Origin of the sequence: Nocardioides sp. Arc9.136 (assembly GCF_030506255.1) — a bacterium.
Classification (GTDB): domain Bacteria; phylum Actinomycetota; class Actinomycetes; order Propionibacteriales; family Nocardioidaceae; genus Nocardioides.
The window spans coordinates 2,311,772-2,369,442 of the sequence record NZ_CP113431.1 but is presented as its reverse complement, the minus strand read 5'-3'; the positions used below and the strand labels follow the sequence as shown (position 1 = coordinate 2,369,442).

Below are 57,671 nucleotides of genomic sequence, written 5' to 3'. Positions count from 1 at the left end.
CACCGCACGCACCCACGGCAAGGCACTCGCCAAGCGCAAGCCCTACTTCACCGAACTCCTTTCGTTCCTCGCCCTGCACCGCAAGCACGGCGCTACCCGCGAGCAGATCCGCGAGGCGTTCTCCATCTCCGACGGCAAGGTGCGCGACTACACAAACATCGTCCGCGACTGGCTCGGTCCTAACCCCCGAACCGGCGAGGACCACCTGCCCTACGCGGACAAGGCACCGGCCGCCAAGCTCACCGGGGTCAACGTCTACCAGGTCGACGACGGCCTGCTCGTCGACCTGGATCTGTTCATCCGCCTCCGCAAGCGCGGGCAGAGTCGAGGCGGCGCCGAGGGTGTCGCCGACCTCTGCACTGCGCTCGAGCTCGTCGGGGAGGCCCAACCGTTCAGTCAGCTGCGCGAGGAAGGGTGGGCATGGCTCGCCAACGAGCCTGACCGCGTCGACCTCATGGCGGGCGGGTGGATCGCGGACGTCGCCCTCATCGTCGTCACCGAGGCGCTCGCGGCCGGTGACCTGATCAATGCCCGCTCCGCCGCCTACGTCGCCAACCGCGCCGACCCCGACGGCGAGAGCACCCGACTGTGCCTGGCCCACGTCATGAAGGCAGAGGGCGACCAGCTCGAGGCCGACCGGATCCTGCGCGAAGAGATCTGCAACCGGTCCGACGACGGCGACGCACCCATGGAATTGTCGGAGCGCACGAAGACCATCATCCGTACACACGGCTGGCTCGCGAGCTGACTCGGGAAGGGAGCACCAGCACATGACAACGTTCGACCAGGAACTCACAGGCCGATACGTCGCGGCCGGCGGCGACCGCCCCGACCTCGACGCCCGCCGCGTCGCGCGGGCCGTGTTCGTGCGCAACACCATCCGCGCGCTCTACAACGCCGACAAGAAGTCCATCGCCCCCGCCGACAACGGCTTGCCGGCCGAGCTCGTCGACGCAGCCGAAGAACACCTCGAGCACATTGCTAACGACGTCAGCCAGCGGTCAGTCATGGCGTCGCCCACCACAGGAGGGAGACGCCACATGAGGAAGCACCACTCCGCGCTCGGGGGAGTAGCCCTCGCCCTCGCCCTGACCCTCACGGGCTGCGGCGGCGACGACACCGAGCCCACGGTCCAGGAGACCCCGAGCCAATCCCCCTCGCCGACACCCACCAGCACGCCGACTCCGAAGACACCGGAGGAGAAGGCGGCGGCCCAGCTGACGAAGTACCTCGAGGTGAGCGACCTTGCCCACCGCAAGCGGACGATCGACTTCAAAGCCCTCAACCCGGTCGCGACGGGTGAAGAGTTTCTTGAGCTGCAGGAAGCGGTCGTCGACATGAAGATTGCCGACGTCACGAAAACCGGCAGTTACGTCCACACGCTCGGGGACCCGCGAAATCGCGGCGGCTCGATCGAGATCACGGACTGCGAGGACCGTTCAGGAGTAACCGTGAAGGTGAAGGGGAAGGTGCGGACGCCCGACTACACCACTCCTGACGGCAACCCTCTCCGCAACCCAGTGCCCGTCAAGTACACCCTCGTCAAGGACAAGGGCGCGTGGAAGGTTACCGAATCTGACCTCCTGTGGGAGGAGTCATGCTGAGGCGCATTATCGCTCTGCTGGCGATGCTCGGTGCGTCGTTCGTGGTCGTGGTCGCAGTGGCACCCTCGGCGAACGCTGACGGCTGCGACGTCGACGAGGAGACGGGCGAGGTCGTCTGTGAGGACGAGGATGATGGTGGCGGCAACGGCGGCAACGGCGGCAACGGCGGCAACGGCGGTGACGGGGACGACACCGGCGGCTCCTCCACCTGCAACTACAACGGGAGTGAGATTCCGTGCACCGGCCCCGGAGGGTCGGTGTGGAGCAGCCTTCACGAGTGCTGGATCGGACCTTCGGCTGGTGAGCTGGGCGAGGATCTTCAGCCGCCCGCGGGCCAGACGAACGAAGACGGCGCCTGGCACGTCTGCTACTTCCCGCCGCCCGGATCGTCCTGGGAGTACACGTGGGTGCAGACCGGCGAAGAAGTCACCATCGACCCTGTGGTGCTCGCTCAGCGCGCGATCGCCTCGATGGACCTGGATCCCATCCAGATCGGCATCGTCCCCGAATCGGGTCCGAACCGGGTCGGCCTTGTCGGGCTGCCGGTGTGGATGTGGGTCGACAGCCCGACGGACGACACGTTCGGTCCGCTCACTGCGTCGGCCAGCGAAGGGTCGGTGTCGGTCAGTGCCACCGCCAGCGTCTCCAGCATCGTCTGGAACATGGGCGACGGGACCACGGTGACCTGCACAGGCAAGGGCACCCCGTACGCCGACCACTACGGCAAGCAGGACTCGCCGACGTGTGGGCACCGCTACGAGAAGATGTCGACGGACCAGCCCGATGGGGCCTACCAGGTCACCGCCACGAGCCACTGGGTCGTCGAGTGGGCCGGCGGAGGTCAGTCCGGAACCATCGAGCTCGACCTCACCACCGACGAGCTGCCGATCCGCATCGGTGAGGCCCAGGTGCTGACGCAGTGAGTGGTCGGTAGTCACTCAGCGACCACAGGAGACAGGTCCCCGTCCTCGGAGCAGGACGGGGACCTGTTCTCGTTCCAAGGGCCCCGGATCGAGCCCCGGCCGGCGGCGAGTATCCGGCCTGCGCGGGCCGCCTTTGCGAAGGGGAAAGCCCAGGCGTCTCGGGTCACCTGGGGCTGCGGGGCCTAGGAGAGAACGGCCGATCGAGCAGCGCAGGCGATCCAGGAACTCACGGCGGCCCCGCCGGGAGAAGCTGCGCAGGCGCCGGACCGGCGCCGCGTCGACTGCCGTTCGGGGCCGCTCGACCGCCGCATGAGATGTCGAGATGCAGTCAACGTTTCCGAATCCGCCGTGGGGAAGTTGGACGCAACTTGCATGGTCGCGACGGGTTGGTTAAGTACTTGGGTCAACTTGCGCGACCAGCGTTGCCAGCTCGCGCACTGTCGGACTCACGAAGTCCTGATGGGTCGAGGGGCCTCAGTGGGCGCGCCGTGCTCTGAGTTGGGCGCTACCGCTGAGCGGGCAGCCAGGCTGCGGGTATCAAGGCCTTGCCTTGGCCGCGCCAGTTGTCGACGACGGCGTTCTGGAACCAGTCGCGGTCAATGTCGGCGTGGTCGACTGCGATGATTTGGAACTGGCCGGGGTTCTGTTCGGTGAACTCGTTCATGAGTTCGTAGAGCCTGCGGACTGCGAGTTCGTCGACGTCGGTGTCGGCGCGGCCCGACCGTTTGGCGACCTCGGACGGGTAGTGGCCCTGCGAGGGCTGGTCGATGACGAGGAGGCGCGGGACAGGCCGCTCGTGGCGGATGAAGGTCTGGTGCAGTGCGAGGTGGCCCGCGATGTGGTACCCGATCCAGTTCTCGGCGCTGCCGATGCGGTGCAGAGGGACGGGGTTGTCGTCGACGTCAGCGATGACAGTCAGCCGCGCCAGGTCGATGCGGACGTCCTGCTCGGAGTGCTCGAGTTCGAGCCTCCGGGCGTAGGCGGTCAGGTCCCGACCGACGGCGAGCAGACGCGAATTGAGGCGCTCGCGCGCGGTGTCGTCCGAGAGTTGCAGCGTGAGCTCCGCGACGGCCTGTTCGGCAAGCGTGATGCGCTCGCGCAGCGCGTCTCTGTGCGTGTCGTCTGCCTCCGGCGCCCGGGCGAGGATGGCGTCGATGCGGCCGCGTGTGAAGTCCTGCCGACGAATGGCTGCTCGTCCGACCGTCGCGTCCGCACCGAAGCTCGCCTCAAGGACACTGCGTGCTTGGCGAACGCGGGCCTGCGCCTCCTCGATGCGCCAATTCAGCCGGTCCAGGGCGGCGCTTTTCGCCGGGCTGGCAGTGCGCACGTTCCGCAGCCGGTCACTGAGCTGATCAAGAGCAGCTCGCATCTGCGCGGAAGACGGGTCGGGGTTCGCCTGCGAGCTTCCACAGACAGGGCAGACTTCCGAAGCCTCGGCGCCCGCCCCCTCTTGTTCGGAGTCAAGCGGAAGAAGGTTGAGGCTGGTCAATCGGCCGAGCTGGACGTCGAGAGCGTCGGCGTACGCGCTGCCACCCTCCGTTTCCTCGAGAAGGAGAGAACGCTGCTGCATCAACTGGTCGAGCTCATCCTCTGCGATCGCCAGTTCCGCCTGGTCGCGACGCCGTGAGTCCTGCTGGCGTGTGACCGACTCGCCAGGCGCAGTCACCTGGCCCCGGGCAGCCTGATGGAGACGACTGATCAGTTCCGGCCGGGTCAGGCCCTCGCCCGGGTCGGGTTGCTCTGCGAGGCCCGCCTCCACCGCCTCGGTCAACAACGACCGCAAATCCTCGTCGATCTCCTTCGACGCGCTGTCGGCCTCGCGAAGATCTCGCTCAAGCCGCTGCAGGCGCCGCGTCTCCTGGCGCAGTGTCGCCTTCAACAGCGCCTGGTCAGGGGGCACCGCGCCGAGGAAGTACGGAATGGTGTCGCGCAGCGCCTCGTCGATGCCCCGTTGCCCGGAGCGGTGAAAGAGTCGCATCGAGTTCGAGATCTCGTCCTGGTTCTGTACGCACAGAAGGGCGGCATGGCCGAGATGGGTGCGGAGCGGCTCTCGAACGGCGCCGGCCGGCGGGTCGATCTGGCTCTCGGTGATGCCGATACGAGAACCGAGCTCGAGCCGCATTGTTCTTGTGTTGGTGTTGGGCGCGAGTGCGCCGGGGTCTACTGGAGTGAGGTGGCCGTCTCCGATGACCAGCATCACCTCCGTGTTCTCCGCGGCGCTCCCCGCAGGGATAGGGCGACCCACAAAGGCGCGCCCGCCGTCCGCGAACTGCCACAGCGCCCCGACCCACCCCAGTGCTCGCTCCACGCCTCCTGCAGAGGCCGGTACGTCGCTCCGGCCCAGGCAGTAGTCGATCAGCTTCACCAGTACCGTCTTGCCGGTCTTAGACTGCCCAGTGATGACGTTCAACCTGCCCAGTTGAAACGGGATGACTTCACGCTCGCCGTTTCGCGAGTAGAGCGCCAGCGAGACCAGTTGCACGGTCACAGCGTGCCAGAACTGATGGTGCCGAGACGGGTGTTCCGGGCGCTCGGCGCGTGCGCCGGCGTGGCAAGGTGTGGCTGTGACCAAGCGACTCGCGGGCCTTTCGGCGTCCGTTACGGCTGCACCCTGAGGGCTGCGAATACGCTCGCCGCGTCACCGGTGCGAGCAAAGATGCGGCCCAGCATGCCGGCCCCGCGCACGATGGGCGCCAAGTCGCCCGGCGCCTTCGTAGTCGTCTTCGGCAGTTTGGTGCATTGAATGGCCGTGCCCTGGAGAACGAGGTCCAGCATGTTCTCGCGCAATCCGAACCGGAGGCCTTCACGCACATACGGCGCCAGGTGCTTAGCACGCGCGGGGAACCCCGCCGTCAGGACGACCTGGTCCGCGACCCATTTCGGCAGGCTGGTCCTGCTGGTCTTGGGCAGGACGTCACGCGTCGGTTCGTGCAGCACGATCGGAGGCACTAGGAAGCTCATCGGCCACGGCATCGGGAACCCACTCGCGCTCTCGTATTGGTTGGCGGCGGCGGCGAGGATGACCGCGGTGAGCGCGGGATTGAACATGATCGCTGGAACCGGAGACCGCTCCGGCCACGGCGGCAAGACGGTGGTCACCGTGTCGACGTCAGGTTGGCTGTGGAGGACTGCGTCCGACCCATTCTCCGGACCCATGCTCACGCGGTCGCCTCCTTTGCGACCAGGAGCTCTTCGAGCCGGTCTCGAAACTCTGGATGCCAGCCGACGGTCGTCTCCTGGGCCAGCATGTGGTGCTTGCCGCGGTAATAGAAGTCCTGGTCGACTTGAGTGCGGATGCGCAGCGGCTCGCTCGTCAGAATCTGTGCGAGGAGCTTGCGCCCTGACTCGACGCGTCGCTCCGGTGTGCTGGAGTCGCCAAGCTCGTCGACCATGAAGCCGAACGCGACATCCCACGCCTCGCACAGGCGTCGCTCGTACCGCCGGACGTCGTCGCTTCGTAGGAAGTCGCGTTCGAGCCACCGGACTTCGCTCGACACTGCGCGGTGGTAGTCGACGATCGCGCGACGGACGGTGCGAGTGTTGACGGGGTAGTCGAGGAAGCCGAGCTGCTGGACGAAGACCTCATGCTCGAGGCCTCGGAGCGCTTCGTGCCCGTCATCGACGTCGAGGTCGTCGTACTCGGGAAGCCCGTGCTCGCTGAACGCGACGGTCAGCCTGGTCAGTTCGCTTGTCAGCTCCGCTGCGGTGACGACCTCGCGGAGATCTCGCTCCGGGAAGTACCTCCGGCTCAGCATCTCGACGGCCCGGCTGCGCCACCAACCCCACAGAAGTGCCATGTAGTCGTCCTGCTTGTCGGGCGCGTCAGGGAGGTGGCGCCAGAGCTCGCCCCGGATGACCTGGTCGATGTCCAGGACATTCGGCGCGCTGTCCATGACCCGGATGCGGGCGATGAAGGCGTTCTGGGTTGGGACCGAGAGCTTGCTGAACGCGGCTCGCGCTGCCGCCGTCTCCTTGGCATTGTTCTCTGCAGCCACCTTGCGCAGAGCGGCCGCCGCCCCGGCGGCATCGCGTGACGCGTCCCGCAGCATGTGCGCCACGGAGCCTTGTGATGCCGTCGACGTGGTCACGAGGCAGAACGTGGGCCCGTCCGCGTCACCGGGATTGCCGCTGTCGATCCAAGACTTCAGAGTCCGCCAGATCCGGTCCGAGGCGTCTCCCAGTCCGCCGGCGGCGTTGACGCTGTGTTTCACCTGGAGCAGCTCGGCGGGCGTCCCACTGTCGTCCCAGGCCACATCGTCGTGCATCTCCAGGCTGATGGACCTTCCAGGGCCACCGTCCCTAATGAGGGCGTAGAGGCAGTAGTCGGCTTGGTACTGGTAGCCCAGTGCCGGGCCGGCAGCGGAGTGAGTGTCCCTCACGCGTCCTCCTCCGCAGTGGGCCTGTTGCTCGAGGCTGCCCCTCATGGAGAGGCCACCGTAGCGCTTACCTGCAGACCTGCAGACCGCTTCTGAGACTTCCCCGGCGTTCGCAGCGGCGTCCTGCGCGGTCCCACGCCATGCGCGCATGCCGACATCTTCGGCCACGCGGGCAGATCGCCCGCGCGTGGCCCAACGACTTGACTTGCCAGCTGATACCTCGGCCTCAAATGTCGAGCGATCCAGTCTTGAAAAAACCATCAAGCTCGTTTGGAGAAGCTCGCTGCATCTCGACATGAGAAGGCGGCGCAAGGGTCGGCCAGGAGCTTTTTCATGTTTCGGGGGGACGGGGGCGTCCCCCCTCTGACCTGCGCGAACGCAACGGCCGTATCCCCGTCGAGCAGGCGTCCCCCTCGAAATCAGGGGTTTGGGGGGACGGATGCGGGCACGCCCGCTCGCGACCTTTCTGCCGTGCTCAGCCACGGACGAAAGGAGCGAGCGCGATGAGTGTGGGCGACCAGCTCGGCCTCGACGACAACAGCGAACTGCTCGACCAGGCCCGCCAGAAGTGGCCGGCCTGGGTGGCCACCGATCCGCGCCTCGGCGTGGTCGACAACTTCGACGACCTCCGCTCCTGCCTACCGACGGTGGACCACGAAACCTCCGACCAGGTCCTCCTCGCTCTGGCAATGCTGGCGGCCCCCGACGGCGGCGAAGACATCGCCGCTGCGGCCGCGCTCGCCAAGTGCCTACTGCCCGGCGCCTGCCGGCTCGCCGGCTGGCTAAGCACCCTCCCGCCACGCGAGGTCTTCCGCGACAGCCAGCCGATCATGTCCGGCGCTTGGTCAGCAGTCGAGCGGGTCGACGAACTCGTGGCCTCGCAGCTGTGGATCGAGGTCCGCACGTTCAAGTGGCGCCGGCTCCAGAAGGTCGCGGCCAACATCTTGATCAACACCCGCGTCGGCGTGCTCCGCGAGGTCGGCGACTTCTTCTACGTCTCCCGGGCCGACCGCACCTGGGCGAACACGACCCTCGTCGAGTCCTTCTCGGCCGGCGACCTGACGAGCGCCGACGGCGGCGCCGGCTACTCCGCCGAGATGTCCACCGAGCGGGCCGCCGGCGCGCTGTTCCACCGCCCCGAGATCCTCGCCGACGCTGGACCCGAGCATGAGGAGCCCACGGCCACCGAGGAGCTCCTGGAGCTGCTCGCCTGGGCGTGCGACCACGAGGTCATCAGCCCCGCCGACCGGTACCTGCTGCTGTGCCTGGTCGAGGAGGCAGACCGGGTCCAGACCCGGCGTCTGGCGCGCGGCTACGGCGGCCTCCTCAGCAACGAGGTCTCCAGCCGGGTCGCGCCCCGCATCGGGGTCTCGGAGGCAACCGTCCGCCGCCACGGCTCGCGCACCGTCCGCGCCCTCGCCGCGGCCGCCCCCAGGAAGTTCGGCCATGCCGAATGAGCCCGGAAGTGATCGCTCGCACCGCCCCGCAACACATAGGCGACTGGAGGTGGTGAAGTCCATGACAAACACCCACGACGGCGAGACCCGAACGCCGGAGCAGATCGCCGAGCTGTTCGCGATCGCCGGCCGCGAGATAAAGGCCATCGATCAGCTGACCGGCTGCGTCGCCCAGCTGCACGAAGTCCAGGCCGCCAAGGCGGAGCTGGCGACCCTGACCCCGGCTGAGGTACGCGCCGCGCTCGAGTTCCGCCGCGGCACCATCGGGGAGGCCCAGTGAGCACCCAGACCTCGAACCGACCGGTCGGCGTCGACGAGCTCAAGCGCGCCTGGCAGGCACTGAACGCCGGCGAGTTCCGCGCCGGCCCCGGCGCCGGCAAGGGTCCCCGCGGCCGCGGCACCGCCGCCGAGGCAAACTGGACCCCGGCCGACGGCGAGCACACCATCCCCGTCATCGGGTCCGCAGGCTCAGTCGGCGCGAGCACCGTCGCCCTGGCCACCGGCCTCGCTGCAGCCGCCCCAGTCCGAGTCATCGAGTGCTGCTCGGTCACCGCCTCCGGCCTCGCCGCGGCCAGCACCGCCGAGCTCGGCCTGCACCCGACCGACTGGCGGCAGGGCAAGCGCGACCACGTCCTGCTCGAGCGCGCCAGCGAGGTCCTCGCCGGCGTCGACGAGGTCCCGCTGCCCACCGACGCCGAGCACGACGCCCAGCTGACCATTCTCGACATCGGGTGGGAGGCCGGCCAGCTGCTGGCCACCGACTGCTGGCTCGCCGAGGCCGTCCGCACCGCCGACCAGGTCGTCCTGGTCACCACCGCCACCGTCCCCGGGATGCGCCGCGCCGGTGTTGTCATGGACCTCCTCGCTGGCCACTGGCAGCCCGAGCAGATCACCCTCGCCATCCGCGGCCCGCGCCGCAAGAAGTGGCCCCGCGGCCTCGAGCACGCCGGCGGCCCCGCCGTACGTTGCGCCCTCGGCGCGGACCGGTGCGTGGAGATCCCCGAGGACCGCGACCTCGCGGTCAACGGCCTGGACTCCCGGCCCGTCCCGGCCCCCCTGGTCTCGGCAGCACGTCAGCTGCTCGAGCCCCAACACCTGTCCACCGACACCAGCGAAAGCGCCTGACCCGTCCGGGTCAGCAACCCGAAAGGTAAGTCCGCCCATGGACGTCATGACCGCGACCGCAACCACTGTGATGGCTGTCTGCCCGAAGGCGCCCCCGGGTGCTGTCGGGCCCACCAACGAGATCACCAGCTACGTGCTGTGGGGCGTCATCGTCCTGTTCGGTCTCGGCATCATCATCGCGATCGGTGCGATCATCGCCGGGCGAGTGTTCTCCCTGCCGCACGCCTCCAAGGTGGGTGTGATCTCGGTGGTGGTCGTGTTCGCGTGCGCGATCGCCTACCTGGTGCTGCCGGGCATGCTCAACGGGATCCTCGGCAGAGGCTGTATCTGATGCGGCGCGCAGCCACGAAGAAGGCAGAAGGCACCAGCGAGTGGAGCCGGCGTCGGTTGCTCGGCATCCTGGCCGCCGCCGTCGCCGTGGCTGTGCTCCTGCTCGGCGGCCTCGTGTACGCGGTCTACCTGGCGGTCTCCGGTGTCGGTGGCGAGGCCAGCGCGAACACTGGCGTGGCCACCGGCGAGACCGAGCGCTCGATGGTGGCCCGCGGTGCCGCGCATCGCGATGAGATCGCGGCCGAGCTGATGCTGACCGTGCCCGAGGGCGCGGCCTTCCCGGCATCACACCCGGGGACCACCAGCGCCAAGGCCCCGGAGATCAAGATCCCGACCGGGACCGGCGCCAACGGGCCCGCGTTCGTGATGACCGGGTTCCCGCAGACCCCGGAGGGCGCGATCGGCCAGCTGGCCCAGATCGACCTCGCGGTGCTCCAGTCGATGAGCCTGAGCACCGCCGAGGAGGTCTACAACGCCTGGGCGCTGCCCGGCGGGGCCCGGGCGGAGGACTGGTGGATCACCGCCAGCGTCCGCGCGTTCCTCTCCAGCACCGGGATGGGCGAGGTCAAGGACCCTAACGCCTCGGTGTCGCTGGAGCCGGCCGCCGCGCTCGTCAAGGGCACCGACGGCCCCGACTGGGCCACGGTCTGCGTGCTGATGAAGGTCAGCGCCACCTACAAGTCCGAAGGCCAGATCGCCTTCGCGCACTGCGAGCGCATGCAGTGGGTCGGCGGCCGCTGGATGGTCGCCCCCGGCGCCCCGCCGGCACCCGCACCCGCGACCTGGCCCGGCACCCAGCTGGCACACGAGGCCGGCTGGCGCACCTGGTCCACCGACCACACCGAACCCACCAACCCCGGAGACCACGGCGACCACGGACACCACGAAGGGGAGCACTGAGATGAGCAACCGCATGAACGACTCGATGGGGGAGTCCCGCACCACCCTGCTGCGCGTGGGCGTCCTGGTGGTGATCGCCGCCCTCGTGGCGACCACCGTCTGGCTCGGAGCGCGCGGCCGGGCCGACGACAGCGGCGGCACCGGCAAGACCAGCGGCGACTCCTCGAGCCAGACCGGGCAGCAGGGACAAGACGTCTCGGTCGACCAGGTCGCCCCGGAGACCGCCCCCGCCGACGGCGTGGTGATCCCGACCGGAGCCGACCAGGTCGACGGCTACCCGACCCGGTTCCCGCAGACCGACCTGGGCGCGGTCGCGCTGCAGGTCGAGGTCGCCAAGGCGCAGGTCGGGTTCGACTACGACCAGGCCGCCGCCGTCGCCGGCCTGTACGCCAACCCCGAGGACAAGGCCGTCTTCGAGCAGCGCGCCCGCGACGCCGTCGCACTGCGCCGTCAGCAGGCCGGCGTCCCGAAGGAGGGTGACGTCCCCCCGCCCGCGTCGTACGCCGTGACGCCGATCGCCTACACCCTCGAGGAGCTCGACACCGGCTACCACGCGGTGAACCTGCTCAGCTACGTCACCCTCACCACCGCCAACGGCAAGGTCAGCGACGGCCTCTACGCCGGCACCCAGCTGATGCGGTGGATCGAGGTCGACGGCGTGAGCGACTGGCGCCTGGTCCAGGGCAGCGATGAGGACATCGAGCACCTGGTCTCCACCGGCCAGCCCAAGGCGGTCGCGCCCGGCACCCCGGAGTACAAGCAGGCCGGCTGGATCCCGATCAACGGAGCCTCCCAGTGACCGCCGGCAACCTCTTCCACCGGGTGACCCGGCTGGGCATCGGCGCCCTGGCGGTCCTGGTCCTCACCACGCTCCTCGGGGCGGCCATGGCCATCCAGCCGCCCGCCGCGGCCGCGGCCGAGCCGCCGGCCGCCACGGCGTACGTCGCCACGGTCGAGACCGGCGACCAGCTGCCGGCCCGCAACGTCAAGATGGGCTGCCCCGGCCCCGACGCGCTGTGCGACCTCGGCGGTGACGCCGTCGACTGCGCCAAGGACCCGATCGATTGCGCCAAAGACGCAGCCGGCGAGGTCAAGGACGGCGCCGGCAATCTGATCAATGGCGCCGGGGACGTCCTCGACGGGGCCGCCGGGCTGCTCCCGGACGGCTGCGGCATCCTCGACGCGATCTGCGACGGCGGTCTCTCCGGGCTCCCGGGCCTGCCTGGCGTCCCCGGTCTGCCGGGGATCCCTGGCCTCCCGAACGTCGGCGACCTGTTCGGTGGCGGCATCCCGGGCCTCGGCGACATCCCCAACCCGTTCGAGGCCATCGGCGACGTCATCGCCAAGGCCGCGGCCGACGCCTGGACCGCGGCCATGCTCGCGGTCTGGAACTCCGGCCTGTTCGTGCTGCGCATCGTGCTCACGTTCAGCGAGCTGTTCTTGACCCCCGACCTGCGCGCCGACGGACCCGGCAAGGACGTCTACGCCTTCACCCTCTGGCTCGCGCTCGCCCTGGTGGTCATCTTGGCGATGATCCAGCTCGGTGCCGCGGCCTTCAAGCGCGAGGGCAAGGGGCTCGCGCGGGCATTCATCGGCGCCGGCCAGTTCGTCTTGGTCTGCGCCTGCTGGTTCGGCTACTGCGTGATGATCGTCGCCGCGTGCGGCGCCATCACCAAGGCGCTGATGAATTCGCTGCTCAAGGTGCAGACCTGGCCCGACTGGGACCCCCTGGGCGGCCTCGGTATCGACGACATCACCGACGCCGGCGTGGCCACCGCCCTCGCCTTCCTCGGCATCTTCCTGTGGCTAGCCGCGATCGGGCACCTCCTGGTCTACCTGACCCGCGCAGCGTCGCTGCTTGTGCTGACCGCAACCGGCCCGCTCTCGGCGGCCGGGCTGGTCACCGACTTCACCCGCTCCTGGTTCTGGAAGAGCCTGCGGTGGTTCCACGCCGCGGCGTTCACCCCCGTGCTGATGGTGATGGTGCTGGGCATCGGCGTGCAGTTCGCTAACGGCGTCGCCGCCCACCTCGCCGACGACACCGCCAAGGCGTTCGGCACCGCCCTGCCGGCGGTGATGACGATCCTGATCAGCGTCGTCGCGCCGCTGGCCCTGTTCAAGCTCCTGGCCTTCGTCGACCCCGGCACCCCCAGCGGGGCGTCGTTCCGGCAGGGCATGGCCATCCAGGGCGGCCTCCAGGGCCTGCTCAGCGGCGGCGGTGCCGGCGGCGGCTCCTCGGCCGCGTCGACCACCGACGGCAACGGCCGCTCCTCGGGTGAGCAGAGCGCCGAGGCCTCGACCGGCGACCGGTTCAACAAGTCCACCCAGGGCGTGCTTGGCAGCTTCGGCCCGGTCGGGCAGGCGCTGTCGACCGGCATGGGCTGGATCAACTCCGCCGGCGCCAAGGCCACCTCCCTGATGTCGGACGAGACCAACCAGGCCGGTGTCGGGCAGAGCACCTACGGCCCCGACTTCAGCGGCATGGGTGGCCGACAGTCCGGTGGCCAGTCCGGCGACCAGAGCAGCGGCACGCACCCCGGCTCCCAGGACAACGGCGACGACGACCCGCCGCCGAACCCGCCCATGCCGCCGGCACCGCCGACTCCGCCGACGCTGCCCACCGGTGGCGCACCGGGCGGCGGCTCGGGTGGTGGCCAGAGCGGTTCCGGGGGAGCCGCAGCGACGCCCAAGACTCCCGCCGCCGGTGGCGGGGGAGCGGCCGGAGGTGCCGGCGGGGCTGGTGCGGCCGCCGGCGGGATCCCACCGGTGGTGGTGTAGCCGATGCGCCCCGCCACCTGCCCCCAACCCCGATCGACCCCTACTGACCCGGAAGGAAGCCGACGATGACCATCTACGCCGACTACCAGCGCGACCGCATCGGCTGGTTCTTCGGCCTCTCCGGAGGCCAGCTGATGTTCCTGGCGCTGGCCAGCCTGCCGGCGTTCTGGGCGATCAGTCGCGGAGCGTGGTTCTCCGCGTTCCTGTTCGCGCTGGTCTGGCTGTTCCTGCTGGGCATCACCGTCATCCCGGTCCGGGGCCGCTCGGCCACCGGCTGGGTGTTCGCCTCGAGCATGTACGCCGTCGGCGGACTGCTCGGCTGGACCTCCTTCCGGGCCAAGGCCGCCCAGGGTCGCGCTGAGGACCTCGACACCCCCGACCTGCCCGGGGTGCTGCAGGGCATCAAGATCCACGACGGTCCGCCGCACGGCTCGCAGCTGCAGCGGGTCGGGGTGATCCACGACGACGCCACGAAGACCTGGGCGGTCACCGCCGCGGTCGTCCACCCCGGCATCGGCATGAAGGACACCGAGGAGCGCAGCCGCTACGGCGAGGCGCTGGCCGGGCTGCTCGACGTCGCCGCCCGCACCGAGAAGATCGACGAGATCCTGTTCATGATCCGCACCGTCCCCGAGGACGGTGCCGAGCGCGAGTTGTGGGTCACCAAGCACCGCCGCGGCAACGCGCCGGAGCTGTCCGAGGTCGTCAATAGCGACCTCGCGGTGGGCCTCACCCAGGCGTCGGTGCGCACCGAGCAGTTCGTCACGATCGTCGTCCCGGAGACCCGGATCGCCCGGTCGGCCAAGGAGTCAGGTGGCGGGTTCGAGGGCCGATGCCGCGAGCTCTACCTGCTCATGGCCGAGATCGAGGCCCAGCTGCGCGGCCCGATGGGCATGACGTCGGTCCGCTGGCTCACCTCACCGGAACTCGCCCTGGCGTCCCGGACCGGGTTTGCCCCCGGCGACCGCGCCAGCATCGTCGAGGCCCTCGCCATGCGGGAGAAGGACCCGAACGTGAACGCCGACGTGCCTTGGGCGCTGGCTGGCCCCTCGGGCGCCGACGCGGCGGTGCGGCACTACAGCCACGACGCGTGGAACTCGATCAGCGCCACCATCAAGCTCCCGACCCGCGGCGTCGCGATGGGCGCACTCGCGCCGAGCCTCACCCCCAGCGAGTCGGGGGAGCGGCGCTCGTTCGTCGTCGCCTTCCCGATCGTGTCCCAGTCCAAGGCCGACCGGCAGTCCGGCAACGCCGAGTGGGCCGCGGACCTGGCCGAGGGCATGAATGAGAAGCTCGGCCGCAAGACCCGTGCCAAGCAGCGGGACGAGGCCCACAAGGCCCGCGGCCTGGACGCCAAGCTGGCCCGCGGCAACGCGCTGGTCCGGCCTTACGCGGTCTGCACCGTCACGGTTCCCAAGACGCTGCGAATCACCGAGTTCGGCCGCCGCCTGGACGCCTCGATCCGTCGCGCCGGGTTCGCGCCGCTGCGACTCGACCTCGCCCAGGACGTCGGCTTCGCCGCCTCGACCATCCCCGTCGGGATGAGCCTGACCCGGAGCGGAGACGCCTGATGCCCACCACCACCCGCCGGAACCGTGGCAGCGGCCGCGACATGGCCGCCCTGCTGTCGGACTTCGGCCACGACCTGCCCACGATCCCCACGCTCGCGCCGGAGGCCAAGGAGCCCCGGATCTTCAAGTACGCCCCGCGCCGCGGTGCCGCGCGCCGCGGCCGCGGCTGGGCGCCCGCCTCCGCCCCGGCGCAGGCCTGGCGGATGACCAGCGACCAGGCGCCGGTGTTCTGGCCGTTCGTGTCCGCGCCGGCCCTGCCCCCGACCGGGGCGCAGATGGGCGTCGACCAGCTCTCCGGCGGCTCGTTCTACTGCGACCCATTCGGGTGGGTGCTGCGCGACGACGTGCCGGCGACCAACCCCAACATCTTCCAGTTCGCCAAGCCGGGAAGCGGCAAGTCCGGCACCACCAAGGCGTTCTGCACCCGGATGATGCCGTTCGGCTACCGCACCCTGGTCACCGGCGACGTCAAGGACGAGTACGAGTCGCTGTGCCGCGCGCTCGGTGTCGAGCCCTTCGTCATCGCCCCCGGCTTCTGGGCCCGGGTCAACCCGCTGTCCATGGGGCCGCTCGGCGACGGGTGGGAGAAGCTCTCGGCCGAGGAGGCGCAGCGGCGCGCAACCATCATCTTCAAGCGGTGGCTGGTCCTGGTCCGCGGCCTGGTCGGCTCCATGAAGATCGACGACGAGCGGCGGGTGCCCTTCGGCCCCGACGAGTCGGACGTCGTCCGCAACGCGCTGGCGATCCTCACCGGCTACGCCGCTGGCAACACGGTGCTGCAGGAGACGACCATCCCGCGGCTGTGGGACCTGCTCCGCAACCCCACCGAGGAGCTCGTCCGGGCCTGCGAGTATGCGAACCCCCGCGTGTTCCTCGACGAGACCCGGCTGCTGCGCAACGCGCTCGGCGAGCTGGTCACTGGCACCCTGGCCGGCCTCTTCGACGACTTCACCAACATCGAGGTCGACTGGCGCGCCCCGATCCAGTCGTTCAGCCTCTCCCGGCTCGACGGCCTGGGCGACGAGGCCGTGGGCATCGCGCTGCTGTGCATGAACTCCTGGGGCCGCGGCCTGCGGGAGATCGCCGAACCGGGCGACCTGCGCATCGTCGTGCGCGACGAGGTCTGGAAGCAGATGCGTCTCGGCACCGCCGCGGTGACGAGCTTCGACGCCGACCTGCGGCTCTCTCGCGGTATGGCCCGCAAGGGCGGCGACATCCAGTTCTGCAACCTCCACAAGCCCTCCGACCTGCTTTCGGTCGGCGACGCCGACTCCCAGGCCGCGATGATCGCCAAGGACCTCCTCGAGCTGGCCGACATCAAGATCCTCGGCGCCCAGAAGCCCCGTGTCGCCCGCGAGCTCGACTCGATGCTCGGGCTCGGTCCGATCGCCCAGGACCTCGTCTCCGGGTGGGCGATGCAGGACAAGGGCCGGGCGCTGTGGTGCATCGGTGACGCCACCTACAAGGTCCAGACGGTGCTCCACCCGCTGGAGAAGAAGCTCTACTACACCAACGATGCCATCGAGGCCGCTCTTTAGAAGTTCGCGCGAATTTTGACGGTTCTGCGACGAACCTGAGCATACGCAACGTCCTCGAGTGTGTGCGGACACTCAGGTTCGGAGAAGCCGGGGACGTGGCATTTCGTGTGCCAGATCTGGAGCCGCCACCGAGAAGGAGTAGCGGCGATCGGGCCGGCCCCGCGGGTTCACCGTTGGCGGTTCCCTATGCGGTGATGGGGCCCTCACACCTCCGAGGGCAGGCGTCCCCGCGAGTACGTCGTAGAGCGGAACCCAGATGCCGCGCCGCGACCGCGAGCATGTTGGGCGCGCTTGCACTGCACAGTGACCGGCCAAGTGTGCGGCGGAGGCCGCGACGCGGGCCCGGTCAGCCGGGGCCCGCGTCGTCGATCATGATTCCGGTTCTCGGTGAGACAGTGCTGTATGTCGTAGTTTGGACTGCCTGACCCACGCTGACCTACGGGTCGACCCCTTGTGCCGGCTTGGAACGAACGCACCCGGCCGTGGAGCTATGGCCACGAGGGTCACCGGACCGACCTCTACGCCAGATTGGCGAGGAGGTCGCGGCAGGCTTGTTCGCAGCGTCGGCAGGCTTCGGCGCAGATACGGCAGTGCTCGTGCATGTCGGCATGGCTTTCGCACTCGTCGCCGCATGCCTTGCAGGCGGTCGCGCAGGCTTCCAGGAACGCTCGGGCCACATTCGCGTCGTACCCGGTGTGGCGTGACAACGCGTTCCCGGTGGCGACGCAGATGTCGGCGCAGTCGAGATCAGTACGAATGCACTTGGTCAATTCGGCGACCATGTCCTCCGACAGACACGCGTCGGCACACGCGGTACAAATCTGTGCGCACTCGAAACTGGCCGCGATGCACTCGGCCAGCTTTTCCTTGTCGATGTTGCCCAAGTCCTTCGGGTAAGCCTCCAGCATCTTGGTGTGAGCCACGGTTCCTCCTCTGGTTACGGCGGCGGGGTCATCCCGGCATGGTGCTCTTGATCCGCCGCTCTCCTGACGTCTGTACCCAACCGGACGAGCATCATCCGCATAGCCGCACGGATATCGGGTACTTCCGCGGGGTGACTGACGACCATCCGGTCCGCGCTCGCGTAGACGCGCCCGACCAGAACACTGGTGGCGGCGACCGGCACCAGCACCCGGTCGATCCGAGACGGGTTGCCTTGGCCCGCGAGCGCCTGCCGTCGGCAGAGGAGGGAGACCGGCTCACCAGCGTGCTCTCGCTGATGGCCGATCCCACCCGGGCACGACTGTTGTACGCGCTTGACGTGGTCGAGGAGCTTTGTGTGGGCGACCTCGCCATTGCGTTGTCGGTGAGCGAGGACGCAGTCTCCTACGGACTTCGGGTGCTGCGTACCGCCGGGCTGGTGAGACGACGCAAGGAGGGCCGGATCGTGTACTACCGGCTCGCAGAGGGCTTTCCCGAGCCACTTCGTCAGCACTGTCTACGTCAGCTCATCGAGATGTCTCGCGCTCCGATCGAGGACGACGACGTCTGACGCCGAGCTGAGCGACATCAACTACCGCAACTGACCCCCATCGGAAAGGGCAATCCCCATGTCATCGCCTCATACGCAGAAGCCGTCCGGTGCCAGCGAGCCCAGTGACCGGGAGAAGCCCGAGCAGCAGAAGGGGGACAAGGCCCATGAGCGGCGGATGTACGTACGCTTCGGGCTGATGATCGCCACCTCCACGGTGGTGATGTTCGTCTTGATGTACTCCAACGTCTTCGCCTTTGACCACGTGCGGTGGAGCGAGGAGCGCTTCTACATGGCGCTGTTGATGGGCGGCGCCATGGCGCTGGTGATGTTCGCGTTCATGCGCAGCATGATGTATAAGAACCGCGCCTACAACCTCGTGCTCGTGGCGGTGGCGCTGCTGCTCGGTGCAGGTGGGCTGTACCTCTCGCGTTCCCAGGCGTTGGTCGACGACCAGGCGTACATGAAGGGCATGATCCCGCACCACTCGATCGCCATCTTGACCAGCGAGCGGGCCGACATCGATGACGTTCGCGTTCGAGAACTCGCCGACGAGATCATCAAGGCCCAGCGCAAAGAGATTAAGGAGATGGACTGGCTGATCGAGGATATCGAGAAGAACGGCCCGGCCACCACCCAGGAGGAAGCCGATCAGCGTCCCGTCCCGAGCTTCGAGGGAACTGCCGCCAGCAGCCTCGATGATGTCAGTGATGCCCTCGCCATGTTGGCCCTGTTCGGCGTCGAACTGCCTTGACCATATACCCTAGGGGGGTATGGTGAAGTCATGAATACGCACACCCATCGTCCCGACGCCGCCACGATGGACCAGGCCACCGACCCGGTGTGCGGCATGAAGGTCGATCCGTCCGTCGCCGAGCACGCGGTCGACCACCGCGGTGAGCAGTTCTACTTCTGCTCAGCCGGCTGCAAGGGCAAGTTCCTCGCCGACCCCAGCCAGTACTCCGGCCATGGCTTCCCGGATCGTGCCGCAGGTGGCCGCGCCGAGCATGCAACTGAGCCAGAACATGGGCAGACGACCCCGAGTGAGGGCGAGTCGGTCGAGTACACCTGCCCGATGCACCCCGAGATCCGCCAAGACGGCCCCGGCACCTGCCCCATCTGCGGGATGGCCCTCGAGCCCGTCATCGTCACCGCGGACACCGGCCCGTCCGAGGAACTGCGCGACATGACCCGCCGCTTCTGGGTCGGCGTCGTCCTGTCCATCCCGGTCGTGATCCTCGGCATGGGCCGCGACCTCGTCCCGTGGCTGCACGACAACATCTCCGCCACCGCGTCGGCGTGGACCCAGCTCGTGCTCGCGACCCCGGTGGTGCTGTGGGCCGGGTGGCCGTTCTTCGTCCGCGGCTGGGCATCAGTGAGGACCCGGAACCTCAACATGTTCACGCTCATCGCGATGGGCACGGGCGTCGCATGGCTGTTCTCCGTCCTCGCCACCGTCGCGCCGGGCATCTTCCCTGCCGCTTTCCGTGAGGACGGGGCCGTCGAGGTGTACTTCGAGGCTGCAGCCGTTATCGCCACCCTCGTCCTTCTCGGGCAGGTCCTCGAGCTCCGCGCGCGCGAAGCTACCTCCGGCGCCATCAAGGCCCTCCTGGACCTGTCCCCCAAGACCGCGCGCCGCGTCGGTGAGGACGGCACCGAGGAGGAAATCACTCTCGACCAGGTTGAGATCGGGGACATGCTGCGCGTCCGCCCCGGCGAGAAGGTCCCGGTCGACGGGCTTGTTGAGGACGGCAAGTCCGCTGTCGACGAGTCCCTCGTCACTGGCGAGTCCATGCCCGTCACCAAGAACGTCGGCGATAGCGCCATCGGCGGCACCCTCAACCAGACCGGCGCCCTGCTGGTGCGCGCCAACGCGGTCGGCCGCGACACCATGCTTGCCCGCATCGTGAACATGGTCGCCGAGGCCCAACGCTCCCGCGCACCCATCCAGCGCACCGTCGACCGAGTCTCAGCAATCTTCGTACCCGCCGTCATCGGCGTCGCCGTGCTCGCATTCATCATCTGGGCGCTCCTAGGCCCCGACCCGAAGCTGGCTCACGCGCTCGTCGTCGCGGTCAGCGTCCTGATCATCGCCTGCCCGTGTGCCCTGGGCCTGGCCACACCCATGTCCATCATGGTCGGTGTCGGGCGCGGCGCCCAGATGGGTGTCCTGATCAAGAACGCCGAAGCGCTCGAGCTGATGGAGAAGGTCGACACCGTCGTCGTCGACAAGACCGGCACCCTGACCGAGGGCAAACCCGCCGTCGTCGCCGTCGAGCTCGCCGAGAGCTTCCACACGCACACCGCCGACGAGCTGCTGTGGCTCGCGGCCGCGGTGGAGAACGCCTCGGAGCATCCGTTGGCTCGCGCCATCGTCGACAAGGCCCACTCCGCCCTGGCAGCCGGGACCGAGTCCAGCGCAGGCAGGCTGCCCGAGGTCGCTGACTTCGACGCACCCGCCGGCAAAGGTGTCCTCGGCATCGTCGAGGGCCGCGAGGTGCTGATCGGGACAGCCGGGTTCCTCACGAGCCAGGACATCGACCCCGCGCCCCTGGCCGACAAGGCCACCCAGCTGCGCCGCACCGGCGCGACTGCCGTCCTCGTCGCCATCGACGGCACCCCAGCCGGCGTCATCGGCATCGCCGACCAGGTCAAGGACACCACCCCGGCCGCGCTCACGGCGCTGCGCAAGGAGGGCATCGAGGTCATCATGCTCACCGGCGACAACCAGGTCACCGCCGCCGCGGTCGCCGCCGACCTAGGCATCGACCGGATCGAAGCCGAGGTCCTGCCCGACCACAAGGCCGACGTCGTCAACCGACTCCGTGCCGAGGGCCGCGTCGTCGCGTTCGCCGGAGACGGCGTCAACGACGCCCCTGCGCTCGCCGCAGCCGACGTCGGACTGGCGATGGGCACCGGCACCGACGTCGCCATCGAATCTGCCGGAGTCACTCTGCTCCGCGGCGACCTCAACGGCATAGCCCACGCCCGACAGCTCTCACATGCCGTCATGTCCAACGTCCGACGCGGTCTGGTCCTGGCGTTCGGGTACAACACCGCCGGCATCCCCATCGCCGCCGGAGTGCTGTACCCAGTGTTCGGGTGGCTGCTGTCCCCGGTCATCGCCGCGGCCGCGATGGCTCTCTCGTCGGTCAGCGTCATCATCAACGCCCTGAGGTTGCGAACCCAGCGGCTGCCCTGATTCCAGTGTTTCCGTACCATCGAAGCCGATGAGCCCCGTGCCCGCGACCAGCCGCCGCACCCGCAACTCCCTGTGGGCGCGGACGGCTGCGCGGCTGACCGGCCGCAGCGCAGTGGCCGCCCTCGTAGCGGCCCTGGTCGTCGGCATCCTCGGCATGCACGCCCTGGCCAGCCACGGCGCTTCGCCAGCCGCCACGGTCCCAACGCCCTCAGGCACGATGAGCATGACGAGTACGGCGGCCATGACTTCTTCCCATGAGGAGGCGATGGCCTCGGGGGACTCGCACGACGGACACGCGCACTCCGCCGCGACTCAGTCCTCGATGGCAGCCCCCGAGGCCAGCGTTGAGGTCAGTGCTGACGCTGGTTCCGGCTCGGGTCACGGCATGGCGAGCATGGTGATGCTGTGCGTCGTCATGCTCGCCGCTGCAGCGCTCACGCTGCTGGCGCTCCTCGCCACCGGCTTCCTCCGGCCGCTGCAGCCGGAGGCGTTCATGCCCGCAGCCGTCCGCGAACGGGCGCTGCGGTGGGTGCGTTGCACCGGGCCACCCCATGAGTGGCAGTTCTCCGTCATCAGGTGCTGACAGGCCCTGCGACCGCCCGCCACCGCTGACCTCGACCGTCAGAGTTCGACACCAGCGTCCCGGCCGGGTGCCGCTTCCGCCTGCCCGCAACACCCCACCTGACTACCTGACTTCCAGGAGAACTCGCATGCAAATCAAGACCAAGACCCGTACGCGCGCCCTCGGCGCCGTCGCGCTCACCCTTGTCCTCGGCGCCGGCGTTACCGCCTGCGGCGACGACACCTCCGACGCGGGCGGCCAGTCCGAGGTCAGCGCCACCGAGCACAACGACGCCGACGTCGCGTTCGCGAGCGACATGATCCCCCACCACGCCCAGGCGCTGTCGATGGTTGACCTGACCATTAAGCGCGACCTCGACCCCGAGGTCCAGGCCCTCGCCGAGGACATCCGCGACGCCCAGGGCCCGGAGATCGAGACCATGGCCGACTGGCTCACCCAGTGGGGCGAAGACGTCCCCGAGACCATGCGCGACCACGTCAACTCCGGCCACGACATGGGCGACATGTCCGACAACATGGACGACATGGGCCACGACGACATGCCCGGAATGATGACCTCCGAGGACATGGACGCCCTCGAGAACGCCTCCGACGCCGAGTTCCAGGACATGTGGCTCGAGATGATGATCGAGCACCACGAAGGCGCCATTGAGATGGCCGAGACTGAGCAAGGAGACGGCCAGTTCAAGGACGCCGTCGACCTCGCTGGCCAGATCATCGACGCCCAGCAGCAGGAGATCGACATCATGCGGGGCCTCCTCGACTCCTGAACCCGCAGCGCAGGCGGACGCCACCGTGGCGGTGGCGTCCGCCCTGTTCGTGTGCCCCACGTTCCGCACGCCTCCGGCGACCCAACCGAGGCACGCCACCACAGCAAAGGGAACACCTCCATGAAGACACCCACCCCCGCTCAGCTGGCGGCCGCCGCCGTCACAACAATCCTCACCCTCATCGCCGCCGGATGCGGCACGGACCCGGCGGCCACCGATGCCACTAGCGAGACCAGATCGAGCTCGTCGAGTTCGTCGAGCTCCGCCGGCGTTGAGCCCGACGACATCTCGCTCCCGCCATGGCCAGCACCCGGCGACGTTCCGGCCCGGGTCGCCGCCGCCGGGCTCGACCTCGGCCCGATGGGCACGGCCGAGCACTACCACCCCACGCTGGCTATCACCATCGACGATCAGCCGGTCCCCGTCCCGCCCAACATCGGCGTCGACCCCGATACTGGCGCCATGTCCGCGGTCCACACCCACGAAGGTGACGGCACCATTCACATCGAAGCCCACACCGTCGGGGAGAAGTTCACCCTCGGCCAGCTGTTCACCCAGTGGGGCGTCGCCCTGACGCCGACCCAGATCGGTGGCGTCAAGGCGAACGCCGGTGAGGAGGTGAGGGTGACCAGCAACGGTGCCCCCGTGACCGGCGACCCCGGCGACCTCGAGCTCGAACCCGAGCAGGAGATCGAGCTGACCCTTCCATGACCCACGCCCACGCCGAAGTGGTCCGCGACCTCGCTGGAGGGACCGTTGAGGGTGGTTGTCCCCAGCGGTACCGCACGTACGCGCTCCGGCCTCGACGTTCCGAGAGCAGAACCGCCAGTGGCGATCTGGTCCCCTCGGATCTTCTGTGGCGAGGTCGTCCCGGCAGGGGATCCTGCTGGGCACGCTCCGCGAGTCGATTCGCTTACGGCCACGGTGCACCACATCTGCTTGCCGTCACGCGGACGTGACCAAAGCCAGACCGTCGCTCGGAGCGTGCCACCACAAGGCCCTGCCTCGGTGCCCTGGGCCGGAGCGACGCACTCAGACCATGGATCCGAGATCGGACCCCACGGTCGGGTACGCAGCGGTGGTCGACTTGAGTTGACGGGTGGTGAGCCCGAGCGTGATGGCTAGGCCGAAGGTGTTGATGAGTTCCCCGTACTCGGGTCCCAGCAGATGGGCGCCCACGACGCGGTCCGTGGACCGGTCGATGAGGACCTTCGCGGCCGCGGTGGTCTCGCCGAGGCGGTAGTTGGAGTACCAGCCGCTGGTGTCGCTATGACGGACGGTCAGGTCGATGCCTTGCTCGCGAGCCTCCGTTTCGAGCATGCCGACGCGGGCGAGCTCGGGGATGGTGAACACCGCCGTCGGGATGCCGCTGTAGTTGGGAGCGGCCGTGGTGCCCTTGATCATGTTGGAGGAGGCGACCTTGGCCTCGATGACCGCCACCGGTGTCAGCGGCATCCCCGCGGTGTCCGCGGAGTCCCCGGCAGCCCACACGGCTGCGTTCGTGGTGCTCTGGAGATGATCCGAGACGCTCACGCCACGCTCGCCCCATTCCACCCCGGCGGCGTCGAGGGCAAGACCGGCGAGGTCCGCGACACGACCCGCGCCGTGGACGACGAGGTCGGTCTCGATGCTTTCGCAGACTCCGGCCCGGTCCAGGGTGACGATGTAGCCGCGGCTGTTCGGCTCGACAGCCACGATGCTGGTGGAGCGTCGCAGCTCGACGCCGATCTCGGCGCCGCGGGCGACCAGCAGCTCGACGAGGTCGGGGTCGAATCCCTTCAAGGGTCGTTCGCCGCGGTCCACGATGACCGGGGAGGCGCCGGCGCGGGCGGCGATGTGGGCGAACTCAAACGAGATGAAGCCGCCTCCCACGAACAGGATCCGTGACGGAAGGTCGTCGAGGTCGAGGAAGCCGGTGCTGTCGATCAGGTGCTCGTGACCCGGGAAGTCCAAGGGGCGGGGCCTGGCGCCGGTGGCGATCAGGAAGCGGTCGGCGTCGTAGCGGGTGCCGTCGACGTCGATCTGTCGCTCAGCGGTGAAGCGCGCCGGGCCGTGGAGCGTCTCGACGCCGTTGCCGTTCAGGCCGGCCTCCATGTTCTCCGGCACCGGGTCGGTGAAGCCGTGCTTGTGCTTCATCAGGTCGCCCCATTTGATCGACAGGCCGCCCGCGTCGATGCCCTTGCCCTCCATCAGGCGGGCGCTGTCGATGATCTCCGCGCCGCGGCGAAGGATCTTCTTCGGGTCGCACCCCCGCAACGCGCACGTGCCGCCGTAGGGCAGCGGGTCGACGATCGCGACGCGCCACCCCTGGCTGGCGCACTTGTTCGCAGACGCCACACCGGCCATCCCGGCGCCAAGGACGATCAGGTCGTAGCTCTGGCTCATCGGCGGCTCTCCTTAAACGGGTGATTGGTGGTCTCGTCGATGTCTGACGCGGGACACCGCCCGCGCCGCACCCGCGTCACCCAACCGAGGACGACGAGCACGAGGCCGACACCGATCAAGGCCCAGCTCTGGAGGGACACCCCGGCCACCGCACCGAGCACCCCCAGCGACAGCAGCACCGGCAGTCCGCAACAGATGCCGACTGCGCCGACGACCGCGGCCACGGGCCCGACAGTGCCCATCCGGTCACGCATCGGCGAGCGCCACACGGATCTGGTCGAGTGTCGGTGCGCCTTCATGGCCACCGGGGACCGCGTATCTCCGACAAGCCAGCCCGACGTGCGCGCCGGACTCGGCGAACAGGTCGACGCCGTCGATTTGGATGCTGGGTGAGCCCAGAAACCCGACGCGCTCGGCGTCCTCCGGGGTCTCAACCAGTCGGCGGGTCACCGTCACGTCGCCGCGCTCGGCTGCGATCAGCGCCAGGCGCTCGTCCGCAACCTTCCAGCTCGGGCAGTCCTCGAAATAGAGCAGCGTGATGTCCACGCCCCGACGCTAAACCTTGAACCGCGGTACAAGGTCAAGCGGTACAGTGAGATCATGCGCATCGGAGAAGTCGCCGAGGCCGTCGGGGTCCCGACCGCCACCATCCGCTTTTACGAACGCAAGGGACTGCTGCCGCAACCGCATCGAGGCCCCAACGGCTACCGCGAGTACGACGACTCGACACTCACCACGCTTGCTTTCATCCGCAACGCTCAAGCCGCCGGCCTCACCCTGGTCGAGATCGCGACGATCCTCGACCTGCGCCGCGAAGGCGCTACCCCGTGCGGTCACGTGCAGGACCTCCTCGCTGCGAAGTTGCTCGACGTGCAGCAGCGGCAATGCGAGCTGGCCACCCTCGAAGCGGATCTCGTCCACTTGATCAGCCTCAGCCGTCGGCTGGACCCGGCCAACTGCTCCGACGAGGCGATCTGCCACATCATCGCCCAACCACTGGCCTCACGACCACGCACGGACGCCGTAGGCCTGGAGGTAGGTTCACCGGCATGAGGCGCCGCATCATCATCCCGGTCACGCTCTACCTCACTGCGGCCTTGGGGAGCCGGGCCGCCGAAGCAGCGGGCTTTCACGGTGCCACTGCTCGGCGACGTGCTGGTGCCGCAAACCCCTGCTGAGCGCATTCCGCTGGGTTCTGCCTATCGGCCACCGCTAGCGCTCGACCGCTCGAATCGCACGAGGGGCCGAACGGCGTACAACTCGTGACCGCGGTCCCGGACGCAACGGCGCCGGCCGACGACCGCCAGCGGATCCGCTTGCGGGACTCCCACCCACCGTCCGAGTGACCGGGTCTCAGAACTTTTTTGAAATCCGGGGGGACGCTGTCTGACCTGCGCAAACGTGGCGCGGGCTGCTGCGTCCCCCCGAGGTTGGACGGCCCGGGGGGACGGATAGGGGGACGCTGAGCCGCCACGCTGCGGCCGTGACCAAAGTCAGTGGCGTCAGAGTGTCCGATTCGTGCGCGTCACGGTTGCTTATCCGTGGCGTGAGGATGTTGCGACGACTCTCGGCCCACGCCGCGCGGGACGCAACGACATGGTCATGTCCGGTTGCCGGGGTGGTCCTTGTTCCTCAGGTCGGGGTGCTCGATCGTCTTGAGGTAGCGGGTGGCGCCTTCGACGCTGAGTCCGAAGAGGTCGTAGATGCGGCGTACGTCGCCGCCGGTGGCGTGGATCTCGTGCAGGATGCGGTCCTCTCGCAGGGCGCGCGGGCGAACGCGGCTGTCCCTCCAGGGAAAGGACGGACCGCCGGGGACGAGACGCGGCGCGGTGCGTCGGTTGATGAGCAGGTGCGGGTTCGCGGTGGCCGGCCAAGTGCGGTTGCGATGATCGAGCCAGGCGCTCAGCCGTGTCCTCACGGGTGCGGCGAGCGGGATGTCGCGGCCGTCGAGGTGCAGCCGGCCGTCCACGATGTCGGACAACTGCAGCTCACGGACCTGCTTGCCGGTCAGGCCGTGGAAGGCCACCAGCGCGACGGCGAGCGCGAGGGCCGAATTGGGCGAGTCGAGCTCGGCGCGGATCAAAGCGGGGTCGAGCGGCAGCGGAAGGTTCGTGGCTATGCGGGTGAGGTCGATGTCCTTGATCGGGTTGGTGAAGACGAGTCGGCGGCCCTTGAGGATCTTGAACAGCGACTTCAGTCCGATCTCGGCGAAGTGGCGGTGGCTGGTGCCGGCGGGCAGGGCCGCGAGGGCGGCCAGGATGTCGTCTGTGCTGATCTCGGCGAACGACTGGCGCCCGGCTTCGACCCATGCCTGCACGACGGGCGCGAGGCCCTGGATGTGGATCTCGACGGTCTCGGGTTCGCGGGGCACCTGGCGTGGTGCTTGTCGGGATCCGCCGAGCATGATCTGAAGCCACAACTGGAGGTGCCCCCGCATCGTGTCCGGGAGGGCTCCGGATTCGATGAACTTGGCGTTGAAGTACCGCTCGACCCGGGTTGGTACGTCCTCGATCAGGAGTCCGGCTTCTGCGAGGACGTCGAGGGTGGAGGTGATGGTGCCGTCGTATCGGCGCAACGCCACGACGTCACTGGCGCGGACCTTAGCGGTGGAAGTGGGCCGCAGGATCTGCAGCAGCCGCAGGGACTGGGTCACGGCATTGCGCTGCTTGACGCTCCAGCCGTAGCGGCGGGCGTGGTCGGCGACGATGGCCGCGCAGTAACGGGTCAGTTCGCTGTCCTCGACCAGGAGGCGTTGGCGCAGCACCGCGGGGTCGGGGTCCATGTCGAACAGGATCAGCTGTTCGAGCGCGTTGTCGTCGAAGCTGGTGCCGGGTTCGTAGGGCAGCTGGTTCTTGGTCTTCGTCGACCATCGGCGATCCCTGCGGACGTAGTCAGGCACCGGTGTCGCGCGCCGCTTGAAGACCATGTTGGCGAAGAACAGCTGCTGGCTGTGCTGGTTCGCCGCGGTGACATCGGGTGCTCGGCCGGGTTCTTGGTCGAGGCGGGCGTTCTCAAGGCACAGCCGACAGGCTTGCCGGTCGCTGACGTGGCTGGTGCGGCCGCAGGAGGAGCAGGTGCCCTTCGGGTAGTGCCTCTGCCACCAGCGACAGGACCAGCAGGTCCAGTTGTAGCGGGGGTAGACACCCCAGGCCAGACAGCCCTTGCACGATCCGACGTGTTCGGAGCTGCGGGGATGGCACCGACTGCACAGCCCCTGACTGAAGTAGTCGGTGCGGGAGCGGCAGCGGTTGCACGGTGGAGCCGCGAATGGGCCGCCGGGCAGGCACTGATAGCAGAAGTCCACCCGGGGGCGGGTCCACGCGACGCGGTTGCTCTGGCACGCGTTGCACTTGGGCGGCAACCGCAACGCCGCGTTGGGGCCGGGCGCAGGCATGCGGTGCTCGTCGTTTCGGTGGGCGATCGGGGTGCGGGCTACAGCGGTGGGGTCGAGCGGGGCTTGCCGAGCCGCGGGGTGACCGCCGGTGGCGCGCCGCCGTTGCCGTTCGACTCGTCGCCGCCATTTCCGCCGTTGTCGTTGGCGGCGTCGGTGTTGCGGGGACGGCGCGCGGCGACCTTGTCCGGCTCGGGTGTCATCAGGTCGTTCGGGGTGCATTCGAGCACGAAGCAGAGCACGTCGAGCTCTTCGAGGCGCATCGTCGGCGGGGTCCCGGCCCACCACGACGACATCTTTCCGGCGGAGATCTCGAGCCCGGCATCGGACAGCATCCTGCGCAACTGCGCGGACTTCCAGATCCCTCGTTCGGCGGCCCGCAGCCGCAGGCTCCACTGCATCTGGATCAGCTCCTTCGGTTCTTCGGTCTCGTTAGTCGGTACGGAGGCCCAGGCGGACTTCGATGCGGTCGCTCGCGCTATTCCACGCGCGTTCGATGTGGTCACTGCGGACATGGAGATACCCCGAGGTCGTCGCCAGCCACTGGTGGCCAAGGAGTTCTTGGAGCGCCTTGATGTCCATACCGGCCGCGTACAGCGACGAGGCGCAGTAGTGCCGCAGCACGTGTGGCGTCATTCGCCCCGACCACGCCGGCAGCCACTCGTCGACCTGGATACCCAGGGCGCGGCGCAGCGCGTTCGCACCGACACGTCCGCACCGATCCAGATCCCTGTCGAACCGCTCAGAGGGCAGCAACGGCGCGTCCGGGTCGGCCCAATCCTCACCGTACTGCGGGCGGACTTCGGCCAGCCACCAGTCGAGCAACTGGTTCGCGCCGTTGATCGCAGGCACCAACCGTGGCTTGGGTCCGCGGCCGCCCGAGCCCTTGCCGTGGCGGACGTGGAGTTTGCCGAACTCGCCCAGATCGGGGCGCCAGTCGCGGATGTCGAGCATGACGGTCTCGTTGATCCGCAGCCCGAGTCGGCGCCACAACGAGGCAACGAAGTAGTCGCGGGCCGCCGGCCGGTACTTGCGCGCCTGTGTGACCGACCCGCGCCAGGCGGTGAACAGCGAGTCGATCTCCTCATCCGACGGCGGCACCCGGACCTTCCCCAGCGATGCCCCCGACTGGCGATTGAACTCATCGATCGGCTGCTCGACCAAGACACCAGTCGCGCGGCGGATCGTGCCCCCGTAGCGGGCGATCACGAACTCGTAGAAGCCCGCCAACGCGCCGGCCTTCCCCGCCCGGGTCGACACGCTGAGCCCCATCCGCCGCTGCTGGGCCAAGAACGCGTCCGCGTCCGCACAGGTGGCCTCCCACAGCGGAGTCGACAGCGAGCGAGCGAACTCGATGACGATCGCCCGAGTCGCGCCGATATGGCGGTCAGTCAGACCGGCCGCCGACATCGCCAGCGCGTACTGGTCCACCAGCTCCTGCTCGAAGTCCTGGACCGCCTGCGCACCTATAAGTGCCGGATCAACAGCGCTGCCGCCCGGCAACGCCACCAGACCCATCAGTCACCGACTTCAAGGGAAGCGATCATGCGTCGATGCTACAGCCAAACCGTCGTTCAGAGTGACGCTTCGTCAATGCGCGCCCTCCAGAGAGCTGAACCGACGCCACCTGCGCAAACGCAGATCGGGGCGCATGGACGTCCGATCGAACCTGAGTTCCTAGAGATTGCCGGCTGAGGCGCTCGGGACTGACCTGTCGTGAAGAAGCTTCTGCTCGCCGGACCGCCGGTCCTGATCATCTTCATGGGCCTGCCGCTGCTGGTCTCCCTGATGGTGGTCATGAGCACAACCGCGGCCGCGGAGTGCCGCACCCAGACCAACCAGACCGCCCCCACCGAGCTCGGGGACCTCGGCGTCATCGACGGGCCCGTGGGCGGCCCGGTCAAGGGCAAGGTCACCCTGGCGCAGGCCAACATCCCGCGCCGGTCCGGCCTGGACGGCTTCCGCGCGTCCATGCCCAAGGTCCTCTCGACCAACCCCGACTTCGTCACCCTCAACGAGGCCAGCGGGTGGAGCCTGGCACAGATCGAGGCCGCCGCCCCCGGCTACGGCGCGTTTCGGGTCTCCGACCACACCGGCGACAACAACTCCATGGGCAACGTCATGCTCTGGAAGCGCGACACCTGGTCCAAGGCCAACGGCGGCCGGGTCACCCTCGTCGTCGACGACAACACCTACTACCAAGGCCGGGCGGTCACCTGGGACCGGTTCGCCACGTGGGTGATCCTCGAGCGCGCCGACGGCGCCGTGGTCTCGGTCATCTCCACCCACCACATGACCAACCCGCACAAGTGGCCCCGGCAGCACGGGAACCCGCCACTGACCCGGCCCCAGCAGTACGGCGCCGGCATGGACATCCTGCTGCAGCTGCGCAACTCGCTGGCCACCCACGGCCCGGTGCTCATCGGCGGCGACATGAACACCCACCCCTCCTACACCGACCTGCCGTGGGCGGCGGCCGCGAAGATGAAGGCCGCCGGCTACGGCTGGCACAACCACGCGGTCGACTTCGTCTTCTTCCCCCAGCACCAGGGCATGCGCCTCGAACAGGGATGGTCCGGAACGATGATCTCCGACCACCACTGGATCTCCGCCCGCCTCTCCATGAACGGCGTCGGCCCCGAGAGCGCGCCCACGCCCGCGGCCACCAGCGACGGCGTGGTGAACGCCGCCCACACCACGAAGATGGCGGCCGAGCCGCCATCCGGGGACGTGCTCGCCCAGCTGATGCGGCTGCGGTTCGCCTCCAGCTACCCGACCATTACCGCCGAGCAGGCCCGCAACGCGATCACCATCGCCCAGGTCGCCCGCGACCTCCAGGTGCCCCGCCGCGGGCTGCAGATCGCGATCGCCACCGCGATCCAGGAGTCCAAGCTGGTCAACCTCGCCGGCGGCGACCGCGACTCCGGCGGCCCGTTCCAACAGCGCCCCTCTCAGGGCTGGGGCAGCCGTGCCGAGGTCACCAACCCGGTCCTCGCCGCACGGGCCTTCTTCGGCGAAGCCCAGCACACCGGCAACCCCGGACTGCTCGACATCCCAGGCTGGCAGAACATGCCGCTGACCCAGGCCGCCCAGGCCGTGCAGCGCTCCGGCTACCCCGACGCCTACGCCCAGTGGGAGGACATCGCCGGCGACATCACCGATCTGCTTGGCGGCGACCTGCCCGACCTTTCCGACGACGGCTCCACCACGAACGTGGCCAACTGCCAGGGCGAGACCGTCAACCCGGTCATCGTCGGCACCCTCAACCTGCTCGGCGCCGGCCACACCGACAAGGTGGGGGAGCGGCCCGGTTACGACCCCTGGGACAAGCGACTCCCCGGGGCCATGCGCACGATCGAGAACGCAGGCGTCACGATCGCCGGCCTCCAGGAGGTGCACGGCCCGCAGGCCAAGGCGCTGGAGAACCAGTACGCGGCCAAGTGGGGGATCTACCCGGCCAGCGGGAAGGCGCAGAACCGGGTCATCTGGGACCGCAACGAGTGGAAGCAGACCGACGGCCGCCTCGTCGACATCCCCTACTTCGGCGGCAAGGACGTCGGCATGCCCCTGGTGCAGCTGACGTCGACGACCACCGGCCAGGTCTTCTGGGTGTGGAGCATCCACAACCCGGCCGACACCCACGGGAACGGCGCCGCGCACCGCAAGGAGGCGCTGCGCCGCCAGCTGGCCACCATGACCGACCTCGTCGGCACCGGCACCCCGGCGGTGATCCTGGGCGACTTCAACGACGGCAAGGACGGCAACAACTCCTCACACTGCGCGCTCACCCCCGAGCTCACCAACGCCTTCGGTGGATCGGCAGAGCCGTGCAAGAAGCCCAAGAAGGACGCGCCGATCGACCACATCTACGGCGCAAACCTCACCTGGGCCAGTGCCGAGGTCGACAACAGCACGCAGGCCAGCAAGCTCGCCGACCACCCACTGGTGGTCGCCACCACCGCGGGCAGCAGCGCGGGCTGCGCGGTCGCGCAGGCGACCAACTACAACCTCGGCCCGGTCAAGCCGCAGCTGACGCAACTGGTCAACATCCTCGGCCCGATGTTCGACATCAAGACCGTCGGCGGCTACCGCGAGAGCGCCACCGACCCCAACGGCCACCCGGCCGGGCTCGCGGCCGACTTCATGGTCCCGCTCACACCCGCCGGCAAGGCCCAAGGAGACGCGCTCGTGGCCTACGCCCAGGCCCACGCTCGCGAGCTCGGGATCGACTACATCATCTGGTACCAGCGCATCTGGTCGACCGAGCGCGCCGACGAGGGCTGGCGGCCGATGGAGGACCGAGGGACGGCCACCGCCAACCACATGGACCACCTGCACATCAACGTGCTGCCCGACGCCAAAATCACCCCGATCGGCCTCGACGGCGCATCCTGCGACGAGGTGGTCTACCCGGTTCCCGCGCAGTACATCGGCACCGACAACCACAACTGGCACGAGACCGGGCCCTACTGGTCAAACTGGCACACCGGAACCGACTTCTCCGCGCCCTGCGGCACGACCGTCTACGCCGCGCACGCCGGCACCATCGAGATCGACACCAGCCAGGGCTGGGCCGGACCGCAGCTGGTCAAGGTCACCACCGGCGCCGGCTCGCTGACCACCTGGTATGCGCACATGCAGAGCGTCACCGTCAGCCGCGGCCAGACCGTCGCCGCCGGCGAGCCGATCGGCCAGGTCGGCAAGGAAGGCAACGTCTCCGGGTGCCACCTCCACTTCGAGGTCCACCTCAAGAACGGCTCGATCTACGGCCCCGACAACGTCGACCCCTCGACCTGGCTGGCTGAGAACGCCTCAAAGCCGACCCGCTCCGTCTGATCGCTGCCGGACGCTCCGGCACATAGGTGACCAGCCAGAACTTTCGACCACGAGGTGAATCCATGCAGAGAGAGCGCCGACGCGACCCGTACCCCTGGACCTGGGAGATCCCTGTCGCCGTCGCCCTGGCGACGCTCCTCGTCATCGTCATCGGCATCCAGCTGAGCCGATCGGTCGCTAACCTGCTCGCCGGCGCCGGGTGGACCTGGCCGGACGCCAACGCCGGCGCGTTCCCCTCCCCGATCGGGACCGCCTTCTGGACCAGCCTCCCCGGCGTGCTCGGCGGCCACGCCGACGCCGGCCTGCCCACCCCAATCCCGGACGACCTCGCCGGCCGCGGGCTGGTGTGGGCCAGCCTCGCGCTCACCGAGGCCGCCCTGCTGACCGCCACGATCTGGGTCGGCGTGTGGGCCTACCAGCGCTGGGGCCCGGGACGCATGCGCGGCATGGCCACCGTCGCCGAGGCCGAGAAGCTGGTGGGCGTCACCCGGCTGCGCAAGGTCGCCGGCATCGTCCGCCCCGACCTCTACGGCGAGCACGCCACCGCTCCGGCGGCACCCGTTCAGCGCACCGCCGGCGACCTAAGCGAACAACCCGGGCCACAGCTCGGCCACGGGCCCCAGCCCGTGGCTCCTGGACGGCCGCCGCACGAAGGAGGAGCGATGAAGCTGAGGTTCAACCCGCTGGACGTGGGCTGGCGCATCGGCGACGCACACGAGCCGCGCGGCGGCGAGCTGTGGGTGCCGTGGGAGCGCACCGCCGGCGTGATCGGCCCGCAGGGCTCCGGCAAGACACTCGACCTGCTCACCCCGGCGCTGCTCGGCGCCCCGGGCGCTGCCCTGGTGACCCTGACGAAGGTCGAGGACCTGCTACTCAGCCTCACCGAACGCTCCCGCGACGACCGGCCCTGCGTAGTGCTCGACCCGTTCGGGCTGGCCGAGGGCGTCATCGACGAGCTGATCTGGGACCCGATCGCCGGCTGCGTGGACCCGAAGGTCGCCGAGCGACGTGCCAAGGCCTTCACCGCCGGCACCGTCAAAGGCGCGATCACCGGCGGCACCGGCGACGACGCCGCCCGCTTCTACGCCGCGGAGTCCGCGAAGGTGCTGCAGGGCTACTTCCACGCCGCGGCGCTCACCGGCAAGACCCTCGAGGACGTCCTGCAGTGGGTCGCGAACCCGACCGCGGCCACCCAGCCGATGGAGATCCTGCGCCGGCACCCGCACGCCGAGCCGTTCTGGCACGGCCTGCTGCACGGCGCGCTCAACGGTGACGACCGCACCGCCGGCAACACCGTCACCACCGTGCAGCAGGCGGTGTCGCTGTTCTTCCAGGCCGACATCCGCCGCCGCTGCGTACCCAGCCCCGGGCACCCGGCCACAGACCTGGCCGACGTGATCCGACGCCGCGGCACCATCTACCTGCTGGGCCGCGAAGACCCCTACGCCTCGGCCAGCCCGCTCATGACCGCGGTGGCCGAACACGTCCTGGACACCGGGCTGCTGCTGGCCAACAACTCCCCATGGGGAGGCCGGCTGTGTCCACCGCTGGTCTCGGTGCTCGACGAGCTGCCGTCGACTGCGCCGCTGCCGACCCTGCGGACCCGCATGGCCAACGAGCGTGCCCTGGGGCTGTCGTTCATCTGGGCCGCCCAGACCCGGCCCCAGTTGACGAGCATCTTCGGCGAGCACGAGGCCCGGGCGCTGCTCGGCCTCACCAACACCCTGGTCATGTTCGGCGGATCCAAGGACGTCGCCTTCAACCAGGAGATCTCCGACCTCCTCGGCCAGGTCCGCATCGGCAGACGAACCCACCGCGGCGGCGGCAGCGGATACGAGGGTGACGACATCGCGATCATGCGGCCCGAGGAGGTCCGCCAGCTCCCCGAGCGTCGTGCCCTGGTGATCGCTGAGAACGGCAAGCCGATCATCGCCAAGCTGCACCGCTGCGTGGAGGGAAAGGCCGGCGAGAAGCTGCTGGCCGACCAGCGGGCGCTCCGGGCGCGGCTCACCAACGACCGCCGCATGGTCATCACCCCCGAAGCCCGGGCCACCGCCGCCCTCGTCGAGGCGCGCCGCCTCGGCTTCGTCGACGAGACCGACTCGACAAGGAGTGAGCTGTGACGACCGAACGGGCCCGACGGGCCGCACCCACCCCGATGGTCTACGCGTTCCCTGTGCCGGGGGAGCACGTCCGGCTGGCCTACCGCGAGCTCCACCTCGCCATCAATGGCACCGAGGAGCAGAAGAAGGCCCTGGGCAACCACGCCCTGCTGCCCCGGCCATGGGAGCCGGCCACGTGCCTGGACCCCGAGCTGCGCCACCAGCTGTGGGAGTGGCTCGAGGAAGTCGTGCTCTGGCTCAACCGCGAGTACACCTGGGACGTCTCCGGTCTCATTCCCAGCTGCTGGCCCGTGCACCCGCACCTGGTCCATGAGATCGCGGTCCTGGCCGACCAGCGACGCCGCGCCGGACTCGCGATGACCAGCGACGCCCTCGAGGAGTGGCACCGCTACTGCCTGCCGGCGTTCGCCGACCGCATGCGCAACCGGCTGCGGACCCACTGCGACGACGAGCACAAGAGCTGGCCCGCCAGGCCCCGGCACAACGAGCACCTCGGCGAGGCAAACGCCCAGCGGCGTGAGAACGCCTTCGCCCACGACATCGACGCGCTGCCCGTCAACCGACGCGCCCACGAGCACCCCGAGCCAACTGGTCGACCGCGCCTGGCCCAGGTCGACCTGGACACCGGCGAGATCAAGGACGACCCCCTCGGTGCGCAACCGCGCACCCGAACCGAGAAGGGCCCCCGAATCTGACCCGAGCATTCGCGGCGGAATGACGCACTCGCCTGCTGAAAACGCAGCAGCCGCAGGTCTCAGAACCCACCGCTCCGCGGCGCGCCGAGGGGGAGTGACAGGCCGTGCAGCATTAACTCGATCTCTAGCCCGCGGAGACGGCGGTCGCCAGGTGCGACGACGACCTGCGAGGCGGGCGTCCGGGCAATCCGTCCCGGGTTCGCCCGGCAAGGACTGAGCGCCCCTATGCTCATTGCGCCTCGGACATCCGTTGGGCTGACTCCCGCGCATCTCAGCAACCTCGAGTCGGCGAGCAACCGACGGAAGGCGATGAGCTCCACCTCCGCATCGATGAAGGTTGGGCCTCGCTACGGGTTCGGCTGGCTGCCTGATTGGGACGCGGCCCCCCGTCAGGCCAGAGCGAGGAAGAGCTTCTCCATCTTCTTGACGTCGACGCCGTCGAGGCCTTCGTCGGTCTCGGTCAGGCACTGCTGCAGGCCGGTAGCGACAATCGCATAGCCGGCGCGGGAGAGGGCCTTGTTGACTGCGGCGAGCTGGGTGAGGACCGACTCGCAGTCCGAGCCTTCCTCCATCATCCGGATGACGGTGGCGAGGTGGCCGTTGGCGCGCTTCATCCGGGTGATGATCGGCTTGATGTCGGTGGGCTCGAGGTCCATCAGTTGCTTCCTTCCAGGGCGGCCAAGGCCGCGGTGAGTCGCTCGCGGGCGTCGGTAGCAACGCTGCGCAGCGCGTCGCCAGCGGCGTCTCCGCCGGCGAACGAAATCATCGCGTCGGGGTCGAAGGCCTCGACGAGGGTTGTGGTGTCGTCGAGGGCGCGGACGACGACGTTGCAGGGCAGGAGCGCCGCGATCGAGGGTTCGACCTCGAGTGCCCGATGGGCGAGCTGCGGTCGGCAGGCGCCGAGGATGACTTGCGGGACGGCGTCGACGTCGAGCTTCTGCTTCAACGTCGCGCGCAGGTCAATCTCGGTCAGCACCCCGAACCCAGCCTCATCCAGTTGCGCGCGCACTGCCGCCACCGTCTCGCCGTAGGGGCGCTGCATCGTGGTGCTGATCGTGTAGTTCGCCATTCCCGGATCCCTTCTCTGTGCTTGCCGTGGGCCGGCGACTCGGCTGGTACGCCGCCAACTGTACAACCCCCCGGGGGGTTCTGCTAACGTCGCAAACATCCCCCCGGGGGGTTCTGAGTTGACGGACAAGAAGGGACACGAGATGCACGAGATCGACATCGACCAGGCCGCAGCCGCCCACGACGCCGGTGCGGCGTTCCTCGACGTCCGGGAGCCGGCCGAGTACCGCGAGGGCCACCTCCCCGGCGCCCGCAACATCCCGATGAGCCAGCTGACCGCGCGGCTCGACGAACTGGATCGCAGTCGCCCGGTCTACGTCGTGTGCGCCTCTGGCGGCCGCAGCAGCGCCATGACCGACGTCCTGACCGCCGCCGGCTTTGACGCGACCAACGTCGCGGGCGGCACCAGCGCCTGGATCCGTTCCGGACGCCCGACCGAGAAGTGAGCCAGACGATGATCCCCAGCCTCCACGACCAGACGCCCGAGGCCGCAGCGCCGCTGACGGTCCGCGTCATCGAGACACCCTCGCTCGGCGACCGCACCTACCTCGTCCACGACGGCGAGGTCGCCCTCGTCGTCGACCCGCAGCGCGACATCGACCGCGTCCTGCAGGTCCTCGAGGACGACGGCGTCCGGCTGACGCATGTGCTCGAGACCCACATCCACAACGACTACGTCACCGGCGGCCTGGCGCTAGCCGAAGCGACCGGCGCGGCGTACCTCGTCAACGCCGAGGACGACGTCTCCTTCGCCCGCACCCCGGTCCGCGACGGCGAGGTCTTCGCGGTCGGGGACCGGATGCGGGTCCGCGCCATCGCGACCCCCGGGCACACCTTCACCCACCTCTCCTACGCGCTCTCGACCGTCGACGACGGCCGCGAGGAGCCGTACGCGGTGTTCACCGGCGGTTCCCTGCTGTACGGCGCCACCGGCCGTCCCGACCTGCTCGGCTCCGAGCACACCGACGCGCTCGTGCGGCACCAGCACGCTTCCGCCCACCGACTCGCCGCGGAGCTGCCTGACGAGGCGGAGGTCTACCCGACCCACGGCTTCGGGTCGTTCTGCTCCGCGACCCAATCGGACGCCACCTCCTCGACCATCGGGCAGGAGAAACGCTCGAACCCGGTGCTGAACCAGGACGAGGAGACCTACATCCGCGAGCTCCTCGACGGGCTGGGCGCCTGGCCCGCGTACTACGTCCACATGAGCCCCGCGAACGCCGCCGGCCCCGCCGCGCCGGACCTGTCGCCGGTCCAGGAGGCCGACGCGACCGAGTTGCGCCGCCGCATCGAGGCCGGCGAGTGGGTGGTGGACCTGCGCAACCGCACCGCCTTCGCGGCCGGGCACGCGCCCGGCACGGTCAACTTTGGGCTCGACGGCGCCTTCTCCACCTACCTGGGCTGGCTGATCGAGTGGGGTACCCCGCTGACCCTGCTTGGGGAGACCGCCGGGGACGTCGCCAGCGCCCAGCGTGAGCTGGTTCGGATCGGCATCGACCGGCCCGCGGCCCAGGCGACCGGCGGTCCCGAGCGGTGGACGACCGGCGAGGTCGCCAGCTTCCCGACCGCGACGTTCGCCGACCTGGCGCAGGTCCGTCACCACCGCGAGGTCGTCGTCCTCGACGTCCGCCGTGCCGACGAGCACGCCAAGGCCGCCATCGACGGTGCCCTGAACATCCCCGTCCACGAGCTTCCGAGCAGGGTGGCCGAGGTCCCGGCCGGCGAGGTGTGGGTGCACTGCGCCGGCGGCTACCGCGCTTCGATCGCCGCCTCGTTCATCGCCGCCGCTGGCCGCACCCCCGTCGCGGTCGACGACACATTCGACAACGCCGAGAAGGTCGGGCTCCACCTGGTCAGCCCCAGCGACGGGCCGCAGGACTGACATGAGCCTCGCCGTCATGATCATCGCGGTCGCCGCCGGCGCCCTCATCGGATTGTCGTTGGGAACGTTAGGCGGCGGCGGCTCGATCATGGCCGTCCCGGTCCTCGTCTACGCGTTGGACCAGTCAGCGGCGCAGGCCACGACCGGCTCCCTGGTCGTGGTCGGCGTGACCTCGCTAATCGCAGCGATCACCGCACACCAGGCCGGCCACGTGCTCCTCGGCCGCGGCGTGGTCTTCGGCGTTGTGGCGATCGGCGGCGCCGCGGCGGGAGCGAAGGCGGCAGCGCGGGTGCCCGACGACGTGCTTCTGGCGGCGTTCGCCGGCCTGATGCTGTTCGTCGGGGTCCTCATGGCGTGGCGCCAGCTCGGCCACCGCCGGGGCTCGGGCGAGCACCGCCCGTGGCCCAGACTCGATGACCCGATCATCACGTTTTCCCCGAAATTCGCCTGCCAGTGCCCACGAGCACTCAAGGTGCTCCTCACCGCCACCGCGGTTGGGCTGGTCACCGGGTTCCTAGGCGTGGGCGGCGGGTTCCTCGTCGTCCCCGCGCTGCTGCTCGCGCTGGCACTGCCGATGAAGTACGCCGCCGGCACCTCCCTGGTCGTCATCACCATCACCAGCGCATCGGCCCTCGCGGTCCGCGCCGGCACCGGGACCAGCCCGGACTGGGGTCCGGTCCTCGTCCTTACCGCAGCATCTGCCCTGGCGGCCGCCGCCGGAGCCCGCCTGGCGGCCCGCGTCGACACCGACCGGCTCCAGCGGGCCTTCACCGCCTTGGTCCTCGGCGTCGCCGTCTTCACCGCGACCCAGGCCCTGCCTGCCCTGGCTTGACCCGCCCAGTCCTCACCAGTCCTGACACCCCTCGGGACGGCGCCGGCGCACGACCGTCCGGCGCGCACGCATCACGCAACGGAAACCACTCGAACGAGAAACGGATCATCATGAGCAACACGACGGCGCCCCGCCACGCGGGTCCGCCTCCCTCGCCCGGCTCGACCCGGCCGGTCAGCGCCGACATGGGGCCGCTGGGCCGGCTCGGCGTCTGGGTCACCAAGCACGCCAAGCTCGTCACCATCGTCTGGCTGCTGACCATCGTCGGTCTCGGCGCCTTCGCGCCTCAGGTCGAGCACAACCTCTCGGGTGCCGGCTGGCAGGCCAGCGGATCGGAGTCCGTCGAGGCCCGCGAGCTGGCCCGGGAGCACTTCGGCGGCAACGCCTCCTCCGCCATCCAGGTCGTGGTCCGCTCCACCGGCGGCCCGGTCACCGAGGGCGAGGGCGCGGACGTGCTGGCCGAGGTCACCGCCGTCCTCGAGGCCGAGCCGCGCATCGCCGACGTGGTGGCGCCCATGCCGGGCGCCACGCTGTCGCAGGACGGCTCGACGGCGATCGTCCTGGCCGGGGCGGGAGCCGACACCAACGAGATGGTCCGCGTCGCCGCCGACCTCAAGGCCGAGCTGCAGGACCTCTCGACCGCGAGCGTTCAGGTCAACCCGAGCGGCTCCTCGCTGCTGTGGAGCGACTTCAACGAAGCCAACCTCGACGCGATGCTCAAGTCGGAGCTCATGTCCTGGCCGGTCACCCTGGCCATCCTGGTCCTCGCCTTCGGCGCCCTCGTCGCAGCCGGGCTCCCGCTGATCCTCACCCTCGCCGGACTGGTCGCCTCAGCCGGCTCCCTGGTGCTCATCAACGAGCTCGTGCCCGTGTCCATCTGGGCGATGAACTTCGCGATGATGTTCGCCCTCGCCCTGGGCATCGACTACGCGCTCTTCCTCGCGGTCCGCTACCGCGCAGCCCGCGCTGCACGCGCCCACAGCGACCGCAACGACATCGCCGGCAAGCAGTGGGCGATCGTCCAGACCATGGACACCGCCGGCAAGGCCGTGCTCCTCTCCGGCCTGACCGTGCTGATCTCGCTGTCCGCAGTGATGCTCGTGCCCTCCCCGTCGTTCCGCTCGATGGCCGGCGGCATCATGCTCTCGGTCCTCTTCGTCCTCGCCGCCACCCTCACCCTGCTGCCCCTGGTGCTGTTCAAGCTCGACGACCGCATCAACAAGCTCGCGCTGCCCTGGTCGCGCTCCGGCGAGCACCGCTCCCCGAAGTTCGCCGCTTGGGGCGAGCGGCTCTGGAAGCGGCCCGTCGTGTGGGGCCTGGCGTCCCTCGTCATCCTGCTGGCGCTCGCCGCCCCGATCGCCGGGCTCACGACCGCCATGCCCTCGATCAAGGTGCTGCCCGAGGACGCCTCCGCCCGCGTCGGCTACGACCGCGTCCAGGAGTCCTTCGGCGACGGCGCCCCCGGCACCCTCCAGGTCGTCATGGACGAGGCCGACGCCCCCGCAGCCACCGAGGTGCTCGAGAACGACGGCGGCATCGCCGCCGCCCTGCCGCCGATGCCCGCAGCCGACGACAGCGACCTGGTCATGGTCCAGGCGGTCCCGACCGTCGACCCCTCCGACCCGCAGCTCGGCGAGACCGTCGACCGGCTCCGCGCCGACCTCCCGGCCTCCGCCCTCGTCGGCGGCGCCCCGGTGGAGAACCTCGACCTGAAGACCCAGCTCGACGAGTCCACCCCGCTGGTCATCGGCGTCGTCCTCGTCCTCGGCTTCCTGCTCCTGCTCATCGCGCTCCAGGCCCCGCTGATCTCGCTGCTCGGCACCCTGGCCAGCCTGCTGTCCACCGCCGCCGCCTTTGGCGTCGCCCGCTTGGTCTTCCAAGAGGGCTACGGCGCGGACCTGCTCGGCTTCGAGCCCCAAGGCTTCCTCGACGCCTGGGCCCCGGTGTTCTTCTTCGCGATGATCTTCGCGATCGCGATGGACTACACCGTCTTCCTGCTCGCCTCAGCCAAGGAGCACTACGAACGCACCGGCGACCCGAAGGACGCCATGGTCGGCTCCCTGGCCCACTCCGGACGCGTCATCTTCGCCGCCGGAGCCGTCATGGTCGCGGTGTTCTTCACCTTCGCCCTCTCCGGCCCGATCCCGCCCAAGGAGATGGGCGTCGTCCTCGGCATCGCCGTCCTGCTCGACGCCTTCCTCGTCCGCCTGGTCCTGCTCCCGGTGATGCTGCGCCTCACCGGGAAGGCCGCCTGGTACACCCCCGGCTGGCTCAAGCGGATCCTGCCCAACATCACCTTCGCCCACGACTGAGGATCCAGAACCGCCAGCACCATCCTCCACACGCTCTAACTGTCGGTGCGCGGCACTGCCCCCGAACTCGTCGACGGGACGGCCGCGCACCGGCACGCCCGGCGGACGCAACTCGCGACTGCCGGCCCCAACGCCGCACACCCGTGCGACACCCCCACACCAGAACAGAGGAGAAGAACACCCCATGTGCCGTGCTACGACCTGCCGCACCTGCAAGAAAACGACCTGGGCCGGCTGCGCTCAGCACATCAGTCAGGTCAAGGTCTTCGTGCCCGCCAGTCAGTGGTGCCCCGGCCACCCCAAGACTGCGCGCTCGGGCGGCGGCTTTCTCAGCCGCCTGTTCGGCCGCTCAGTCGGGGACGCGACGCGATGAACATCGGATCGCGCGATTCTCGTGCTCGCCGGAACACTTGTCGCTCTCAGCGCCCTGCTCATCCCGCTCGTCTCGCAGTGGTGGGTGCTCCTGGCCGCCTTCGTGGGCCTCAACCTGGCGCAGTCCAGCCTCACCGGCTCCTGCCCCGCAGGGCCGGCATCAAGAGCGGATGCGACCCTCGCGGTGGAACGACGCACCTCGCGTACGGACTCGCGGTGGCAGATCAGTCCACTCTGGTTAATTTCTGTTGTGTCCGCTCTTAATCGAGAAAGTGCAAAGGCCGGGGCGCGTTGTGGATCCTCGCCGCCGCAACGCGCATGGCTCGGTCCCAGTCCTTGATGTCACGCCCGATTCCGGCAGCGATGATGTGAGCGTGGGGGAGCGCCGACGTGAGAATCCCCAGCACCTCCACGTCTACAGCAAGTGCTGTCATCTCGTGACTGAGACCAGGTCCCACAGGAGTTTCACGCGCCGTTGCGTGCAGGACCCCCAGTGGTGTCAAGTGGGTGACCTCACTCAGAAGGCTGTAGGCCAGCGCGAGCCAACCTTCTTCAGCAAAGCCCATGCCGAGGCTGAGCATCTGCTCGACCGGGGGCGGTTGCTTGTTCGGCGTCCCGGGAGGCAGGGCCCGAACGATGTCGTGGTCCGGCGCTAGTGCCTTCGTCAGCGGACTGAGCACAGCGTCGATGACATGGTCGGGGACTCCCTGAGAGCGCAACCTCTGGCGCAAAGCGGCTCGCTGGTGCGTGCCTTCATTCCGGATAGCCGCGTAATGACCCTCGGCCCTGTCCGGGTCACCGAACGTCCATGTTGCTCGGGCTCCTGCTTCGAGCAGCATCCGGGCGCTTACGGCGGCTAGGTCCGTAGCGATGTGCGCTTCAGCAGCAGCGAAACAGACGAGAGCGGTATCGATCGCAGTCAGGTAGGGCAAAGCCGACTCCAGGCTGACGATCTTCGACGGTGACTCGTACGGGGTCGGCCCTTCCTTCATTAGATCCCGGAACACGGTGAGATGGGCAAACAGATCGTCGAGCAGCTTGTCGTGGATCGGTTGCGTCGGCAGATACTCGAACGGCACTGCGGTACCCGCCGCCTGAATGGGTAGCGTCACGGGGCCGGGAGGCGCGACCATCGGAAACTTAGTGACAGCGGTGCACACGTCTTTCAGGTCACTGAGCAGGCCACGAATCTCCGGGTCGTCCGACAGTTCGCTCGCGTGGACGCCAACGCTGCCTACCGCGTGCGCGCGCAGAGCCGATCCGACGGGCGAAGCTTCGGAACCAAGCGCAGCCGAACCTTCGCTCACCGTGAGGAGCCCGGCTGTCGCATTCGCGTGCCCGGCCATCGCTAGTAGCTCGGCGGCGGCGGACGGCATCCCCAAGAGTGCCGACGCCAAGCTTGACCGCTTGTCGATAATCCGCTTGCCGTCCGGCGCTCGCACAGACCCGACTGGATCGATGGCTGCCTGAACATGGAGCGGGTGCAGCCAGCGATCTACATTCGGCACGAAAAGCCCGTACCTAAGAATCAGGTCGACAAGGCCCTGGCGTTCATACTCCAGCTGACCTCGGGCGGCGCCGGTCTCCCAACTGGGTCCACGACGCCACTTCGTCTGGGCCGCTGACTCGAGCATGCCGCGCGTAGCAGCCGCCACCGCGGTCGTGCCCACTCCTTCGCGCAGGAGCACGGCGCACCCGAACATCCGCGTGGTGGTCGTGATAGCCGCGAGGCCCGGGAAAACCTCGTCGGCGGAAGCGGACAACTCGACTCCGACGTCGCGTTCACCAATTGCGGCGTTGAGGCGGTCGAGAGCCCCAGTCTCAGGCTTCGCGGCGCTCATGCGGACGATTCTGTATGCGGTGAGCACCGGCGGCCAAGCCACTTCGTCAGCCGGCCCTCGAGGTCGTGCACCGAGTGCGTTTTGAGCGAGCGGGCACTCCGGCTGACGCTGCACCTCGGCGCCAGCCGTCAATTGCGGGTACGCCTGCCGACTCACTCTTCGGCAGACCATCGGCTTGGGCGGACGTTCGAACTGATGCCGTCAGGCGGCGGAAGGACGCACCTCCAGAGCGTCCTGGTAGCACGCGATCCGCACCGCCGCTGCGGGTATCGCCGCGCCATTCGAACAGATCGACATTGCTACACCGGCGCCCTATTCGGTGACGTCCTGCCCCGAAGCCACTCGTGCGCCGACCACACCCCCGCGTGGAGAACGCCGTCTTGGATAGTTCGACCAGTGATCCGCGTAGGACGTCGCAAACGTCTGCCGGAACCTGAGCATCTCGTTCGGACGAGCGAATACGGCCGCGGGCATAACGTATTGAGGCCCGCTACTTAGACCAGGCATTCGCGACCAGTCGTACGCGCTTGGCCGCGCGAAGGCGACTTCTGTGCCTTTTGCGCTCCGAAGCGTATAGATCCAGCGTCCCCAACTATCTCCTCGATCGCTAACCCTACGAAAAAGCGTGCGGCACAATCCATCTGCCTCTAAGCGTGAGACGGCTTGCTCGGCGGCGTGCAGGGCGGCGTCTAGCTTCGTGAGGTCGGGAGATCCGGCTCGATAATGCATGTGTTCATTGCGAATCCCTGCAACACCTGCCCTGTCCAAAGTCTCTCGAACGAAGGCTACTGATTCGATTATTCTCTCCTGAGCCCTCGGCACTAGGTCGAGAAAGGGTGCCACGTGACTGAATGGAAACTTCTTCAATTCCGTGTGCTCGGAGTACTTTGGGTAAGCGGTCGCGGGCCTTGACCATTTGTCTGGATCTGCGCGAAGCTCGGTGAGATAATCAGCCAGGATCCCAAAGCCGGAGATCAAGGGCTGCAGCGTATTCTTATCGCCAAGAACGTCCTCGCCGAGTGGCGAACCTTTCGAGAAGTAGCCATTGAGGATCGCGAAGGCAGCCATTCTATCCCTCGCGGGTGCATAATCGAAAGGCTGATCACTTGAAAGATGGTCGACCGTCAGCGCCCAAGTCGCAAAACTCAAGCTGTCATCGAGAACGCCCTCTAATTCAACGAAGTAGTTCGCGGCCTTTGAGCGCAGGTCAACGGCGTCCACGCGAGCTCCGACGCCGGCGGTCTGACAGAATCGCTTAAGCCGTTCATACTGCTCCCAATATGAAGCTCGCAAATCTGGAGCGTCGTGCTTGTAGAATCCCAACTTCCAAAGAACTGCCTCGACAAACGTGCCGTCGTCGGCGAAGGCTTCGTAGCGCAGTCCGAGCCTCTCGCAAGCGCGAACGAGATTGGTCCGCCGCGAGAGGATCAAGCGCTCGATGACTTCATCGGGCTCAGCGGAACGTACGAATTCCTCAAGGCGCTCAGGGGGTTCGTCGCCCTCGACTGTGCGAAGTTGCCACTGAAGTTCATCGACTTCGGAGGGCTCGTCGAGTTCATATAGATCTTCGACCAAGCGCTTCAATCTCATAGGTCCGAGCGAATACGAGTCGCTTGTGAAGCGAACTCCGAGGGAAGATATCTCAGGGAAAGTTCCGAAAGTTCCGTACCCGAGCCGATTATTGGTCATCAAACGGCGAATCTCACCTGCATCAACCCGGATCCGGCGCGGCTCTTGCTCGGGGGCGAGGATCAGGTAGTCGAGGGCTGAGAGAATTTCATCGTTGCGAGCAAGGAGGATGACCTGTATTAGTCCGGCGCGGCCTTCGACGCTCTCGGCGATATCATCTGCTCGCCCCACGAGAGCTAGCGGCTCGACCTTACTGCGGAGATGGCCCCCAGTGTGGTCGAGGAGATGCGCGAGCAAGAGCCTTAGTTCGTTGTCGGCTAGAAGATCAGCGAGCGCTAGCCACAGCGGCTCCAGCGATTGATCGTCATACCTGAATCCCTCGATTCCGGCGATATCTTGGATGAACTCGGCCCACTCAGAGTCATCCTCCCCGAAGGACTCGAGAACCCGATCCATCACCTGCTGGTGTTGGTTGATTGGCGCGCTCCAGTCGCTGCTGAGGCGAGTGTTATGCACCTTGGAGCAGGTCAGTTCGCTGCAGTGATACATGGGGACGCTGGTGATGGGTGCGAACCAGCGACGCTCGTCGCTTTCTAACAAGCCGTACGGCCCCGAGAGATAACCGTCTGCTTGAAACACTCCGATAGGCATGCCTTCGAGAAGCTTCAGCGTCTCAGAATGCGAGAGGGTATCTCTTGCGTCTTCGTAGAGGTCTGCGGCGCGGTCATAGAGGTCGCGACCAAGAACGAAAGGATACAGCAAGTCCCTGTCGCGCATCTGTCGATCGACGACTCGGCGAAGCTCGTTTAGGTCCGTAGCGATAACGTCAACGAGGGGCTCGCGGTGAACAAGTCTAAGAAGGCAAAGTAGGCGGGCTTCCTTTGCAGGGACTTCGTTCTTTGTCACTAGACGTTGAAGTACTTTGTTGCCAAACTCCGTAAGTTGCACCGTCCCTACGATTTCGTCTGGGATCTTGTACTTGTCGCGAAGGATGCTCCCAGAAAGGAACTCGCTGAGACGGGCGGTCCTCAGGAACGCGGCGCGCCACGCGGCGTCCGCGTATAGCGCGGACAGTTCGTCCTTACCGAGTCGTAATGCGTCCACAGTGGCTCCAGTTCTTAGTCGCGTCGACCGGACCCTAGTTCGGTGCGTACGCGACGTGCAGCGGATTGCCGACATGCACTCTGGTTGTCCTTGCCCGAGTCAAGCGTGTGTGCGCACCTCGATCGTCTGTCAAGTGTGCGCCGCATGTTGTCAAGGGCGGGAGCAGGACGAGCGATCAGACGAGTGGACGTAGCCCATTCTGGGCGGTTTGCCGTGGCTTCGTAGCCCAAACTCAGCGCCGACCGGTCGGTGGCATATTGCGCCGTATGGTCGGACTTTGCCAGGGATGGACCGCTCGCTGGGAGTGGCGGATCGTGGCAATGTCTAGGGGCGAGATCGGGTCGATCGTGATCTGGAGACGGGAGAGGATCCGGTAGCGGAGGTCGCGGGCGGGGCTGTCACCCAGCGGCTTCTCGGTGACGATCGCGCGGGTGGTGGCACTGACGTCGTGACCCTGCTCGTGGGCCTGCTGCAGCATCGCTGCGGTGGCCCGCCAGTCGTCCTGCTCGAGCAGGCGGGGGTCGAGTTCGCGGGCCAGCGGCGCCCACCGCTGGGCGGGCGTCTTGTCGGCCGCGGCCGCCAGGCGAGCGCGGACGTCGCTGCTCTTGTGCAGCTCGGCCAGCGCAGCCTTCCGCGGGTCGGCATCCCATGTCTTGACCGCGTCGCGCAGGTCGCGGCGGGCCTGGAGTTGGGACAGCTGCAGGCGGGCCCGCACCTGGTTGACGCCCGGCTCCCAGGCCCGGCTGGGACGGGCCGAGAGGATCCGCATGGCCGCCACCCGCGCCTGTTCGGGGGCGAGGTTGTCGAGCCGCTCGGTGAGGAGCTGGTCGCCGAGGGCCCGGAAGGCGGGCTGCCCGCTGGCCACCGCGGCGGTGAGCGCGGCCGGACCGCGCTGGGCCAGCAGGTCGGCCGGGTCGAGGCCGTCGGGGAACCGGGCGAAGCCGGGGTCCATGCCGTGCGGGGTGAGCATCCAGAAGTCGCGCTCGGCAGCGACCTGGCCGGCCAGGTCGGCGTCGGTGGCCACGATCGGGTCGCGACCCACGGCGGCCAGCTGGGCGGCCTGCTCGTCGGTCAGGGAAGTGCCGAGCGGGGCTACGCCGAGGTAGAGGCCGGCGCTGGCGATCGTGACGGCGACAGCGTCCATGGGGCCCTCGACGATCACCGGGACGGCACCTTCGGCGAGCAGCTCGTCGACGACGCCGAATAGCTGCGCGCCCTTGTGGAACAGCGGGGTGTCGGCGGTGTTGAGGTATTTCGGCCCGGCCTTGTCGGCGTCGGTGAGGTCGGGGCGGCGGCGGCCGACGAAGCCGAGCACTTCGCCCTGCTGGATCACCGGGAACATCACGCGGTCACGGAACCGGTCGATGAGGCGTCCGGTGCTGGCCTCGGTGGCGACGCCGGCGGCCAGCATCTCGGCGTCGCTGACGCCGCGGCCGCGGAGGTGGTTGACCAGGTTGGTCCACCCGGCTGGCGCCTGACCGGGGCGGAACCGTGCGTCGCCGGCGAGGTCGACGCCGAACCGGCCGGTGAGGTAGTCGCGGCCCCACGAGTCGGTGAACCGGGCCTCGAAGAAGGCCTGGGTCAGCTCGTTGATCTCGACCATGCGCTCACGCGTGACGGGGCAGGAGTGCCACTCCTCGGCTCGCTGGTACATGAGCCGAATGTCGGCCTCGGTGGGCTGCAGGCGGGTGCCGCCGAGGTCGCGGAGGTAGGCGGCCAGCGTGAGGTCGGGTTCGATGTACTGGTCGTCGTCGAGCGCGTCGACCAGGTGCTCGTCGACCACGTCGACGGGCGTCTCGAGGTCCTCGGCCAGTGGCCACGGGGCGTCGTCGGGGTGGTCGACGAACGCCACGGGGTCGGGCTCGACGCCCTCCCACATGTCGGCGGGCGGCTCGTCGAAGTGGACCTCGTGCGCGTGCTCGTCGGGGGCGGTCTCCAGCGCGATCGAGGTCCGCCAGACCAGCGCCTGGCACTCGTGGACGCCCTCCCAGCTGTCGCTGGGCATCGCTCGGCCGGCGCCCAGCAGGGCCTCGAGCTGCCAGCCGCGCTGCAGGCCGTGGTCGACGTTGGAGACCAGCGCCGGCCACCAGGTGCTGGCCTGGATGCTCGCGGCACGCTCGGGACCGAACAGGTCCGCGAGCCGCGGCGCCCAGTCGGTGGTGACGCTCTCGCCGTGGGAGCCGTCGCCGATCTGCGCGGCGACTGCCGGCGTGAGCTGGCGGGCCATGCGCCACCAGATCGCGGCCGCGGCGTGCTCGTCGGGGAGCGGGCCGGCCGGGTGGTCGGCGGCGGTGACGGTGCGCAGCAGCTGGTGGGCGGTGACGCCGGCGCGCGACATCGCGGCCAGACGCTCGGCCAGCAGCGGGGTGAACTCGTCGTCGCGGACCTGCGGGGCCAGCGTGTAGAGCAGCTGGCGCCATTCCTTGAGTGCCGGCGTGTGGTCGCCGGTGACGGCCCGGTTGAGGCGCCGCTGGTAGGTGGAGGAGGCCTTCTGCAGCTGCGGAGCGCCGGTCGGCCGCCGGTCGTCGACGGGGACCTGCATGGCTGCCCGCCAGACCTCGACGTCGGCCACCGTGGATGCTTCGGGGCGGATGCCGTTCTGCGCCCACACCGGCAGCGAGGACTGCTCGGCGGCGCGGGTGTGGACCTGCTCGGCGAGCTGCTCGACCAGGTGCGCGCGCTGGGAGAGGTAGGCGCCCCAGTGCGGGTCCTCGGCCAGGCGGGCCGGGATCCCGGGCATCCACGGCAGCGGCCCGGAGCCGGCGTTGCGCAGGCCGGAGGCGTCCAGGCGCCAGTCGAGGACCGCTGCCCGGTCGCGCGCGCTCTGCAGCTCCCGGTCGCCGGCCGCGGCGCGGAGCGCTTCGACGGGGTTCTCCCCGGCGGCGCCGAGCAGGAGCAGGTGGGCGCGCAGGGAGGGCCAGGCGGCCTCGTCCGACAGCCCGGCCGCCAGGGCCTCGACGGCGGTGTCCAGCGCGTCGACCATGTTGACCGTGGTGCCGTCGGCGCCGGTGATGGTCTCGTGGCGCAGCAGGTCCTCGGCGGCGACGTAGAGGCTGTCGAGGTAGCGCTGGGCGGCCTCGCCCAGCCGGGTGGCCGGGTCGGCCTGCTCGCGGCTCAGGCTGGTGGCGGACCGCTGGGCGTCGTCGCGGGCCAACATCGACTCGAGGATGTCGGTGGGGGTGAGCGGCCGAACCAGCGTCGGGTGGATCACCGAGTGCGGGTCGCCGTCGCCGACGACCTCGAGGTAGACGTGGTTGGCGTGCGCGCCGCGGGTCATCATCGTGTAGAGCTGCTGGCGCGACTCGGCGCCGGTGGCCAGGCCGTGCATCGTGTCGGCGGTGACGCCCTGAGCGGTGTGGACGGTGCACGCGTAGCCGAGCTCGGTGGAGCGGGCGACGTAGTCGGCGGGCAGGCGCACGGTGCGGCCGTGCTGGGTGTGCCGGACGGTCAGGTCGCCGCTGTCGTGGATCTCCAGGACGGTCCAGCGGTCGCCGTTCTTGACCCAGTCGGTGGCTGAGGTGCGCAGCCGGCGGTCGTTCTCGCGGGTGATGATCAGCTCGCCGATCGAGGCCTCGTTGCCGTCGGCGAGCCGGCGGACCGGGCCACTGGCGGCGACGTCGGTGGGGTCGATCCCCTCGAGGCGGTGGGCGCGGGCCTGCTGGTTCAGCTCGCTGACCAGGTCGCGGGTGGGGGCGAGCATGATCGAGTCGAGCCCGGCGGCGCGGTCGGCCTGCCAGGCGGCGAAGACGTCCTCAGTCATGGTGGCTAGGTCGCCGACGTGGACCCGGTCGCGGTCGAGGTAGAAGCCGAGCGCCTCGGCCTTGCCCTCGCGCAGCGCGAGCGAGGCGGCGCCCTCGGCGGGGTCCTTGAACCGGACGAGCTCGGTGAGCTGCAGCGCGCCGTGGGTGGCGCGGATGTCGCGGAGCACGCCGCCGGCGCCGATCGCGGAGAGCTGCTGGTCGTCGCCGATCAGCCGGACGCTGCCGCCGCGCTCGAGGATGTAGGAGACCGCCGCGTCCAGCGAGAGGGTGTCGGCCATGCCGGCCTCGTCGATGACCACGAGAGTGGAGGAGTCGATACCGGCGACCCAGTCCGGCATCGCGGCGCCGGTCTCGCGGGCCTGCTCGAGGGAGTGGGTGAGCTTGGCCAGGGTGTCGGTCTGGGTGTCGATCTGGGAGCGCAGAGCGTCCGCGGCCGCGGCTGAGGGGGCCAGGCCGATGATGGTTCCGCCGCCGTCAGCCCAGGCGCTGGCCAGGGCTCGCATCGCGGTGGTCTTACCCGATCCGGCCGGCGCGATCGCCAACTGGAGCCGGGCGCCGGAGGTGGCCATCTCCCGGACCAGGGTGGCCTGTCCGGCGTTGAGGGTGATGCCGTTGGCAGTCGACTCCAGCAGGGCCAGGTCGACCGACGCAGCCTCGACGGCGTACCCGTCGTGGCGGCCAGCGGCGTCGACCAGGCGCTGCTCGGCGGCCAGCACCTTGCTCGAGGTGAACAGGTCGGCCCCGGCCTGGGTGTAGACCGAGGAGCCGTCGGCGCGGCGCAGCTCGGCCGGCTCGCTGATGGTGTCCCAGGGGCGAGCCATGCTCACCGAGTGGTCGTCGAGGACCTCGCTGACGAGCAGGTCGACGACCTGGGAGACCTGGTTGGTAGGCACATTGGCGGCCCGGACCTGCCGCTGGGCCTCGGCGTAGACGTGCCAGTACTGCCAGGTGGACCGGCTGCCCTCCATCGTCGCCACGATGCGGTCGGTGGTCTTGGCGAACCAGGCTGAGTCGGCCAGCGAGCGGGCCGCGCCCTTCGGGTTGAGGGCCCCGTGGACCATCTGCTTGACCCGTTGCGGGGTGCCCAGCACCTCGACCGCCTCGCGGTGCCACGCCTCGCGCTGCTCGGCCAGCGAGCGCGGCTCGTGCTTGGCCTCGCGGGTCTCCAGCGTCGCCTGCTGTGACAACTGGATCGTCTCCACCGGCGTCGGAGGACGGCCGTGGGTGGCCTGGAACGCGGCAGCGAGGACCTTGCGGCGGTCCTCGACGTTGAGCCGGCGCTTGGAGAAGCGGCGGTTGAGCTCGGGGTCGACGCCGACGATCTCGCGGATCGGCCGCTTGCGGGCGTCCTCGTTCGGGCGCTCGGCGAACTGGACGCCGAGGGCGTCGATCAGGTGCCGCTCGAGCGCGGTGTTGTAGGTCTCCGAGGCCGAGACGACCGCCTTGTGCAGCGGTCGCCCGTCGATGGCCAGCCACTTGCCGACGAGGGTCTGGACCTTGTTCGCCACGGCCACGTGGGTGTGCAGGTCGGGGTCGCCGGCGCGGGAGTCGCGGTGGGTGAACGCGGTGGCGATCAGGCCGCGGACGTCGACCTGGCGCACGCCGTTGGTGCCCTGGCGGGTGAACAGTGCCTTGGACTCGATGAAGTCCAGGGCGTCCTTGCTGGCCGCCTGGTGGGCCCGCTCGATCACCGCGGCGGTCTTGGGGTCGGAGATCGCCCACAGCACCGAGACGCTCTTGACCGGGGAGAAGGTCAGGTCGTAGCCGGCCACCGCGTTGGTCTTCGGGCGGGAGTGCTTGGCGATCGTGGCGGCGAGCTCGCGGGCGTCGGCCGGCTCGCGGCCGTGCTCGGCACGGAAGAACTCCGCGGCTACCTCGGTGCGGATCTTGGCGCGGTCGGCCGCGGGGACCGGCCAGTCGCCGGGCAGGCCGGCGGCCTCGTTGAGGGCCGCGATGCGCTTGGCGACCTCGATCCGGAACGGGCTGATGTCGTTGTCGTAGACCTTGTACGGGGTGCCGAGGCGGACCGCGGTCTTGTAGTCGGCCTCGGTCGGGCGGCCGGCCTCGTCGCGGCCGATGCGCAGGTCCAGCTCCTTGGTCCGCTGGGTGGCCAGCGGGTGGTGTCCGGAGCCGAACAGACTCTGCATGTGGTCGGCGGTGACGATGTCGCCGGCGTCGAGTCCTTCGACGCCCTCCATGCCCGAGCCGAGCCACACGCCGGGCGTCTCGCCCTTCTCGGTGTAGTAGCTCGCCAGCCCGGTGTGGCCCTTGTCGGTGGCGTCCATCGCTGCGACCTGGCGGGTCAGGTAGTCGTACCCCGACCCGGCCGTCAGTTTGTGGAGGCTCATCGTCACGGTCACCTACGTGCATGCGCGCGTGGCAGGCGATCACTTTCGGCCGGGTTTCTGGTGTGTTCTTTCTATTCGGCGAACCGAGAATGCAAGAGGTGTGTGGCACTTGGGAGTTCGCGGAAAACCGGGGGGACGCTGAGAGGCGTCGGTGACGGCTGGGGCGTCGGGTTCGGATCAGGTGGCTGGACGGGCTGCGCTGGATCGGCTGGGGGAGCGGTTTGAAGGTGTTTGGGGTTCGGTGATCGCTCGGGGTCCGGGAAATGTCCTAGGTGACTGTGAGAGTCCATGTCGACACGAGTGAGGACCGGATGAGTCAGCAGACGATCAAGCAGCAGGCGCGGCGTACGGCGCGGGAGATGGCCGAGAAGCGGCGCAGGGAGCGCGAGGGGCGAGAGCGCCGGGTGATCGACCTGGCCGAGCAGGTCATGGTCGCGATCGGTGAGCGCGACGCGGCGGTGGCCGAGACCGAGAAGCGCGCCGGTGCTGCGCTGCGGGAGTTGACCGAGCGCGAGGGCCTGTCCCTGAGTGAGGCCGTCGAGTCGTGCGGGGACACGGTGAGCGTTCGGGAGGCCACGCGGCTGCGGCGGCTCGCCAGTGAGCCCATGGCCGAGGACGGCGGCGGCGAGCAGGGCGGCGACGGCACGGCCGGGCTCGTGGCAACCGAGAGCGGGGGAGCGGGTGCCGGTTCGGCGGCTTGATGACGCCGGCCTCGCGGCGGTCGCGGCAGCGGTCGCCGATCCGGCGGTGCTCACGCGGTACCGGGCGAAGGTCGCCACGGTGCCCGGCACTGTGTGCCGGTTGTGGACCGGCGCCGTGGCCGGTCGGTCCGAGCGTGAACGTGAACGCACAGACGGCGGCGGGCATGGCCGGTTCTGGTACGCGCCGGTGCGGGTGATCATCGCCCACCGGTTCGCGTACGCGGTCATGCACGGCGTGGACGCGCCCGCGAAGGCGCGGCTGCTCGGGCACCGCTGTCACAACCCGCTGTGCCAGCGGATCGCATCCCATCACGTCGTCGTGTCGAGCGCGGCGCAGAACCGGCGTGAGCGGTCAGTGCTGCGACGGCTGCCGTACAGCCCGTTGGCCGACCGCGCGGGCCGCGTCGGCGGGCGCGGGAACTGCGCGACCTGGCGCGTGAGGACCCCCAGCTCGTGGCCGACGACCTTGCGCGGCTCCAGGAACTGCTGGGGGAGCAACTGACCCCCTGGTGCTAAGCCGGACGCAGAAGGCCGCCCGCACCGTCGATGGTTCGGGCGGCCTTGGGTTGTTCCGGTGACGAGCCAGACCACGATCCCGGTCGGGATCTACTGGAAACCCGGCGTGTGGGACCTCGCCCGATCGGCCTACATCGCCGACCTGGACACCGACGTCGACTCACCCGACTCGTTCGTCGGATGGCTCGCCCAGGCGCTTGAGTTCCACGCCAAGCGCTCACCACAGCAGCGGGCCGAGCTCGCGGCCACCGGCGAGAACCATCCCGCCCTGGTCAGCGTGACCCGCAAGAGCTCCAACAAGAAGCACGACCTGCCCGCCTCGACCATCGAGGCGGTCGAAGACGCACTCGTGGCCGACCGTCAGGAGCTCGGCCGGATGCTCGCCCGCTCGACGTTCGCCCAGGAGGCGGTCATCGCCGCAGCCGAGGACGCCCGCCGCCGGCTCGGCCGAGATCTGCCCCCGCCACCGCAGAAGCTCAGCAACCGCCCTCCGCGCCGGCCACGCCGGTAGCCGGCGGGCAGGCTCATTTGAGCTGTATGCGGAGCGCGGCTGCTGGTTGCTGGAGCGTCTTCTCGGCCCTCGGACAGGGTGCGCTCTTTGCGCCGCCTCTTGTAGAGAGGGTTATCACTCTCCCTGAGTTGCTCAGGGCCATGCTGCATCAGTTCCAACGCTCGTTGGCGCTCGACGAGCTGCTTCGCGCCGCGGCGCTTCCGATCGCTGATGGGCACCTTAGTCGCGTCCTCGATCTGCTGCGACCAGCGGATGGCGCGGTTCTGCCGCGACTCGAAGGTCATTGCCCCGAACGTAGTCCGCTGGTCGGGCACTGGAGATCTCGGCGCAATGCCGCGCGCCGCGTCATTGATGGCGACGACGAGCCCCCCCCCCCGGCGTGAACTGGAAAGCGCAACCCCGAGCCGGTCCGCCTCGAAAATCGCCGCGGTGGTGTAGCTCGAGGCGTAGAAAATCCGAGTCCGGAAGCCGTGGGCCGCCCCGATTAGTCGCTGAATATCTGGCCGGCCCGTGGAGCCCTCGTGATACTTGACCTGCGCGGCAGCGTCTTGCGCAACGACGTCGAGTCCTGCGTCTGCTCCGCCTGGCGTAACCGTCGCGGCGCTGAACCCGAGATCGGCCATGTGCGCAGCCGCCAGCAACTCGGCGTCTTGCCAGGTCATGACGGGGCGCCCCCATCGCCACGCGCCGGTGGATCCGGGCGGGGGAGCCGTAGCAGCCCCGAGATCGGCCGACGCCGACGGCGGCGGGGGAGGCGCCTCGGTGGTGGGTCCCGAACGCGAGCTGGCCCCGCCGGTCATCTGCAACGCGCGGAGGTCTGGTTCCTGAAGCAGCAGGGTGAGGCACAGCCCGCGTGCGTCGGAGACGTCGACCGACTGGCCGATCAACGTTTCTTCCCCAGCGCGAGGGTGAAGGGGCGATCTCTGGCTTGGGTCGACCTGCCGATCATGGAGAGCGTCAGAAGCCTACAGTCGGTGGCCACGACGAGCGCTGGTGCCATGCCCGTGCTGATCGCCACCACCCACTCCGCACGCCCGTGTGGCGGGAGTTCTGCGAATAGGCGGTCGGCAACCTTGTCCAGTCGGCGACGCACCCCGCGGTCGCCGGCAAGCGTCGCGGTGCGGTGATCGTTGCTCAAGCGGTCCACGCCGCAGTGTTCTCTGGGCCGTTCTACCAAGCAGTGAGCCCGGTACGAACCATGCGCCTGTTGCTGCACCGGGCAGTGAGAGCTCCATGTGCATGCCCGGCTCGCCAGCACCCCCGAAGAACAATGCGTAGACGCTTCATCCCCACCTGTTGGCCGCGGGCACACTCAGCGCCTGGCTCGGCCTGGGGGCTACTCCGCCTCGGCCGCGTTCACCGCCGCCGTCGCCGTCCTGATCATGGCCTGCCCCTGCGCCCTCGGGCTGGCCACGCCGACCGCACTCGTGGTCGGCACCGGCCGCGGCGCCGGGTTCGGTCTGCTGATCCGCGGCCCCGAATGCTGGAGTCGACTCGCCGCGTGGACACCATCGTCCTGGACAAGACCGGCACAGTCACCGGATGCGGCTCGTCGACGTGACTTCCGACGGCGCAGACCGCGCCGAAGCCCTGCGCCTTGCCGGTGCCGTCGAGCACGCCACGGAGCACCCCATCGCCCCGCGCTATCGCCTAACCCGCCACCGCGGACCTCGGCGTGCTCCAAGCCACGGTCAACGCCACCCGCGCCGAGCCGCGCCTCGTCGGCTATGAGCAGGTCACCAGTAACGCCGGCGCCGGCGCGGGTGACTTGACCGGGCTGCAGATGCCCGGCGAGGAGTACGTCGGCGTCGGCCCCTACGGCTCCGGCCGGGCGCCCGTCGTGGTCCTGCTCGGACGCAAGGACGTAGAGCGCACCATCGCGCTCGGCTACCCCGGCGAGGCGACGTACGACCGCCTCACCCTCGACCACCACGACCGCATCATCAGCGAAGTGCTCACCGACCCAACCACCTCGTGACCCGCACCCTCGTCTACCGCGCCGACGAGCACCACCATTGACCACGAGAGACGTCAACGAAGGAGACCCGTGAAAGGGATCCTCAACGCCCTCCCTCTGCTGGCCTGCCCCGTCGGCATGGGCCTGATGATGTAGCTCATGTCCCGCAAGGGACACGGCAGGGACCCCGCCCAGGAACCGCCCAGCCCGACACCGCAGCCGACCTCGCCCGGCTCCGCGCCGAGCTCACCGAGCTGCGCGCCGCACAGGCAGACCGCACCGGCGAGACCACGACCGGAGGTCGAGCCCAATGACGCCGTACACCGTCCCGGCGCTCATCGCAGCCGCCACGATCGCGCTGACATGGTTCTTTTGCCTCAGACCCATGCACCGAGGCATCTGCGCCATGCCCAGCCGCTGTGCAACGCCCCAGGCCGACGCCGACGCACGGGCCGAGATCCAGACGCTCACTCGCGAACTCGCCGAGCACCGCGCCAAGTTGGGCCTACCGCCCAGTGACTGAGCGGAGAACGGGTGGCCCCAAACCGGCATCCCGAACGGACACCCCCACCGCCGACGCCGACACGGCCAGCGTCGCCGGCAGCACCAGCAGTCCGATCTCCGCCCAGCCCGATGAAGGTCGTCCGCGTCACCGCCAGACCCGGGGGCAGGCATCAGCAACCGACGAACCCGGTCGCCGACTCGCGAGCCGCCCGCAGCGCGGTAGCGGGGGCCGACCCTTCGGCCAGCCGGAGCAGCGCCGAGGCCACGGTGCGCCGG

Annotated in this window: 48 protein-coding genes and 2 pseudogenes (2 of these 50 running past the window's edge); 33 read left to right on the top strand and 17 right to left on the bottom strand. The window is 69.1% G+C overall.

All coding sequences use genetic code 11. The features are described from left to right. The 3 genes in view from OSR43_RS11535 to OSR43_RS11525 are tightly spaced (at most 22 nt apart) and all read left to right on the top strand, a layout consistent with a single transcriptional unit that may run on beyond the window. Positions 1–748: the end of a LysM peptidoglycan-binding domain-containing protein gene (locus OSR43_RS11535; protein WP_302266700.1), read on the top strand. The gene continues 2,504 nt to the left of window position 1, outside the view; only the last 748 of its 3,252 coding nucleotides appear in the window; the start codon falls outside the window, past its left edge; its stop codon occupies positions 746–748. Positions 749–770: 22 nt separating this feature from the next. Continuing rightward, on the top strand, positions 771–1,604 hold the full coding sequence (locus OSR43_RS11530) for a hypothetical protein (RefSeq protein ID WP_302266699.1): 834 nt from the start codon (positions 771–773) through the stop codon (positions 1,602–1,604). Then, a complete protein-coding gene (locus OSR43_RS11525; RefSeq protein ID WP_302266698.1) occupies positions 1,586–2,527 on the top strand; it encodes a hypothetical protein in 942 nt (313 codons plus the stop codon). Before OSR43_RS11530 ends, OSR43_RS11525 begins: the two co-directional genes overlap by 19 nt. A 505-nt stretch (positions 2,528–3,032) precedes the next feature. On the opposite strand, the gene OSR43_RS11520 is transcribed toward OSR43_RS11525, so the two are convergent. The 3 genes from OSR43_RS11520 to OSR43_RS11510 all read right to left on the bottom strand — a co-directional run bounded on the left by OSR43_RS11520 (position 3,033) and on the right by OSR43_RS11510 (position 6,906). Further along, positions 3,033–5,009, bottom strand: a complete 1,977-nt coding sequence (locus tag OSR43_RS11520) for a DUF3732 domain-containing protein (RefSeq protein WP_302266697.1) — start codon at positions 5,007–5,009, stop codon at positions 3,033–3,035. A gap of 116 nt (positions 5,010–5,125) precedes the next feature. Further along, complete coding sequence (locus tag OSR43_RS11515; RefSeq protein WP_302271667.1) at positions 5,126–5,683, bottom strand: three component ABC system middle component; 558 nt, start codon at positions 5,681–5,683, stop codon at positions 5,126–5,128. A gap of 2 nt (positions 5,684–5,685) precedes the next feature. Beyond that, positions 5,686–6,906, bottom strand: coding sequence for an ABC-three component system protein (locus OSR43_RS11510; protein WP_302266696.1), 1,221 nt, complete (start codon positions 6,904–6,906; stop codon positions 5,686–5,688). A 500-nt stretch (positions 6,907–7,406) separates the two neighbouring features. Here OSR43_RS11510 and OSR43_RS11505 point away from each other — a divergent pair, with 500 nt between their 5' ends. The 9 genes from OSR43_RS11505 (at position 7,407) to OSR43_RS11465 (ending at position 16,602) form a co-directional block, all read left to right on the top strand. Beyond that, positions 7,407–8,360: a hypothetical protein gene (locus OSR43_RS11505; RefSeq protein WP_302266695.1), complete on the top strand. Its 954-nt coding sequence runs from the start codon at positions 7,407–7,409 to the stop codon at positions 8,358–8,360. 49 nt (positions 8,361–8,409) lie between these two features. Beyond that, entirely contained in the window at positions 8,410–8,640 is a 231-nt protein-coding gene (locus OSR43_RS11500; RefSeq protein ID WP_302266694.1) for a hypothetical protein, read from the top strand. After that, positions 8,637–9,485, top strand: coding sequence for a hypothetical protein (locus OSR43_RS11495; protein WP_302266693.1), 849 nt, complete (start codon positions 8,637–8,639; stop codon positions 9,483–9,485). The genes OSR43_RS11500 and OSR43_RS11495 overlap by 4 nt, the downstream gene beginning before the upstream one ends. A gap of 37 nt (positions 9,486–9,522) precedes the next feature. After that, positions 9,523–9,816 carry a hypothetical protein gene (locus tag OSR43_RS11490; RefSeq protein ID WP_302266692.1) on the top strand — a complete coding sequence of 98 codons (294 nt, stop codon included), beginning with the start codon at positions 9,523–9,525 and terminating at the stop codon, positions 9,814–9,816. After that, entirely contained in the window at positions 9,816–10,715 is a 900-nt protein-coding gene (locus OSR43_RS11485) for a hypothetical protein (protein WP_302266691.1), read from the top strand. Before OSR43_RS11490 ends, OSR43_RS11485 begins: the two co-directional genes overlap by 1 nt. A 1-nt stretch (position 10,716) precedes the next feature. Beyond that, positions 10,717–11,514, top strand: coding sequence for a hypothetical protein (locus OSR43_RS11480; RefSeq protein ID WP_302266690.1), 798 nt, complete (start codon positions 10,717–10,719; stop codon positions 11,512–11,514). After that, positions 11,511–13,493, top strand: coding sequence for a type IV secretion system protein (locus OSR43_RS11475; protein WP_302266689.1), 1,983 nt, complete (start codon positions 11,511–11,513; stop codon positions 13,491–13,493). Before OSR43_RS11480 ends, OSR43_RS11475 begins: the two co-directional genes overlap by 4 nt. A 65-nt stretch (positions 13,494–13,558) precedes the next feature. Next, positions 13,559–15,064, top strand: coding sequence for an SCO6880 family protein (locus OSR43_RS11470; RefSeq protein ID WP_302266688.1), 1,506 nt, complete (start codon positions 13,559–13,561; stop codon positions 15,062–15,064). Continuing rightward, on the top strand, positions 15,064–16,602 hold the full coding sequence (locus OSR43_RS11465; protein ID WP_302266687.1) for an ATP-binding protein: 1,539 nt from the start codon (positions 15,064–15,066) through the stop codon (positions 16,600–16,602). The genes OSR43_RS11470 and OSR43_RS11465 overlap by 1 nt, the downstream gene beginning before the upstream one ends. Before the next feature lie 518 nt (positions 16,603–17,120). On the opposite strand, the gene OSR43_RS11460 is transcribed toward OSR43_RS11465, so the two are convergent. Beyond that, positions 17,121–17,525: a four-helix bundle copper-binding protein gene (locus OSR43_RS11460; RefSeq protein ID WP_302266686.1), complete on the bottom strand. Its 405-nt coding sequence runs from the start codon at positions 17,523–17,525 to the stop codon at positions 17,121–17,123. A gap of 38 nt (positions 17,526–17,563) precedes the next feature. Here OSR43_RS11460 and OSR43_RS11455 point away from each other — a divergent pair, with 38 nt between their 5' ends. From OSR43_RS11455 to OSR43_RS11430, 6 genes are all read left to right on the top strand, one after another. Continuing rightward, a complete protein-coding gene (locus OSR43_RS11455; protein WP_224126685.1) occupies positions 17,564–18,094 on the top strand; it encodes a helix-turn-helix transcriptional regulator in 531 nt (176 codons plus the stop codon). A gap of 178 nt (positions 18,095–18,272) precedes the next feature. After that, positions 18,273–18,827: a DUF305 domain-containing protein gene (locus OSR43_RS11450; RefSeq protein WP_240249157.1), complete on the top strand. Its 555-nt coding sequence runs from the start codon at positions 18,273–18,275 to the stop codon at positions 18,825–18,827. Positions 18,828–18,857: 30 nt separating this feature from the next. Next, positions 18,858–21,275 carry a heavy metal translocating P-type ATPase gene (locus OSR43_RS11445; protein ID WP_302266685.1) on the top strand — a complete coding sequence of 806 codons (2,418 nt, stop codon included), beginning with the start codon at positions 18,858–18,860 and terminating at the stop codon, positions 21,273–21,275. 28 nt (positions 21,276–21,303) lie between these two features. Next, positions 21,304–21,858, top strand: coding sequence for a hypothetical protein (locus OSR43_RS11440; protein WP_224126688.1), 555 nt, complete (start codon positions 21,304–21,306; stop codon positions 21,856–21,858). A gap of 127 nt (positions 21,859–21,985) precedes the next feature. Then, positions 21,986–22,627, top strand: a complete 642-nt coding sequence (locus OSR43_RS11435) for a DUF305 domain-containing protein (RefSeq protein ID WP_302266684.1) — start codon at positions 21,986–21,988, stop codon at positions 22,625–22,627. Positions 22,628–22,747: 120 nt separating this feature from the next. After that, the gene (locus OSR43_RS11430; RefSeq protein WP_300954416.1) at positions 22,748–23,338 is read left to right on the top strand and encodes a hypothetical protein; all 591 of its coding nucleotides are present in this window, start codon (positions 22,748–22,750) and stop codon (positions 23,336–23,338) included. A 321-nt stretch (positions 23,339–23,659) separates the two neighbouring features. Here the strand turns inward: OSR43_RS11430 and OSR43_RS11425 are convergent, their stop codons facing one another. From OSR43_RS11425 to OSR43_RS11415, 3 genes are read right to left on the bottom strand one after another with little or no spacing between them, the layout of a single operon-like run. Beyond that, positions 23,660–25,012, bottom strand: a complete 1,353-nt coding sequence (locus OSR43_RS11425) for an NAD(P)/FAD-dependent oxidoreductase (RefSeq protein ID WP_224126691.1) — start codon at positions 25,010–25,012, stop codon at positions 23,660–23,662. Further along, positions 25,009–25,236 (bottom strand): hypothetical protein, encoded by a 228-nt coding sequence (locus OSR43_RS11420; protein ID WP_302266683.1) that lies wholly within the window; start codon positions 25,234–25,236, stop codon positions 25,009–25,011. The genes OSR43_RS11425 and OSR43_RS11420 overlap by 4 nt, the downstream gene beginning before the upstream one ends. A gap of 22 nt (positions 25,237–25,258) precedes the next feature. Continuing rightward, positions 25,259–25,558, bottom strand: a complete 300-nt coding sequence (locus tag OSR43_RS11415; protein ID WP_224126693.1) for a thioredoxin family protein — start codon at positions 25,556–25,558, stop codon at positions 25,259–25,261. A 54-nt stretch (positions 25,559–25,612) separates the two neighbouring features. Here OSR43_RS11415 and OSR43_RS11410 point away from each other — a divergent pair, with 54 nt between their 5' ends. Next, the gene (locus OSR43_RS11410) at positions 25,613–26,065 is read left to right on the top strand and encodes a heavy metal-responsive transcriptional regulator (protein ID WP_224126694.1); all 453 of its coding nucleotides are present in this window, start codon (positions 25,613–25,615) and stop codon (positions 26,063–26,065) included. Positions 26,066–26,612: 547 nt separating this feature from the next. Here OSR43_RS11410 and OSR43_RS11405 read toward each other — a convergent pair. The 3 genes from OSR43_RS11405 to OSR43_RS11395 are packed head-to-tail and all read right to left on the bottom strand — an operon-like array spanning position 26,613 to position 29,921. Then, positions 26,613–28,406 carry a hypothetical protein gene (locus tag OSR43_RS11405; RefSeq protein ID WP_300954414.1) on the bottom strand — a complete coding sequence of 598 codons (1,794 nt, stop codon included), beginning with the start codon at positions 28,404–28,406 and terminating at the stop codon, positions 26,613–26,615. A 38-nt stretch (positions 28,407–28,444) separates the two neighbouring features. Continuing rightward, positions 28,445–28,804, bottom strand: a complete 360-nt coding sequence (locus tag OSR43_RS11400; protein WP_300954413.1) for a helix-turn-helix transcriptional regulator — start codon at positions 28,802–28,804, stop codon at positions 28,445–28,447. Between the two features lie 31 nt (positions 28,805–28,835). Then, a complete protein-coding gene (locus tag OSR43_RS11395) occupies positions 28,836–29,921 on the bottom strand; it encodes a tyrosine-type recombinase/integrase (protein ID WP_302266682.1) in 1,086 nt (361 codons plus the stop codon). Between the two features lie 198 nt (positions 29,922–30,119). On the opposite strand from OSR43_RS11395, the gene OSR43_RS11390 reads away from it, so the two are divergent. The 3 genes from OSR43_RS11390 (at position 30,120) to OSR43_RS11380 (ending at position 36,057) form a co-directional block, all read left to right on the top strand. After that, positions 30,120–33,239 carry a peptidoglycan DD-metalloendopeptidase family protein gene (locus tag OSR43_RS11390; protein WP_302266681.1) on the top strand — a complete coding sequence of 1,040 codons (3,120 nt, stop codon included), beginning with the start codon at positions 30,120–30,122 and terminating at the stop codon, positions 33,237–33,239. A 62-nt stretch (positions 33,240–33,301) separates the two neighbouring features. Then, on the top strand, positions 33,302–35,362 hold the full coding sequence (locus OSR43_RS11385; RefSeq protein WP_302266680.1) for a type IV secretory system conjugative DNA transfer family protein: 2,061 nt from the start codon (positions 33,302–33,304) through the stop codon (positions 35,360–35,362). Further along, a complete protein-coding gene (locus OSR43_RS11380) occupies positions 35,359–36,057 on the top strand; it encodes a hypothetical protein (RefSeq protein WP_302266679.1) in 699 nt (232 codons plus the stop codon). The genes OSR43_RS11385 and OSR43_RS11380 overlap by 4 nt, the downstream gene beginning before the upstream one ends. A 389-nt stretch (positions 36,058–36,446) precedes the next feature. Here the strand turns inward: OSR43_RS11380 and OSR43_RS11375 are convergent, their stop codons facing one another. Together OSR43_RS11375 and OSR43_RS11370 are read right to left on the bottom strand one after the other, a co-directional pair. Further along, positions 36,447–36,713 (bottom strand): metal-sensitive transcriptional regulator, encoded by a 267-nt coding sequence (locus tag OSR43_RS11375; protein ID WP_302266678.1) that lies wholly within the window; start codon positions 36,711–36,713, stop codon positions 36,447–36,449. Continuing rightward, positions 36,713–37,126 carry a DUF302 domain-containing protein gene (locus OSR43_RS11370; RefSeq protein WP_302266677.1) on the bottom strand — a complete coding sequence of 138 codons (414 nt, stop codon included), beginning with the start codon at positions 37,124–37,126 and terminating at the stop codon, positions 36,713–36,715. The genes OSR43_RS11375 and OSR43_RS11370 overlap by 1 nt, the downstream gene beginning before the upstream one ends. Positions 37,127–37,268: 142 nt before the next feature. On the opposite strand from OSR43_RS11370, the gene OSR43_RS11365 reads away from it, so the two are divergent. The 6 genes from OSR43_RS11365 to OSR43_RS11340 all read left to right on the top strand — a co-directional run bounded on the left by OSR43_RS11365 (position 37,269) and on the right by OSR43_RS11340 (position 42,863). Further along, positions 37,269–37,571 (top strand): rhodanese-like domain-containing protein, encoded by a 303-nt coding sequence (locus OSR43_RS11365; RefSeq protein WP_302266676.1) that lies wholly within the window; start codon positions 37,269–37,271, stop codon positions 37,569–37,571. Positions 37,572–37,579: 8 nt separating this feature from the next. Continuing rightward, positions 37,580–39,007 carry an MBL fold metallo-hydrolase gene (locus tag OSR43_RS11360; RefSeq protein WP_302266675.1) on the top strand — a complete coding sequence of 476 codons (1,428 nt, stop codon included), beginning with the start codon at positions 37,580–37,582 and terminating at the stop codon, positions 39,005–39,007. 1 nt (position 39,008) lies between these two features. Then, complete coding sequence (locus tag OSR43_RS11355) at positions 39,009–39,839, top strand: sulfite exporter TauE/SafE family protein (RefSeq protein ID WP_302266674.1); 831 nt, start codon at positions 39,009–39,011, stop codon at positions 39,837–39,839. A gap of 110 nt (positions 39,840–39,949) precedes the next feature. After that, a complete protein-coding gene (locus tag OSR43_RS11350) occupies positions 39,950–42,151 on the top strand; it encodes an MMPL family transporter (RefSeq protein ID WP_302266673.1) in 2,202 nt (733 codons plus the stop codon). A 184-nt stretch (positions 42,152–42,335) separates the two neighbouring features. Beyond that, positions 42,336–42,524 (top strand): hypothetical protein, encoded by a 189-nt coding sequence (locus OSR43_RS11345; RefSeq protein WP_302266672.1) that lies wholly within the window; start codon positions 42,336–42,338, stop codon positions 42,522–42,524. A 15-nt stretch (positions 42,525–42,539) separates the two neighbouring features. Next, positions 42,540–42,863 (top strand): DUF2892 domain-containing protein, encoded by a 324-nt coding sequence (locus OSR43_RS11340; RefSeq protein WP_302271666.1) that lies wholly within the window; start codon positions 42,540–42,542, stop codon positions 42,861–42,863. On the opposite strand, the gene OSR43_RS11335 is transcribed toward OSR43_RS11340, so the two are convergent. The 3 genes from OSR43_RS11335 to mobF form a co-directional block, all read right to left on the bottom strand. Next, complete coding sequence (locus OSR43_RS11335) at positions 42,784–44,364, bottom strand: hypothetical protein (RefSeq protein WP_302266671.1); 1,581 nt, start codon at positions 44,362–44,364, stop codon at positions 42,784–42,786. The genes OSR43_RS11340 and OSR43_RS11335 overlap by 80 nt on opposite strands. A 312-nt stretch (positions 44,365–44,676) precedes the next feature. Continuing rightward, positions 44,677–47,097: a hypothetical protein gene (locus tag OSR43_RS11330; RefSeq protein WP_302266670.1), complete on the bottom strand. Its 2,421-nt coding sequence runs from the start codon at positions 47,095–47,097 to the stop codon at positions 44,677–44,679. Between the two features lie 232 nt (positions 47,098–47,329). Further along, the gene (gene mobF / locus OSR43_RS11325; protein ID WP_302266669.1) at positions 47,330–53,206 is read right to left on the bottom strand and encodes a MobF family relaxase; all 5,877 of its coding nucleotides are present in this window, start codon (positions 53,204–53,206) and stop codon (positions 47,330–47,332) included. A 311-nt stretch (positions 53,207–53,517) separates the two neighbouring features. On the opposite strand from mobF, the gene OSR43_RS11320 reads away from it, so the two are divergent. From OSR43_RS11320 to OSR43_RS11310, 3 genes are all read left to right on the top strand, one after another. Further along, on the top strand, positions 53,518–53,907 hold the full coding sequence (locus OSR43_RS11320) for a hypothetical protein (RefSeq protein ID WP_300960828.1): 390 nt from the start codon (positions 53,518–53,520) through the stop codon (positions 53,905–53,907). Then, a complete protein-coding gene (locus OSR43_RS11315; protein WP_300960829.1) occupies positions 53,888–54,409 on the top strand; it encodes a hypothetical protein in 522 nt (173 codons plus the stop codon). The genes OSR43_RS11320 and OSR43_RS11315 overlap by 20 nt, the downstream gene beginning before the upstream one ends. Before the next feature lie 72 nt (positions 54,410–54,481). Continuing rightward, a complete protein-coding gene (locus OSR43_RS11310) occupies positions 54,482–54,934 on the top strand; it encodes a hypothetical protein (protein ID WP_302266668.1) in 453 nt (150 codons plus the stop codon). Between the two features lie 410 nt (positions 54,935–55,344). Here OSR43_RS11310 and OSR43_RS21305 read toward each other — a convergent pair. Continuing rightward, a pseudogene (locus OSR43_RS21305) lies at positions 55,345–55,596 on the bottom strand (restriction endonuclease); the annotation flags it as partial. Between the two features lie 634 nt (positions 55,597–56,230). Here OSR43_RS21305 and OSR43_RS11305 point away from each other — a divergent pair. Further along, positions 56,231–56,585 (top strand): annotated as a pseudogene (locus OSR43_RS11305) (heavy metal translocating P-type ATPase); the annotation flags it as partial. Between the two features lie 24 nt (positions 56,586–56,609). Then, on the top strand, positions 56,610–56,912 hold the full coding sequence (locus OSR43_RS11300; protein ID WP_302266667.1) for a hypothetical protein: 303 nt from the start codon (positions 56,610–56,612) through the stop codon (positions 56,910–56,912). A 653-nt stretch (positions 56,913–57,565) separates the two neighbouring features. On the opposite strand, the gene OSR43_RS11295 is transcribed toward OSR43_RS11300, so the two are convergent. Then, a protein-coding gene (locus OSR43_RS11295; RefSeq protein ID WP_302266666.1) for a hypothetical protein crosses the window boundary here: on the bottom strand, positions 57,566–57,671 show its final stretch. It continues 470 nt past the right edge of the window; 106 of the gene's 576 nt are visible here — the last part of the coding sequence; its start codon lies beyond the right edge, outside the window; its stop codon occupies positions 57,566–57,568.

Coding starts and splice junctions, on each gene's coding strand:
- OSR43_RS11370 (WP_302266677.1), bottom strand. CDS start 37,126: ATGGCGAACTACACGATCAGCACCACGATGCAGCGCCCCTACGGCGAG.
- OSR43_RS11375 (WP_302266678.1), bottom strand. CDS start 36,713: ATGGACCTCGAGCCCACCGACATCAAGCCGATCATCACCCGGATGAAG.
- OSR43_RS11440 (WP_224126688.1), top strand. CDS start 21,304: ATGAGCCCCGTGCCCGCGACCAGCCGCCGCACCCGCAACTCCCTGTGG.
- OSR43_RS11430 (WP_300954416.1), top strand. CDS start 22,748: ATGAAGACACCCACCCCCGCTCAGCTGGCGGCCGCCGCCGTCACAACA.
- OSR43_RS11505 (WP_302266695.1), top strand. CDS start 7,407: ATGAGTGTGGGCGACCAGCTCGGCCTCGACGACAACAGCGAACTGCTC.
- OSR43_RS11425 (WP_224126691.1), bottom strand. CDS start 25,012: ATGAGCCAGAGCTACGACCTGATCGTCCTTGGCGCCGGGATGGCCGGT.
- OSR43_RS11395 (WP_302266682.1), bottom strand. CDS start 29,921: ATGGGTCTGGTGGCGTTGCCGGGCGGCAGCGCTGTTGATCCGGCACTT.
- OSR43_RS11485 (WP_302266691.1), top strand. CDS start 9,816: ATGCGGCGCGCAGCCACGAAGAAGGCAGAAGGCACCAGCGAGTGGAGC.
- OSR43_RS11365 (WP_302266676.1), top strand. CDS start 37,269: ATGCACGAGATCGACATCGACCAGGCCGCAGCCGCCCACGACGCCGGT.
- OSR43_RS11360 (WP_302266675.1), top strand. CDS start 37,580: ATGATCCCCAGCCTCCACGACCAGACGCCCGAGGCCGCAGCGCCGCTG.
- OSR43_RS11450 (WP_240249157.1), top strand. CDS start 18,273: ATGATCGCCACCTCCACGGTGGTGATGTTCGTCTTGATGTACTCCAAC.
- OSR43_RS11345 (WP_302266672.1), top strand. CDS start 42,336: ATGTGCCGTGCTACGACCTGCCGCACCTGCAAGAAAACGACCTGGGCC.
- mobF (WP_302266669.1), bottom strand. CDS start 53,206: ATGAGCCTCCACAAACTGACGGCCGGGTCGGGGTACGACTACCTGACC.
- OSR43_RS11350 (WP_302266673.1), top strand. CDS start 39,950: ATGAGCAACACGACGGCGCCCCGCCACGCGGGTCCGCCTCCCTCGCCC.
- OSR43_RS11355 (WP_302266674.1), top strand. CDS start 39,009: ATGAGCCTCGCCGTCATGATCATCGCGGTCGCCGCCGGCGCCCTCATC.
- OSR43_RS11335 (WP_302266671.1), bottom strand. CDS start 44,364: ATGAGCGCCGCGAAGCCTGAGACTGGGGCTCTCGACCGCCTCAACGCC.
- OSR43_RS11400 (WP_300954413.1), bottom strand. CDS start 28,804: ATGCAGTGGAGCCTGCGGCTGCGGGCCGCCGAACGAGGGATCTGGAAG.
- OSR43_RS11410 (WP_224126694.1), top strand. CDS start 25,613: ATGCGCATCGGAGAAGTCGCCGAGGCCGTCGGGGTCCCGACCGCCACC.
- OSR43_RS11530 (WP_302266699.1), top strand. CDS start 771: ATGACAACGTTCGACCAGGAACTCACAGGCCGATACGTCGCGGCCGGC.
- OSR43_RS11320 (WP_300960828.1), top strand. CDS start 53,518: ATGAGTCAGCAGACGATCAAGCAGCAGGCGCGGCGTACGGCGCGGGAG.
- OSR43_RS11405 (WP_300954414.1), bottom strand. CDS start 28,406: ATGCCTGCGCCCGGCCCCAACGCGGCGTTGCGGTTGCCGCCCAAGTGC.
- OSR43_RS11480 (WP_302266690.1), top strand. CDS start 10,717: ATGAGCAACCGCATGAACGACTCGATGGGGGAGTCCCGCACCACCCTG.
- OSR43_RS11455 (WP_224126685.1), top strand. CDS start 17,564: ATGGTGCTCTTGATCCGCCGCTCTCCTGACGTCTGTACCCAACCGGAC.
- OSR43_RS11465 (WP_302266687.1), top strand. CDS start 15,064: ATGCCCACCACCACCCGCCGGAACCGTGGCAGCGGCCGCGACATGGCC.
- OSR43_RS11385 (WP_302266680.1), top strand. CDS start 33,302: ATGCAGAGAGAGCGCCGACGCGACCCGTACCCCTGGACCTGGGAGATC.
- OSR43_RS11435 (WP_302266684.1), top strand. CDS start 21,986: ATGCAAATCAAGACCAAGACCCGTACGCGCGCCCTCGGCGCCGTCGCG.
- OSR43_RS11515 (WP_302271667.1), bottom strand. CDS start 5,683: ATGGGTCCGGAGAATGGGTCGGACGCAGTCCTCCACAGCCAACCTGAC.
- OSR43_RS11490 (WP_302266692.1), top strand. CDS start 9,523: ATGGACGTCATGACCGCGACCGCAACCACTGTGATGGCTGTCTGCCCG.
- OSR43_RS11470 (WP_302266688.1), top strand. CDS start 13,559: ATGACCATCTACGCCGACTACCAGCGCGACCGCATCGGCTGGTTCTTC.
- OSR43_RS11445 (WP_302266685.1), top strand. CDS start 18,858: ATGAATACGCACACCCATCGTCCCGACGCCGCCACGATGGACCAGGCC.